Source organism: Ollibium composti, assembly GCF_004801285.1.
GTDB classification, from domain to species: domain Bacteria; phylum Pseudomonadota; class Alphaproteobacteria; order Rhizobiales; family Rhizobiaceae; genus Mesorhizobium; species Mesorhizobium composti.
The window spans coordinates 1-41,586 of record NZ_SSNY01000020.1 but is presented as its reverse complement, the minus strand read 5'-3'; the positions used below and the strand labels follow the sequence as shown (position 1 = coordinate 41,586).

The following is a 41,586-nucleotide window of genomic DNA, read 5'->3' as shown; positions in this document are numbered from 1 at the left end:
TCCCCTGCGGTTGTGGCCGGAGGGTGTACGGGCGACTTCGCCAAGCCTCGAACCGGATGGCCATCCGGTTCGAGGCTCAGTCGCTTTCCTCGCACAAATCCTGCCTGCGTGCAGATACAAGGGTGGCAGGCCGCAGGCCTGTCGGGAGGGGTGACCTCCACCACTCCGACGCTATGAAGCCCTTGCTCTACGGCCGACGACCCCTCTCCGTCTCGGCTTCGCCGAGCCACCTCTCCCCGGAGGGGCGAGGAACCCAAGTCCTGTTGGGCCGGTGCCGTACGAAAACTGTTGCCATGTCTCGGATATTCGAGAAGTGCGACGTTCGCGAGCTCGGTTCCTCGCCCCTTTTGGGGAGAGGTGGCTCGGCGAAGCCGAGACGGAGAGGGGTTCTCCCTGCGTGAGCTTCATCGTTGCCACGCTGCCTTTCGGCCCTGGCCATTGTCAAAGAACTGACCTCGTTTGAGGTCGGGAAGCGGGCGCGGGGGCCGTGCCTGCTAAGTTAAATAGTGGCGCGGCATCCCGCGCCCGCCGGTGTCTTGCCTCCCCGAGGGTCGCTGCCGCTTTTCACAGCGGCCCGCTGGCTCGGTCGAGGCCCGGACTTGGGGGCTCATCACCCAGCAGCGTACCGTTACGCTGCCAGCCCGGCACCGTCCCCTGCCACAAGCGCCCGGTTCGCGACCCGCGTTCCCGCACAGGAGATGACGGGCAGTATGAGGTGGATGAAAAGGACGGGGATAGATTTTGGAAAATTCTTTGCGGGAGAAAGCACGCCGCCGCCCCTCTTTCCGTTTACGGCGGGGCTGTCGCATGTGGCACAGTACCCCCACCCCTAACCCCTCCCCGCAAGGGGGAGGGGGACTCTGCGGCACCGCTACAGCCCGCCAACGTTACCGGGTTTAGACGAAACAGGGGTGTCAGCGTCTCCCTCCCTTGCGGGGAGGGGTTAGGGGTGGGGGTACGCGCCATATGCGACAGCCGTGTACGAGGAAAGCAGCTTCACTCCACCGCCACCCCGAACATCTCTTTCGCCTGCGTCGCCGTGTAGTACCCCATCGCCACGTCGTGCCGCACCGCTTCGGGGTCGCGGCGGCGCGGGTCGCCGTAGCCGCCACCGCCGGGCGTGCCGACGCGCACGCGGTCGCCGGCCTTCATCGGGATATCCTGTTCCTTGGAGAGGTGCGGCGGCACATGCGCCTCGCCGTCGCGGAACACCGTCACTTCGTTGACGGCGCCATCCGCGCCGCCGAGTGCGCCCTGCGGCCCGAAGCGGCCGTGGTCCATGACGAAGGACGCGCGGGCTTCGCCTCTGAGCAATTCCACCTCGTAGGCGAGCCCGAAGCCGCCGCGATGCTTGCCCGCGCCGCCCGAGCCCTCGCGCAGCGCGTAGTGGCGGTAGAGCACCGGAAAGGCCTGCTCCATGATCTCGACCGGCGGCGACTTGGAGATGCCGATGGTCGAGCAGCCGTTGGCAAGCCCGTCTTCGTCCGCGTTGCCGCCGTAGCCGCCGCCGGAAATCTGGTACATCACATAGTCGCGCCCGCGCGCCGGATCGTGGCCGCCGAGCGCGAAGTTGCCGCTGGAGCCTGCGGGCGCCGCCGTCACCTTTTCCGGCAGCGCCTGCACCAGCGCAGCGAACACGGCCTCTGCAATGCGCTGCGAGACTTCCGCAGCACAGCCGGAAACCGGGCGGGGATAGTGCGCGTCGAGGAACGTGCCCTCAGGCCGCTTGACGATCAGCGGTTCGAAGGCGCCGGCATTGATCGGCACGTCGGGGAAGATGTGGCGCATGGCGAGGTAGACCGACGACAGCGTGGTGGCGAGCACGCTGTTCATCGGCCCGGCGCAGGGATGGCTCGACTGCGAGAAGTCGAAGGTCAGCGTCTCGCCTTCCTTCTCGACCAGCAGCGCGATCGTCAGCGGATGGTCGACCACTCCGTCGGAATCGACGAAGGCCTTCGAGCGGTAGAGCCCGTCGGGAATGGCGGCAATCGCCGCGCGCATCTGCTCGGCGGCGCGTCGGCGTAGTTCTGAAATGGCATCTCTGACCGTTTCGTCACCGTAACGATCCAGGATCTCATTGACGCGGTCCTGCCCGACCAAAAGGGCGGCGGCCTGCGCTTTGATGTCGCCGATACGCTGGTCGGCGACGCGGATGTTGGAGGCGATGATGGCGTGGATTTCTGGATCGAGCACGCCTTTCTTGAACAGCTTTACCGGCGGCAGGCGCAAGCCTTCCTGCTCGACGGCGGTGGCGGAGGCGGAAAAGCCGCCGGGCACCGCGCCGCCGATATCGGGCCAATGGCCGGTGTTGGACAGCCAGCAGAAGATTTGTCCGTCGCGGTAAAGCGGCATGACGAAGCGCACGTCCATCAGGTGCGTGCCGCCGAGATAGGGGTCGTTGACGATGTAGATGTCGCCTTCTTGCGGCGGCAGGCAGCTTCCGTCGCGGATCATTTCGATGACGGTACGGGTGGAGTGCTGCATGACGCCGACGAACACCGGCAGGCCCTGGTTGCCCTGCGCGATGAGCGAGCCGTCCTCGGCCGAGTAAATGCCGTCGGAGCGGTCGTTGGCCTCGGCGATGACCGGCGAGAAGGCGGCGCGCGAGAAGGTCAGGTCCATCTCGTCGCAGGCCTGCTGGAGGGCCGCCTGGATGACGGAGAGGGTGAGCGTGTCGAGGGTCATCTTCCTTCTCCCCGTTTACGGCAGAGCTATCGCATATGCCGCTGAACCCCCACCCCTAACCCCTCCCCTCAAGGGGGAGGGGAACTTCGCGGCGTGGCCACAATTCACAAACCTCGATGGTCTCGGGAGAAACGGCGGTGTCGGCGTCTCCCTCCCCTTTGAGGGGAGGGGACAGGGGTGGGGGTTTCGGGCCAACGAAAAGTTCATATGCAATGGCGCGGCCGTAAACGGGGCGAGGAGTCCTGTTCCGCTCATCGCCCTCATCGTCCCACCTCGACGACGATATTGCCGTCGGCATCGCTCTTCGCCATGTCGCCCGGCTCCAGCACCGTCGTGCAGTCCATCTGCTCGAGGATCGCCGGGCCTTCGATCGTCGCATCAAGCGGCAGCTTTTCGCGCGCATAGACCGGCGTGTCGTGCCAGCGCCCGTCATACCAGACGGGCCGCACCTCCAGCCGCGCTTCGGCAAGCGTGCCGGCTCGCCCGGCCGGGTCGATGAGCCGGCTAAGGTCGAGCGCCGGGCGCACGCCGGTGACGGAGGTGTTGAGGTTGACGAGGTTGGCGCGGATTTCCGGCAGTTCGACCTTGAAGCGGGCGAAATAGGCCTTCTCGAACAGCGCCTGCAGCGTCGCACGGTCGATGGCGGCCGAGGGCAGGGGGACATTGACGATGTGCGTCTGGCCGATGAATTGCATGTCGGCCGAATGGCTGATGCGGATTTCCTGCGGCTGCACCGCTTCCTGCGCGATCAGCGCCTTGCCTTCCTCGACCTGGGCGGCGAGCACCGCGCGAACGCGCTCCTCGTCCAGCGCCGCCACCGGCTGGTTCAGCGTGTTGACGAAATCGTGCCGCAGGTCGGCCACCACGCAGCCGAGCGCATTGGTGATGCCGGGGCGCGCCGGCACCAGAACGCGCGGCAGGCCGAGTTCGCGCGCCAACGCCGAGGCATGCAGCGGGCCGGCGCCGCCGAAGGCGAACAGGGTGAAGTCGCGCGGGTCGTGGCCGCGCGCCACCGACACCATGCGGATGGCGCCTGCCATCTTCATGTTACCGAGTTTCAGAACGGCGCCCGCCGCCTCGACGCCGGAAAGCCCGGCGGCGCGGCCGATCTTTTCCTCGAAGATGCGGGTGACGCTTTCGGCGGTGACCGGATTGTCGACCGAAAGCAGCTTTTTCGGCGCCAGCCGGCCGAGCACGAGGTTGGCGTCAGTGATGGTTGGCTCGGTGCCGCTGCGGCCGTAGCAGATCGGTCCGGGCGCGGCGCCCGCGCTCTGCGGCCCGACCTGGATCAGCCCTGCCGCGTCGACGCGGGCGATCGAGCCGCCGCCGGCGCCGACCGTGTGCACCGCCACCATCGGCACATGGATCGGCATGGCGTATTCGATCTCGATCTCGTTGGAGACGGCCGGCTCGGCGTTGCGGATCAGCGCCACGTCCGTTGAGGTGCCGCCCATGTCGTAGGTGACGAGGTTGGGGAAGCCGGCGCGCCTGCCGGTATAGGCGGCGGCGATGACGCCGGAAGCCGGGCCGGACATCACCGTCTTGGCCGCCTCGCGGGTGACGAAGCGGGCCGAGATCATGCCGCCGTTGCCGTTCATCATCAGGAAGTCGCGGGCGTAGCCTTGCCCAGCCAGTTCGGCGCGCAGCTTTGCCACATAGCGTTCGAGGATCGGCTGCACCGAGGCGTTGACGGCGGCCGTCACCCCGCGCTCGAATTCGCGCGCTTCCGAAAGCAGCGCGTGGCCCATGGTGATGTGGCCGTTCGGCCAGAGTTCGGCGGCGATTTCGGCCGCGCGCTTCTCGTGCGCCGGATTGGCGTAGCAATGCAGGAAGTGGATGACGAGCGACTCGCAGCCGGCATCGAGCAATTGCCGCACGGCATCGCGCACGCCGTCCTCGTCGAGCGGCGTACGCACTGCGCCGCGGGCTTCCACGCGCTCGGCGACTTCGAGGCGCAGGTTGCGCGGGATGACGGGGACGAAGGTTCCGGTCATGCCGTAGGCCTGCGGGCGCGTGCGCCGGCCAAGCTCGATGATGTCGCGGAAGCCGGCGGTGGTGATCATGCCGGTCTTGGCCAGCCGCCGCTCCAGCACTGCGTTGGTGGTGGTGGTGGTGCCGTGGACGATGAGGTCGATGTCCTTCACCGGGTAGCCGGTGGCGGCAAGGGCCGCGACCACGCCGAAGGCCTGGTTGTCGGTCGTCGTCGGCGTCTTGGCGATTGAAACCTTGGAGGCCGCTTGGTCGATCAGGATCAGGTCGGTGAAGGTGCCGCCGACATCGATGCCGGCCACGACGCTGCCCGAGTGAACCTGAAGGTTTTCATCCATCGCCGAAACCCGAATCCGGACCGCGGATACGCGCCGGACCGACCGGCTTTCCCGCCCGATCTTGACACGGAAATCATTTGTATACTAATAAATTTACCACACAAGGGCCTGATACGTGGGGCCGTGACGAGGGCGCTGTGACAGGCCGCCCGATTGACTGGTTCAGCGCCGCACGATAACGCCCTTCGTCTTTGCCGCAGGATGTTTCCGCATGACGTCTGCCCTTGCACCCGAGCCGCGCGCGCCGCAGTTCCCCATTCCCGCCAATGTCTATGCTGAGACGGTGGTGTCGGTTCGCCATTACACCGACCGGCTATTCTCCTTCCGCATCACGCGCCCGCAATCCTTCCGCTTCCGCTCCGGCGAGTTCGTCATGATCGGCCTGCCGAATGCCGAAAAGCCGGTGTTCCGCGCCTATTCGGTGGCGAGCCCCGCCTGGGACGAGGAACTGGAGTTCTTCTCCATCAAGGTGCCGGACGGTCCACTGACCCAGCATTTGCAGAAGATCCAGCCGGGCGACACGGTGCTGATGCGCCAGAAGTCGACCGGCACGCTGGTGCTCGACGCGCTGACCCCGGCCAGGCGCGTCTTCATGATCTCGACCGGCACCGGCATCGCCCCCTTCGCCTCGCTGCTGCGCGATCCCGACACCTACGAGAAGTTCGATCAGGTTGTCCTTACCCATACCTGCCGCGACAGGGCCGAGCTGGTCTATGGCCAGGAACTTGCGGCGTCGCTGAAGGACGATCCGCTGATCGGCGAACTGACCGAGGGCCGCTTTACGCTCTACAATTCGACGACGCGCGAGGAGAGCGACTGCATGGGTCGCATCACCGCGCTGATCGGTTCCGGCAAGTTCTATTCCGACCTCGGCGTCGAACCGCTCAATCCGGAGACCGATCGGGTGATGATCTGCGGCTCCATGGAGATGCTGAAGGACGTCAAGGAACTGGCCGAGAACCACGGCTTCGTCGAGGGGTCTCTCAGCGCACCCGCCAGCTTCGTCGTCGAGCGCGCCTTCGTCGGCTGACGGCTGGCTTCAGCTTCCAGTCATCGGTCTTCGCACGCCGCGCGCGGCAAAGGCCACGGTCGTACCCGCGTCGCGAAAGGTGACAGTCCGAACTCCGCGCCGCTGGCGGCCGCAGGTCAAAAACTGTTGCGCTCGTGATAGGTGCGCAGGAAGGCCTGGATGCGTGGGTCCTCGGGATGGTGCAGGATCTTGCCCGGCGCGTCCACGCCCACCAGTTCGCCCTTTTCCATGAAGGCGACCTGATCCGCGACATGGGCCGCGAAGCCCATTTCGTGGGTGACGACGACCATGGTCATGCCTTCGGTCGCGAGCGTGCGCATGACGCTCAGCACCTCGCCCACCAGCTCCGGGTCGAGCGCCGAGGTTGGCTCGTCGAACAGCATCAGGCGCGGCTCCATGGCAATCGCCCGGGCGATCGCCACGCGCTGCTGCTGGCCGCCGGAAAGGCGCGAGGGATGGTTGGCCATCTTGTCGGCCAGCCCCACCTTCTTCAGCGCCTCGGCGGCGCGGGCCTCGGCTTGCGCCTTCGGCAGGCCGCGCACGCGGATCAGCCCTTCGGCCACGTTCTGCAGCGCGGTCATGTGCGGCCACAGGTTGAATTGCTGGAACACCATGCCGATGGAACGGCGCATCTCGCGCAGCTTGCGACCGGGCATCCTGCGGCCGCCGGGCGTCGCATAGCCGATCAACTGGCCGTCGATGGTGATCTCGCCGGAATCGTATTCCTCGAGGAAGTTGATGCAACGCAGCAGCGTGGACTTGCCCGAACCGGAAGGTCCGATCAGGCAGGTGACCTTGCCGGGTAGGATCGACAGGTTCACGTCCTTCAATGCCTGGAAGGGGCCGTAGAACTTGTTGACCTTGCGGATCTCGACGGATGAGGCTTCGATCATCCTACGTCCTTTCGATCAGATGTCTGGTGATGCGCGTTTCCAGCCAGCGGCCGGCGCGCGAAATGGTTTCGACCAGGAGCCAGAAGAACAGCGCCAGGATGAAGTTGGCTTCCAAATAGCGGAAGGTCTCGGTGGACATGCGCTGCACGGAATACATCAGCTCCGGCACGGTGATGATGGACAGGATCACCGTCTCCTTGGTCAGGATGATGGAGAAGTTGACCAATGCCGGCAGCGCCGAAACGAGGCTGAGCGGCAAAAGGATGCGGCGAACGATGGTGAGTTCCGACATGCCGATGGCGCGTGCCGCCTCCAGCTGCCCGACCGGCACGGCGAGGTAGCCGGCGCGGAAGATCTCGGCGAAATAGGGGCTGCCGTAGACGCTGAGCCCGAGAAGCCCCGCCGGCAGGGCGTCGAGGCGCAGGCCGAGCAACGGGCCGCCGTAATAGAGAACGAAGAGCTGCACCAGGAACGGCGTGCCGCGAATGACCTCGATATAGGCCTGGATCAGCCAGCCGAGAGGGCGCGGCCCGTAGCGCTGCGCCAGCGAGATGATCAGGCCCAAAATCATGCTGAAGATGGTGCCGAGAATCCAGCACAGGATCGTCAGCTTGAAGCCGGAGAGCAGGATCGGCCAGTATTGCAGCAGGATGCTCGGGTCCATCAGATGGCCGTCCTGTGCTCGAGGTAGCGCCCGAGCGCCGCGAAGCAGAGATTGATGACGAGGTAGATACAGGCGGCCGCGATATAGACTTCCAGCGGCCGGAAGGTGGTGGCCGCCTGCGCCTGGCTGGCGCGCGTGACCTCAAGGATGCCGACGACGGAGACCAGCGACGACGCCTTGACCAGCAGGATCAGTTCGTTGACCAGCGCCGGCAGCGAGTAGCGGAACGCCTGGGGCAGGATCACCCTGATCCAGATGTCGCGGGGCAGCATGCCGATGGCCGTCGCCGCCTCGGTCTGGCCTTTCGGCAGGGCGATGATGGCGCCGCGCCAGATTTCCGAGACATAGGCGCTGGAACAGATGCCGACCGTCACCACCGCGGCGACCATTGCCGGCACGTTGATGCCGATGACCGGCAAGAGGTAATAGGCGAGCAGGAGCTGGACCAGCAGCGGAACGCCGCGCAGGAAGCTGACCCAGAGCGCCGCGAACCAGCGCAGCCAGCGCGTGCGCGACAGCGCCGCCGCGCAGATCAGCGCCCCGACCACCAGCCCCAGCGCGATGCCGAGAACGGAAATCAGCAGCGTGAAGCGCGCCGCCCAGAAGAGCGGCTCGAAACTGCTCAGGAAAACGGGGATCGAAAACATCGATGCTCCATTTGCCGCCAAGCGGCGGATGGAAGGTTGCGGGCGGGATCGCTCCCGCCCGCTCTAAGGCATTACTTGGTCGGAACTTCGCGCGGCAGCTCGGTGTAGGTGCCCAGCCACTTTTCCTGGATGGCCTTGATGCGGCCGTCGTCGGTCATCTTCAGCATGGCGTCGTTGATCGCCTTGACGAAGCTTTCGCTGTCGGCGTCCTTGCGCGCCACCCAGGCGAAGTAGGTCGGCTGGCCGAAGGTGGCCTTGTCGAACATGGCGAACGTCTCGGGACGGCTCTTGACCAGGTAGGTGAGGTTCGGCAGCGAGCCGGCGACGGCGTCGAGACGGCCGGCGGCGAGGTCGGCATAGGCCTCGTCGGTGGTGCCGTATTCCTTGACGTTGACGCCGCCGAGCTTGTCGCCGAAGGCCTGCAGTTGCTTGAACTGCGCGGTGCCCTGCTGGACGCCGACGGTCTTGCCCTTGATGTCTTCCGGGTTCTTCAGCTCGGTGTTGGCGGCGGCGCGCACCAGCGCCACGGTGGCGTCGGCGATCGGCAGCGTGAAGGCGTAGCGCTCGAGGCGCTCGGGCGTGATGGTGACGGGCGCGATGACGATGTCGAACTTCTTCACCTCGAGGCCGGGCAGCTCGGCGGTCCAGGGAATGTCCTGGTAGACCGGCTCGACGCCGATTTCCTTGGCCACGCCGTCGAACAGGTCCTTGGTCATGCCTTCGTAGGTGCCGTTGTTCAGCATGTCGAAGGGCGCATAGTGCATGTCCGTGGCGGTCTCGATCTTGCCCTTGGCCTTGATGTCGGCAAGTTGGTCGGCCATGGCCGGCACGGTGAGGCCGAGCACGGCCAGGCCGAGCAGGGCGGATTTCAGTGCGTTGGAAAAGGTCATCGTCGTTCTCCTTGATGGACGAGTGAACTATCGGGAATTCATCGCGCGCCGCCACTCCCCCAACGGCGCTTGATAGGGTCAGAGAATGGACGCCTGCGTCAATCGTCTCCTGGCGCCAGAGCATTTTGCAGCCAGACGGAATCGTCTGGCGTCGCACAAATGCGGCTAAAACAAAGAGATAGATCGTTGCGCCGTTTCCGTAAAACGGTGAAACGATCTAGCGTGCTTCCATCTGCAAGAAAACTGTAGGGGGCATCTTCCCTTCGGTCGTTCACGATCCGCCTCCTGTCAGGCCACCATGTTGCCCGAGATGATGATGCGCTGGATTTCGCTCGATCCTTCATAGATGCGCATGATCCTCAGGTCGCGGACGATCCGCTCGACGGGAAAATCGCGAGTATAGCCGTAACCGCCGTGCAATTGCAGGGCGGTGTCGGCGATCTTTCCCGCAGCCTCCGAGGCGCCGAGCTTGGCCATCGACGAGGCGGCCGAGAAGCGCCCGCCATGGCGGTGCGCCAGGTCGCGCTGGCGCGCGGCCTCCTGCGACAGCAGCAGCGCCGAATGCCAGGCCAGCCCCATGTCGGCGATCATCCAGCGGATGCCCTGGCGCTCCGACAGCGCGATGCCGCCGATGACGCGTTCCTTCGCATAGGCGATCGCCGCCTTCATCGCCGCGCCCGCAAGGCCGAGGCATTGGGCGGCGACTTCGACACGGCCGTTGTCGAGGACCTGCATGGCCGTGCGGAAGCCCTTGCCTTCCTCGCCCAGCAGCGCGCTTTCGGGCAGTTCGCAATCGAGGTTCAGCGTGAAGACGTGGCCACCCTTCAGGCCCATGGTCTTTTCCGCCGGACCGGCCTCGAAGCCGGACGTGCCCTTCGGCAGCAGGAAGGCGGAGATGCCGCGATGGCCCTTGTCCGGATCGGTCACGGCATAGACCACGACGACGTCGGCGACGCCGCCGTTGGAGATGAAGCACTTGGTGCCCTTGATGTGCCAGCCGTTTTCGGTGCGCCGCGCCCGCGTCTTCATGTCGGCGGGGTCGGAGCCGGCGGTGGGCTCGGTGAGCGCGAAAGCGGCGAGCACCTCGCCGCTGGCGGCCTTCGGCAGCCATTCCTCCTTCTGGGCCTCGGTGCCGCCGATCAGGATGGAATCGGTCGCCAGATAATGCGCCGTCAGCGCCGAGGCGGTCGAGCCGCAGGCGCCGGCCACGATGGCGACGGCACGCAACAGCGCGGGTGCGGAAATGCCGCCGCCGCCATAGGCTTCCGGCAGGTTGGCGCCCATCATGCCGGCTTCGCCCAGCGTTGCGAGCTGCTCATGCACGAAGCGCGAGGTTTCATCGGTCTCGGCCGCCAGCGGCGCGATCCTGTCGGCGCAAAGCCGCTCCAGCACGTCGCAGAACAGGCGCTCTTCCTCGGAGAGCATGTGCCACGGATCGTCGATCGCAGTCATGCGCGCTCCTCCAGCCCGAATTCCTTCAGCACCGCCGCGAGGTCGCCGCCCAGAGACGGCGCGGCGGTCGCGGCCAGCGGCTTGACGCCGTCGAACCGCACCGGCTGGCCGACGACCGGGGCCTTGCCGAGGACGGGATGCGCAAGCAGGCTCACCAAGCCGCGCATGGCGGCATGCTCGTTGTCGGCGGCCTGCGCGATGTCCCAGATCGGCGCGGTCGGCAGGCCTTCGGCGGCCAAAGCGGCGACGGCCTGTTCGGTGGTCAGGCGGCCGGACCATTCCTCGATCAGCGCCCGCAGCGCCGGTTCGTGCTCGGTGCGGCTGGAATCGGAGGCAAAGCGCGGGTCGTTGGCGATCTCCGCTCTGCCGATCAGCGCCGCCAGGCGCTGGAACTGCCCGCCGCTCAGCACCGCGATCACTACCTGCCCGTCGCTGGTCCTGAAGCAGCCGAAGGGGGTGGAAAGCGGATGGCGATTGCCGACACGGCCGGGCAGCACGCCGCCGTAGAAATGCTGGGCGTGGCTGGTGGTCAGCATGGAAAACAGCGCGTCGTACATGGCAATGTCCAGCACCGCGCCCTGGCCTGTCGCGTTGCGCTGCACCAGCGCCGCCATGATCGACCAGCTCGCGAACAGGCCGGCGATCAGGTCGGCGATGCTTTCGCCGGTCTTCAGCGGCGCGCCGCCATCCTCCCCGGTCGCGGCCATCAGGCCGGACATGGCCTGCACCACCAGGTCGTAGGCCGGCAGGTCCTTGAACGGGCCTTCCTGGCCGAAACCGGAGATCGAGCAATAGACCAGCCGGGGATTGGCCTTGCGCAGCGTCTCGGCGCCGAGGCCGAGCCGGGCGGCGACGCCGGGGCGGAAATTTTCCACCACCACGTCGACGCGGGCGGCGAGCGCCTGCGCCAGCTCGAGGTCGGCCGGCTTCTTGAGGTCGAGCACGATGCTCTTCTTGCCGCGATTGTTGAGCGTGAACAGCGCGCTCTCGCCGTCCTTGAACGGGCCGATATGACGGTAGTCGTCGCCGGAAGGCGGCTCGAGCTTGACGATCTCGGCGCCGAGGTCGGCCAGCAGCGCCGTGCAATACGGCCCCGCCAGCACGCGCGACAGGTCGAGCACCTTGATGCCGGCAAGCGGGCCGCTCATGCGGTCAAACCAGAGAAAAACGCGGCAGGCCGGCTGCCCGCCGTTTCATCGGCCGCGATCGCGGCCCTGTCGAGAACCTGCATCTGGCGCTCCTCCCGGCCGGTTCGTGATTTTTAAGTCTAAACATATCGAATTCTCTATGTCTAGACTTATTCTGGTTTCGTGCCTAAACTTGTCATTGCCGGTTCATGCGGACCGGGGCGTCAGGAGGAGATCGCGATGGCAGCCGGAGCGGCGTCATCCAAGGCGCGGACCATCGCCGACGAGGTGCGCCGCCGCATCGTCGAGGGCGAGTGGCGCCAGGGCGACCGCATTCCCGACGAAGCCGACCTCGCCATCGAGTTCGACGCCGCGCGCGCCACCGTCAACAAGGCGCTGCAGCTTCTGGCGAACGACGGCCTGCTGGACCGCCGCCGCAAGGCCGGCACGCGCGTGACGGTCGATCCGGTGCGCAAGGCGTCCTTCACCATCTCCATCGTGCGCGAGCAGGTCGAGCAGGCCGGCATGGCCTACAGCTATCGGGTCGTGGCGCAGCGCAGGAGCCCGGTTCCCGCCGGGCTCGCCGCGCGGATCGGCCTTAAGCAAGGCGAGGTGCTCGTCCGCATGCGGGCCATACACTATGCCGACGATCGGCCCTTCCAGCTCGAGGACCGCTGGCTCAACCTGCGCGCCACGCCGACGCTGGCGGAGGCGGATCTGCGGCAGCTGAACGCCAACGAATGGCTGGTGCGCAACGCGCCCTACCTGCGCGCCGAAATGGCGTTTTCGGCCGAGAACGCCGACCGGCGCGATGCCAGGCTTCTCGGGACGCAACCCGGCCGCGCGCTGCTTGTCCTCTACCGCAGCACCTGGAACGACCTCGGCCCGATCACCACGGTCAGGGTAGCGTTCCAGCCCGGCCATATTGTCGGCACCGAAGGCAACTTCTGGCCCGACCGGTAGGTCCGGGCTCCGGTATTTCCAGCAGAAAAGGACTTCGTGGCGTCCCGGAACGCCGCTCGGCTCCGCCGGTCTTGCTTCGCCGCGGCCGGTTTGGTACATCGCCGCGACGTTTTGCAACCGAGAAGGGGGAAGCTGGTGCTTTGCCAGTGCTTCCATAACCGCACCCGTGGACCTGTCTCAGCCCCGCGCCTGACCTCGCGGGGCTGATCGGGAAACGCATCGCCGTCTCACTGTCAGCCTCACCGGCGCGCCTGCCGCGCTTCCTGACCTGAAGTGAGACCACAATGTCCCTGATCGCCGTCAAAGACCTTTCGCTGATCCGCACCGAAGCCCTGTTCACCGGGCTGAACCTCTCCATCGCCAAGGGCGACCGCCTGGGCCTCGTCGCCGCCAACGGGCGCGGCAAGACCTCGCTCTTTCACATCGTCGCCGGCAGTGAGGCGCCGACCGGCGGTACCGTTACCCGCTCGCGCGGCCTCGTCGTCGCCACTGCCCCGCAGGACCCGCCCGCCCGGCTGCTCGCCATGACCCTGCGCGAGGCGGTGCGCGACGCGCTCTCGCGCGAGCTTGCCGAGACGGAAGACTGGCGGGTCGATATCCTGCTGGACGACCTCGAAGTCGACGAGGCGATCCGCGACCGCGCCGTCGACAGGTTGTCGGGCGGCTGGCAGCGCACGATGCTTCTGGCGCGTGCGGCGATCGTCGAGCCCGACCTGATCCTGCTGGACGAACCGACCAACCATCTCGACATCGGCCGCATCGGTGTGCTGGAGCGCTTCCTCGCCGCGCTGCCGCACGATTGCGCGGTGGTAGCGGCAAGCCATGACCGCGCCTTCCTCGACGACGTGACCAACCGCACCCTGTTCCTGCGCCCTCAGGAAAGCCTCGACTTCGCCCTGCCTTATTCCCGCGCCCTGCAGGCGTTGGAGGAGCGCGACGCCGCGCGCGGCCGGCAATTCGACAACGATATGCGCAAGGTCAGGGCGCTGCGGCAGCAGGCGGCGAAGCTCAAGAACATCGGCATCAATTCCGGCTCCGACCTGCTGGTCGTCAAGACGAAGCAGCTTTCCGAGCGCGCCGACAGGCTGGAGGAACGGGCCAGGCCCGCGCACCAGGAGCGCTCGGCCGGCGCCATCCGCCTCTCCAACAGCGGCACCCATGCCAAGGCGCTGGTCTCGATCGACGACGCGGCGATCGAGACGCCGGACGGCCGGCTCCTGTTCCGCACCGGGCGGTTGTGGATCGAGAACGGCGACCGCATCGTCCTGCTCGGCGCCAACGGCACCGGCAAGACCCGGCTGGTCAACAGGCTGAGGGGCGCGCTCGCAGAGCCCGACGCGGCCATTCGCGGCGCGGCCAGCCTCAGGCTCGGCTATTCCGACCAGGCGCTCTCCCAGCTCGACGCGTTCTCGACGCCGTGGGATGCCGTCAAGCGCTCCAGCGACGCGACCGATCACCATGCGCGGGCGCAGCTTGCCGGCGCCGGCATCGGCGTCGACGCCCAGGCCGCACCCGTCTCGCGCCTGTCGGGCGGGCAGCGCGCCCGCCTCGCCATGCTTCTGCTGCGCCTCGCCCAGCCGAACTTCTACCTGCTGGACGAGCCGACCAACCACCTCGACATCGAGGGGCAGGACATGCTGGAGAGCGAACTGGTGGAACAGGGCGCGGCCTGCCTGCTGGTCAGCCACGACCGCGCCTTCGTCAGGGCGGTCGCGACGCGGATCTGGGTGATCGCGGGCAAGCGGCTGGTCGAGGTCGACGATCCCGATCCGGTTTTCGACCGGCTGATGGCGTCATAGTGGACCGGCGAGGCGTGCCGCAAAGGGGCATTACCCGATGCTGCGCTGTTCGCGCCCCATCCAACGCCGGGCCTTCCTCTTCCTGGAGGACGGCACGACGCTGTCGTACAATGCCCCGTACGCGCGCCGCTTGTTTTGCCGATCGCTCGAATTGTGCCGGTCCTCGATACCGATCCTTAAGCCTGTCTCCAGCTTCCGCAAATCGTTAACGCGCTGGTTGCCACGGGCGTGCGACGGTCCCCGCCACAAGCACAACAGGGCAGGGACGCCACCATGATCGACCGCATCCGCACGCTATTGTCCGGCCATCCGATGATTCCGCTGGACTTCTCGGCGCTGAGCGACGACGCCAATCTCTACGACGCGGGGCTGACTTCGTTCGCCTCGGTGCAGATGATGCTGGCGCTCGAGGAGGAATTCGACGTCGAGTTCCCCGAGGCGATGCTGACGCGCCGCACCTTCGCCTCGCTCGCCAACATCGCCGAAGCCGTCTCGCAGATCACGCGGAAGGCGGCCTGATCATGAATGTCGTGAGCAAGATCGAGGCTGCCGCGCCTGCGGCGGCTGTGGAGGCGCCTGCCGAGCGCATGCGCCGGGTGGTGGCGGTGGCGGTCGAGCACGGCGATGCCGTCGATCGCGAAGGCCGCTTCCCGGCGGAAACCGTCGAGGCGCTGAAGCGCGAACGCCTGCTGAGCGTCGCCATTCCCGCCGAATACGGCGGCGAGGGACTCGGTACTGCCGCCGTCGCCGACCTGATCGCGCAGCTCGCCCAGGCCTGCGGCTCGAGCGCGATGATCTACGCCATGCACCAGATCAAGACGTCGAGCTTCGTCATGCACGGCACCGGCAGCGAATGGCACCGCGCCTATATGCGTCGCATCGCCGCCGAGCAGCTCTTGATGGCGTCGGCCACCACCGAGGCCGGCATCGGCGGCAACCTGCGCAACTCCATCTGTGCCATCGAGGTCGAGGACGGCCGCTTCCGGCTTACCAAGGAAGCCATCGTCATTTCCTACGGCAACTATGCCGACGCCATTCTCGCCACCGCCCGGCGCGCGCCGGACGCGGCGAGTTCCGACCAGATCATGGTGGTGATCCCCAACGACGCCAACCGCACGATCGACCGCACCGTGGTGTGGGACACCCTCGGCATGCGCGGCACCTGTTCCGACGGCTTCCACCTGGAGGCGGTGGGCAATGCTGCGCAGATCTTCCCGAAGCCCTTCTCCGAGATCGCCGCGCAGTCGATGCTGGCATCGTCGCACATCTACTGGGCGGCGACCTGGTTCGGCATCGCCGCCGACGCCTTCAACCGCGCGCAGGCCTTCGTCAAGGCGGCCGCCCGCAAGCAGACCGACGGCACCCTGCCGCCCGGCGCGCTGAGGCTGGCCGAAGCGGCGGCGAAATTGCAGGAGATGAAGGGCCATCTGATGGCCGCCATCCACCGCTTCGACGCCGCGCAAGTCGATGCCGCTCGGGGCGACGACGCCGCGCTGTCTTCGATCGGTTTCGCCGCCGAGATCAATGCGCTTAAAGTGGCCGCCAGCGAGAAGGCCGGCGAGGTGGTGCGCATCGCGCTGCTGGTCAACGGCATCCTCGGCTACAAGAACGGCACGCCGTTCAGCGTCGGCCGCCACCTGCGCGACACCGCCTCCGCGCCGGTGATGATCTCCAACGACCGCATTCTTTCCAACACCGCGACGCTGCTCCTGATGAGCCGCTTTGACACCAGCCTGGGGGGCTGACCATGGACGCCAAGACTTTCGACGCGAAAACCCTGCTGGACAGCCTGTTCGACAACGGCATCCTGTTCGAGACGGGCGTGGACGGGCTCTACGGCCGCTCCGGCGCCTTCGAGGAGGTGATCGAGCGCTTCGAGAAGCTGGTCACCCGCCTCGGTGCGCCCGACAAGGCGACCCGCATTCACTTCCCGCCCGGCATGAGCCGCGCCACGCTGGAAAAGAGCGGCTACATGAAGTCCTTCCCGCAGCTTGCCGGCTGCGTGCATTCCTTCATGGGCGGCGAGCGTGAGCATGCCTCGCTGCTCAACATGATGGCGACCGGCGAGGACTGGACCGAGCTTCAGAAGGCCACCAATGTCGCGCTGACCCCGGCGGCCTGCTATCCGCTCTATCCGACGGTCGCCGCGCGCGGCCCGGTGCCGGCCGAGGGCGTGCTGTTCGAGCTGTCGTCCTACTGCTTCCGCCACGAGCCGTCGCAGGACCCGGCGCGCATGCAGCTTTTCCGCATGCGCGAGTTCGTCAAGATCGGCACCGCCGAACAGGTCAGTGCCTTCCGCGAAAGCTGGCTGACGCGCGGCAAGGCGATGATCGAGTCTCTCCAACTGCCCTGCGACGTCGACCTCGCCAACGATCCGTTCTTCGGCCGCGGCGGCAAGATGATGGCCAACAACCAGCGCGACCAGGGCTTGAAGTTCGAGCTGCTGATTCCGGTGACCAGCATCGAAAAGCCGACCGCTTGCTTGTCCTTCAACTACCACCAGGACCATTTCGGCCAGACCTGGGGCCTGAAATTCGCCGACGGCGAGCTTTGCCATTCGGCCTGCGTCGGCTTCGGGCTGGAGCGCGTGGCGCTGGCGCTGTTCCGCCACCACGGCCCGGACATCGAAGCCTGGCCGGCGGGCGTGCGCGCCGTCCTGTGGGGCGAATGACGATGAAGGCGGCAATAGCCGGTCTCGACCCGGCAAGCTATCGGCCGCACCCGCTGCACGATGCGGAGCGCCGCTGGCCGCAGACCAACTGCTATGTCGACCTGCTGGTCGAGGTGATGCACGCGACCGGACACGACCCGGTCGCCGCACTCGGCTTTACAGTGGCACAGGACTTCGAGGGCGACCAGTTCACCTTCTTCAAGTTCCCAAGCGCCGACCTTCAGCGGCTTGCCGGCATCGACATCCAGGAACTGGCGATCTTCGACCGGCTCGAGGACCATATCCTCGTCCAGATCGAGCGCGGCCGCCTGCCTCTCGTCGAGCTCGACGCCCACTTCCTGCCCGATACGAAGGGCATCACCTATCGCAGCGGGCATTCCAAGACGACGGTGGGCATCAATGCGCTCGACCCCGAAGCGCGCCGCATGCACTATTTCCACAACGACGGCTATTTCGCGCTGGAAGGCGAGGACTACGACGGCCTTTTCGGCCCGTACCGGAATGCGCCGGCCGGCGGCCTGCCGCTGTTTCCCTACGCCGAATTCATCAAGTTCGGCGCGCCGGACGGGCAAGAGCCGGCGACGGCCGCGCTCGAGCTTCTGCGTGGCCATCTGGCACGCCGGCCGAGGCGCAATCCGCTGGCATGCTACGCCGGGGCGTTCGAGGACCACGCCCGCGCGCTGGCCGGCCGTCAACCCGAATATTTCCACACCTATGCGTTCAACACGCTGCGGCAGGTCGGCGCCAATTTCGAGCTGCTGGCCAGCCATCTCGACTGGTTGCAGGCGAAGGCCCGCATGGATTTCGACGCGCCGGCGCGGGCCGCCGAGCGCATCGCCGACGGCGCCAAGGCCATCCAGTTCAAGCTCGCCCGCGCCATGGCGCGGCAACGCTTCGACGGGCTGGCCGAGAGCATCGCGCCGATGGCCGAAGCCTACGATGCGGTGATGGGGACGCTTGAGGCAAGGCTTTCCGCCAGGGCGGATTCGAAGGCGGCCTGAGCCGCCAAGGGGAGTATGATGGACGTCATTGTGCCGGTCTCCGGCGCGGATCGAAGGCTGGACACGGGATGGTCGATGGCCGTCTCGGACGCCGGCGCATGGCCGGCCCCCGCCGCGATCGACCCGCACGCCGAGTGGCTGGCGGCAGAATGTCCCGGCACGGCTGCGGCCACGCTGGAACGGCACAGCCGCTGGGATCGCACCCGGCCTGCGCCGCTGCATGACAAGGACGTCTGGTATCGCTGCCGGCTGGACGCGAAAGGTGCCGTCCGCCTCGTCTTCGAGGGGCTAGCGACCGTCGCCGAAATCTGGCTGGACGACAAGCTGGTCGCCACCTCCACCTCGATGTTCGAGCCCTGTGAGGTCGAGGCCGACCTTGCCGGTGGCGAACAGCTCGCCATCGCCTTCCGCAGCCTCGACAGGCATCTGGAGACGCTTTCCGGGCCGCGCGCCCGCTGGAAGCCGCGCATGATGGACGACCAGCGTCTTCGGCTGATGCGCACGACGCTGATCGGCCATATGCCCGGCTGGTGCCCGCGCTTCGATGTCGTCGGGCCGTGGCGGCCGGTGCGGCTGGTGCAGCAAGGTAAGCAACCGCGCATCCTCGACAGGATGCTGCGGGCCGACCTCGACGGTACGACCGGCCGCCTTTCGGTCGCGCTCGACCTGTCCGCGCCGCTGACCGGCGACGCGACCGTGACCTGCGCCAATGTGACGGTACCGCTACGTCGTGAAACGCCGACCCGTCTCGTTGCGGAAATGGACGTTGCCGACGTTGCGCCGTGGTGGCCGAACAGCCACGGCAAGCCGGTACTGCACGGCGTCTCCGTGCACCTCGGCGCCGTGCGCCACGATCTCGGCCGCGTCGGTTTCCGCCGCATCGCCCTCGACCGCGGCGCCGATGGGCGTGACTTCCGGCTTCTCGTCAACGGCGTGCCGGTGTTCTGCCGCGGCGCGGTGTGGACGCCGTCCGATCCGGTGGCGCTTGCCGGAGACGAGGCCGCATTGGCGCGCGACCTCGAACTGGTGCGCGATGCCGGCGTCAACATGCTGCGCGTCGCCGGTACCTTCACTTACGAATCCGACGATTTCCACGCATTGTGCGACGAACTCGGCATCCTCGTCTGGCAGGACCTGATGCTGGCCAATTTCGACTACCCGGCAAGGGACGAAGGCTGGTGCGCCGCGCTCGGGCGGGAGGTCGTGGCGCTGCTCAGGCGGCTTGGGTCTTCGCCTTCGCTTGTCGTGCTGTGCGGTGGCAGCGAGATCGCCCAGCAGGCGACGATGCTCGGCCTGCCGGCCGTCATCGATGCGACGCCGTGGTTCGATCATGTCGTTCGCCCGGCGGCGGAAGCCCGGCGCCCCGACCTCGTGCTCGTCCCCTCCACGCCGCACGGCGGCAGCCTGCCCTTCGCCGGTTCCGGCGGGCCGATGCACTATTACGGCGTCGGCGCCTATTGCCGGCCGCTGGAGGACGCCCGCCGCGCCGAGGTGCGCTTCGCGTCCGAATGCCTGGCCTTCGCCAACGTGCCCGATCAGGCGACGCTCGACGCGCATCTGCCGGTGCCGCAGGTGCACGATCCGCGCTGGAAGGCCGGCGTGCCGCGCGATGCCGGCGCCTCGTGGGATTTCGAGGATATCCGCGAGCACTATCTGGAGACGCTTTTTACGGTCGACGCGCGCCGCCTGCGCCGCGAGGACCCGGCGCGGTATCTCGACCTGTCGCGCGCCGTCACCGCCGAGGTGGTCGAGCGCACCGTCGACGAGTGGCGCCGTCCCGCCTCGCCGACGGCGGGCGCGCTGCTGTTGTTCTGGAAGGATCTGGCGATCGGTGCCGGATGGGGCGTGGTCGATGCCACCGGCCGGCCGAAATCGGTCTGGCATGCGCTGAAGCGCGCCTTCGCGCCGACGCGGCTGATCCTCTCCGACGAGGGAGTCAACGGGCTGGACGTACATCTCATCAACGACGGCCCGGCACCCTTGCGCGGTACGCTCACAGTGTCCTGCCTGCGTGACGGCGCGGTCTCCGTGGTGAGCGGCAAGCGGGCGGTCGAAGTGGCGCCGCATGGCGACCTGACGCTGCCGGTGTTCGAGCTTCTCGGCGCCTTCTTCGACGTTTCCTACGCCTATCGCTTCGGTCCCGCCGGCCACGAACTGACGGTGGCGCGCTTCGAGGACGAGAACGGCGCGGTGCTGGCGGAGGCCGTCCATGTCCTGCCGGGCGCGATGACGGCGCGCCGCGACGTCGGCCTGACGGCGCGGCTGGACCGTTCGGAGGAAGGCTGGCAACTCGTGCTCGCCTGCCGCCGCGCCGCCTATCACGTCGACATCGCCGGCGACACCGCGTTCCGGCCGGAGGACAACGGCTTTCATCTCCTGCCCGGCCGTGAACGCACCGTGCGCCTGTTCGGCCCGGCGGACGCAGACCCGGCAGGCATGGTGACGGCGCTCAATGCGGACAAGGGCGCGGCCTATCGGCCGGAAAGGCCAGTTTCGGGCGCCGTGATGGTTTTCGAGACACCCGAGGTCGTGGCATGAGGCCGCTCGTCTTCGACGCAACCATCGGCTGGCTGCACGAGGCCGGCGGCCGTCGCGGCGTCGTCATTGCCGGCGCGCACGGCTTCGAGGACCTGTGCAGCCGCCGCTTCCTGACGCTGCTGGCCGGCCGTGTCGCGGCGGCGGGGCTTCCCGTGCTGCAGTTCGACTATCCCGGCTGCGGCGATGCCGCCGGTGACCACACCGATCCGGCCCGCGTCGAGGCGTGGGTGAAAAGCATCGGTGCCGCCGTCGATCGGCTGAAGCGCGAGACGGGCGTCGAGGATGTCGTCATCGCCGGTTTCCGGCTGGGTGCGCTGCTGGCGCCGCTGGCGGCTGACGGCCGCGACGACGTCGCCGGCCTCGCCCTGCTCGCACCGCCCGCTTCCGGCAAGGCCTATGTGCGCGAGATGACGGCGCTGTCGCGCATGATCGACGCGCCGCTGGCGGCCAAAGCCGGACCGGCCGAGCCGTTCGACGGCCGCCAGGTCGCCGGTTTCCACCTGTCGTCGGAAACGCTGGCGGCGCTGGCGGAGCTCGACTGGCAGCAGGCGCTGGCCGAAGCCGTCGTGCCGCACATGCTGGTGCTTGCCAACGGCAGGATTCCCGATCCGGAAAGCCTGCGGTCCGAACGCGGCGGCATCGTGCCCGATGTCGCGGTCGCCGAGTTCGAAGGCTATGTCCACCTGGTCTGCGATCCGACCGCCAACCGGATTCCCGAACCGACGCTCGACCTCGCCGCCAGCTGGATCGCGCGTCTCGCGGAACAGGCCAAAGCGCCGGGCGTCGCTGTTCGCTCGGACGAGCCGCAAACCCTCATCGGTCCCGACTGGCGCGAAGAGCCGGTGGTCATCGGTGGCGGCAGCGAGATCTGCGGCGTGCTGTGCCGGCCCGAAATCCGTACCGCGCCCGCGACGCCGGTTATCTTCCTCAATGCCGGCGCGGTGGCGCATGTCGGCTGGGCGCGCGGCACGGTCGAGGCGGCTCGGGCTCTCGCCGCCGAAGGCATAGCCTCGCTGCGCATCGACCTGCCGGGCATCGGCCAGAGTGCCGCCCCCGCCGAGGACCGGCTGTTCCTTTACGACGACCGCACCAGCAGCGACGTCATGCGCGTCATCGACTGGATGGGGCAGGCGGGGTTCGGCGAGGTCGGGCTGGTCGGCACCTGTTCCGGCGCCTTCCAGGCCTTCCACGCGGCGCGCGCCGACCGCCGGGTGCGGCGGCTGACGATGATCAATCCGCTGTGCTTTGCCTGGAACAGTTCCTACGCGCTCGATCTCGCGGCGTGGAAGGTCTACGAGAACGCCAAGGCCGTGCGTGGGCCGGACAGCGACGCACCGCAGGAGCCTTCGCGGCCGGCGATCGGCACGACGCTGCGTGCCGGCGCTTCGAAGATTGGCCGCCTCTCCATCCGGCGCGGGCTGGAACTCGTCAAGACCGCGCTCGCCGTGCCGGAGCGGCTGATCGGCCGCTCGCCGGTCGAACGCTGGATGCGGGCCTTGTGCGCCCGCGGCGTGAAGGTGCTGATGGTTACCTCCGAGGGCGACCTCAGCCTGAAGGAGATCGCCCGCCATTTCGGCCCGGATGGCCGGCGGCTCGACGCGCTGCGCGGCGTGGCGAGGCTCGGCCTCGCCGCCGCCGACCATACGCTGACGCCCCATCATGCCCGCCGCGCCCTAGTCGCCCGGCTGATCGCTTTCGGCGACGACGACGATGGCCGGTCGAACAAGGCGTTCGTGCGCGAGACGGCGGTTCAGCGGCCGAAACCCGCGTTGGAAACGCCCTGATCGTTCTTGCCGAAGTCCGCCGTTTCAGGCCGCGCCGAATGCGGTGCGGGTGCGTAGCCGCAGCATCATGGCCAGGCTGACGCCGCGCACCAGCAGGAAGACGTGCAGCGCCGCCCACAGGCCGTGGTTGCCGAACAGCGGCGCCAGCGCAAACAGCGCGGCCGTGAAGGCAAGGAAGGAGAGCAGCATCATGTTGCGCATGTCGCGCGACCATGTGGCGCCGATGAAGACCCCGTCCATCTGGAAGGCGAGCACGCCGGACAGCGCCGTGAACGCCGCCCAGGGCAGGTAGGTGTCGGCCGCCTCGCGCACGTCGACGGCGGTGGTGATGATGCCGATGAGATTGGCGCCGAAGACCAGCAGGATGAGCGTCGCCGCCCCCGCCAGCCCGAAGCCCCACAGCACGGTCAGCCGAACGGCGCGGCGGAACGAGCGCTCGGCACGGGCGCCGATGGCACGCCCGGCCAACTGTTCGGCGGCGGTGGCGAAGCCGTCGAGGAAATAGCCGGCGATCAGAAAGAAATTCATCAGCACGGCGTTGGCGGCCAGCGTCACCGTGCCGAACTGCGCGCCCTGGCGGGTGAACAGCGCGAACGCCGCCAGCAGCGAGAAGGAGCGGATCATGATGTCGCGGTTGAGCGACATCATCGCCCGGAAGGCCGCAAGGTCGAGGATGCGGCTTCGCGCCAGCGGCGGCGCGTTGCGGAAGCGGCGCGTGACGATCGCCAGCCCGAACAGCGTGGCGACCGCCTCGCCGGTCACCGTCGCCCAGGCGACGCCGGCGACGCCCCAGTCGAGTTCCAGCCCGAGCAGAATGCACAGCGTGATGTTCATGCCGTTGAGCACGATCTGCAACAAAAGGCCGAGATTGCCTTCGCCGCGCCCCAGCACGTAGCCGAGAATGGCGTAGTTGACGAGCGAGAAGGGGGCGCCGAGCATGCGGATGCGGATGTATGTATCCATGACAGCGCTGACGCGCGGTCCGCCGCCGATGAAGGCCTGCCCGCCCTTCGAGATCAGGGGTGCCAGAAGGGCGAGCGCAATGCCGGCAACCAGCGCCACCAGCACAGCCCGCCACAGCACCGCCCGTTCCTCCAGCGCGTCGCCGCGCCCGAAGGCCTGCGCCACCAGCCCGGTGGTGCCGGAGCGCAGGAAATTGAAGGTTGTGAAGACGACGTCGAAGACGAGCGCGCCGGCGGCCAGCCCGCCGAGCAGCGCTGCATCGCCGAACTGGCCGACGACGGCGGTGTCGACGATGCCGAGCAGCGGCGTCGTCAGATAGGCAAGCGTCATCGGCACCGCGATCGCCAACACCGTGCGGTTGGTGACGGCGAAGGGCTGGGAAGCGGATGCCTGGGTCTGGTCCACGTGGTGCCTTGAGATGGTTTGGCCGGACGGCGGATGTGGCCCGCTTTCGGCCGCCCCGCAACCGCCAAAGCGGCAAGGCCAAGCGATTTCGACCGCTGGCTTACCGCGCCGCAGGGGAAACCGCGACTATTCGGCTTCGCTTTTGTAGGAATAGCGGAACGTGCAGCGCGGCGCGCCGGCCATGATGGTCTGCTTGCGGTCCAGCTGGATATTGGGATCGTAGCCCTGGCAGAAGGTGCCGTCGCGGTTGCACGACATCAGGTGGCCGATCTGACCGAGGCCCATTTCCCGATAGCTCTCGGCATAGCGGCAGCGCGTCACGTCGAAATTGAAGGTGGTGTCGGAAGCCTCCAGCACCTCGATCTCCAGCGCGCCGTCGTGGGTCCACAGGTCGTAGAGCTTGATGAAGTCGGCCATGCTGGTGACGCCGCCGGGGGCCAGCGCGGCGAAATGCTTGCCTTCCGCCACCGCCGCCTTGCGGATTGCCGCATCGAGGATGGCCTGCGCCTTCTCCTCGCCGATGGCCGCGACCATTTCGGCATAGATCGGCCCGATGACCTCGGCCTGGATGCGCCGCCTGGTCAGCGTCGGCAGTTCCTTGTCGTGCCCCTGTTGCGTCACTTCGATATCCTTTCCGGCTGGCGATGATGCCGCCATCCGAACGCTTTTGCCAGCCTTCCGATGCCGTCTGCGGCGTTCTGCGGGCTACTTGCGGTAGCCGAGCAGGCGAATGACGAGGAAGGCGGGCACGACGATCGCCGCGCCGAGCAGGATATAGCCGACGAAGCGGTCAAGCGCGTGGAAACCCATGTGCCAGAGGTCGACGAAGAAATTCCGGATGCCGTAGACGACGTCGAGCGGCGACCAGCCGAAGGCGCTCATCACCAATCCGACGAGGAAGGAGACGACGATCAGCTTGAGCAGGATGCGCAGCGGCGAATCGCCGAGAAAACGCGTCAGTGCGGACATGGGCCGTCAGGTCCGGTTGGTCGGATGGTTCAGATACGCAGTCGGGGCGGGGAGTTCAAGCAACGATGCTTCAAGGCAGTTGCAGCCCCCGCCGGCAGCGTGATAACGAAGCTGCTGCGCGGGTGTAGTTCAATGGTAGAACGGCAGCTTCCCAAGCTGCATACGAGGGTTCGATTCCCTTCACCCGCTCCACCTTGCCGCACCGTTCCTAGCCCACCTCCCGCAGGATGAAGTCGTAGAGCATCCTTGCGGCCGGCGAGAGCACGCGGTTGCGGGCGGTTATCAGGCTGTAGGGCCTCACCTCGATGTCGAACTCGATCGGCACCACGTCGATGGCGCCGGCCAGGCCCTCCGGGTTCTGGATGAAGCGCGCCACCTGCACCGACACCGGCGCGATAGCGTCCGACTGCGCCACCATGACCAATGTCAAGAGAAGCGAGGAGGTGTTGAGGATGCGCTCCGGCAGCGGCACGTTGCGATTGAGGAAGTTCGCCTCCATCGCCTGCCTGAGCGGCGAGCCGCCGGATTGGAACACCCAGTCATAGCTGGTCGTCTCCTCCAGCGCCACCTGCCGCCCGTGCGCGAGCGGATGGCCGCGGCGCACGATCAGGCAGGCTTTCTCGACGCCGATGACGCGGCTGTCGAACAGGCGTGGGTTGAGGTCGTCGGGGATGCGCGCGACGATGAAGTCGTGGCGCGAGGCGATCAGCTCGCGCGCCAGCATGTTGGAGGTTTCCACCTGCATGGTGATCTCGATGCGCGGATAGAGCCGGCGGATTTCGCGGATCGCCGGCACCGCCAGCTCGATGGCCGGCGCGGTGACGGCGCCGAGGAACACCGAGCCGCCCTTGCCGGCCTTCAGTTCGGCGATCTCGCGGTCGGCCTCGCGCATCTCGAGCAGGATGGAGCGCGCGCGCCGCGCCAGCGCCTTTCCGTAGGGCGTCAGCGCCACGCCGCGCGGCAGCCGCTCCAGAAGCGTGACGTGCAGCACCGCTTCCATCTCCGCGATCATGCGCGAGGCGGCCGGCTGCGAGATGTTCATCACCTGGGCGGCGGCGCTGACCTTGCCGTGGTCGTCGAGCGCCGCGATCATGCGCATGTGGCGCAGGCTGAGCCCGCTGCGCAGCAGCGGCACGGCGGCAGTTCCGCGCTCGTCGTTCCCGGTCGAATCGCGCGCCCCAACCATGCCTGTCCGTCGCCTTTTTCGCCCGATCCTTAGGGCTTAAATCGATATGATATACCGGTTTCGATATAGCAACAATCGAAGATCGCATTTGACAGTTATGGCAAAGGATAACACGCTGCGCACGCTTCAAAGACGTCGCGTTCCGGCCCGCAGGCCGGCGGGGCGGCCGGAGGGGCCGATCGGGAGGATGCGAGACAATCGATGATCCGCGGCTGCGCGTTGCGCTGTCGTCCGGTCGTGCGGCCGCGAGCCACGCGGCTGAGCGCCCATCAACCAGGGAGAGAGTAACGTGAAGATCATCAAATCGCTGGTCGCTGCCGCGGCCCTCGGCATCGCGGCCATGTCCGTGCCCGCGCACGCCGAAGACAAGGGCCTTGTCGGCGTGCTCATGCCCACCAAGACCTCGCAGCGCTGGATCAACGACGGCGACGCCGTCAAGAAGCAGCTCGAGGAGAAGGGCTACACCGTCGACCTGCAGTATGCGCAGGACGACATCCCCAACCAGCTCAGCCAGCTCGAGAACGAGATCACCAAGGGTCCGAAGGCGCTCATCATCGCCTCGATCGACGGCACGACCATGTCGGACGCCTTGCAGAAGGCCAACGACGCCGGCGTCGTCGTCGTCGCTTACGACCGCCTCATCAAGAAGACGCCGAACGTCGACTACTACACCACCTTCGACAATTTCGGCGTCGGCGTTATCCAGGCCAATTCGCTGGTCAAGGGCCTGAAGGAGCGCTTCCCCAACGCCAAGCCGTGGAACGTCGAGCTGTTCGGCGGCTCGCCGGACGACAACAATGCCTTCTTTTTCTACAACGGCGCCATGTCGGTGCTGCAGCCGCTGATCGACGACGGCTCGATCAAGATCAAGTCGGGCCAGATGGGCATGGACAAGGTCGGCACGCTGCGCTGGCTGGCCGCCACCGCCCAGGCGCGCATGGATAACCTGCTCTCCGCCAATTACTCGGACGGCAGCCGCGTCCACGGCGTGCTGTCGCCCTATGACGGCCTGTCGCGCGGCATCACCGCTTCGCTGCGCGCCGTCGGCTATGGCACGGACGCCCAGCCGTGGCCGATCGTCACCGGCCAGGACGCCGAAACCGCCTCGGTCAAGCTGATTATCTCGGGCGAACAGTATTCGACCGTCTTCAAGGACACGCGCGAACTCGCCAAGGCGACCGTCGAGCTGGTCGACACCGTGCTGTCGGGCAAGAAGCCCGAAGGCCTGGACGAGAAGACCTACAACAACGACGTCAAGGTCGTTCCCTCGATCCTGCTCACCCCGGTCGAGGTCGACAAGTCGAACTATGAGAAGCTGGTCGTCGAGTCCGGCTACATCAAGGCCGACGAGCTGAAGTAATATCGTGCCCGGAAAGGGGCCTGGCCTGGCTCGGCCCCTTTCCGTTTCGCAGTGCTGCCGGTAGAATTGCGGCCACGAAGGAGCGATATCGCGATGGCTTCCACGATCCTGGAAATGCGCGACATCACCAAGACGTTTCCCGGCGTGAAGGCGCTGTCGAACGTCACCTTGAGCGTCGAGGAAGGCGAGATTCACGCCATCGTCGGCGAGAACGGCGCCGGCAAGTCCACCCTCATGAAGGTGCTGTCGGGCGTCTACCCGTCCGGCACCTATGACGGCACCATCGTCTTTCGCGGCCAGGAATGCCAGTTCGCCGGCATCCACGACAGCGAACGGCTGGGCATCGTCATCATCCACCAGGAACTGGCGCTGGTGCCGATGCTTTCGATCGCCGAGAACATCTTCCTCGGCAACGAGCATGCCAGCTACGGCGTCATCGACTGGAACGCCAACGAGACGCGCACGCGCGCGCTGTTGAAGAAGGTCGGCCTCGACGAGGACCCCAAGACGCTCATAACCAACATCGGCGTCGGCAAGCAGCAGCTTGTCGAGATCGCCAAGGCGCTGTCGAAGCAGGTCAAGCTTTTGATCCTCGACGAGCCGACGGCGAGCCTGTCGGAGAAGGACAGCCAGGCGCTGCTCGACCTCCTGCTCGAATTCAAGCGGCAGGGCATGACCTCGATCCTCATTTCGCACAAGCTCAACGAGGTCAGCCGCGTCGCCGACCACGTCACCGTCATCCGCGACGGCCAGACGATCGAGACGCTTGCGCGCAAGGACGTCACCGAGGACCGCATCGTCACCTCGATGGTCGGCCGCTCGCTCGACGACCGCTATCCGCCGCGCGAGCCGAAGATCGGCGAGGTGGTGCTGGAGGTGAAGGACTGGTCGGTCTACCACCCGATCCACGCCGAGCGGCAGGTCATCAAGGGCATAGACCTCAACGTCCGCAGGGGCGAGGTGGTCGGCATCGCCGGCCTGATGGGCGCCGGCCGCACCGAATTCGCCATGAGCCTGTTCGGCCGCTCCTGGGGCCGCCGCATCACCGGCACCGTGCTGCTCGACGGCAAGCCGGTTGACGTCTCCACCGTCGGCAGGGCGGTGGACCGTGGCATCGCCTACGTCACCGAGGATCGCAAGACCTATGGCCTCAACCTGATCGACCACATCAAGCACAACGTCACGGCCGCCAACATGAAGGGCGTGTCGAAGCGCGGCGTCATCGACGACCTGCGCGAGCTTGCGGTGGCCAACGAATACCGCGCCAAGACCAACATCCGCACCCCCAGCGTCTACCAGCTGACCGGCAACCTGTCCGGCGGCAACCAGCAGAAGGTGGTGCTGTCGAAATGGCTGTTCGCCGACCCCGAGGTGCTGATCCTCGACGAGCCGACGCGCGGCATCGACGTCGGTGCCAAATACGAGATCTACACCATCATCGCGCGCCTTGCCGCCGAGGGCAGGGCGATCATCGTCATCTCGTCCGAGATGCCGGAACTGCTTGGCATATCGGACCGCATCTATGTCATGAACGAAGGGCGCATCGTCGGCGAGATGGCGGCTTCCGAAGCCAGCCAGGAAAAGATCATGCGCGCCATCATTCGCGGGGAAGGAAAGGCTGCATCATGACCGTCGAGAGCTCGCCCTCGCCACAGACAGGCGTGGCCCAGGATACCCATGAGCCGCGCGTCGCCGTCTCGGCGCTGGTGACGAACCTGCGCGAATACGGCCTCGTGCTGGCGCTCATCATCATCATGCTGTTCTTCCAGTTCACCACGGACGGAACGCTGTTCAAGCCGCTGAACCTGTCCAACCTGGTGCAGCAGAACTCCTTCATCATCGTCATGGCGCTCGGCATGCTGCTGGTCATCGTCGCCGGCCACATCGACCTGTCGGTCGGCTCGGTCGCCGGCTTCATCGGCGCGCTCGGCGCCAACATGATGGTGACATGGCAGCTCGGCCTGTTGAGCAATCCGCTGGTGGCTTCGATCGTATGCCTGCTGGTCGGCGCTGCGATCGGCGCGGCGCAGGGCTACTGGATCGCCTATCATCGCATCCCGAGCTTCATCGTCACGCTGGGCGGCATGCTGATCTTCCGCGGCCTGTGCCAGGCCATGCTCGGCGGCGGCCTTTCCGTGGGGCCGTTGCCGGTCTCCTTCAAGGAACTCTCCTCCGGCTTCATCCCGGAGCTGCTGGGCGTGTGGACGCTGGTCCCGCCGACGGTCAACGCCGCCGGCAAGACGATCTTCGGCAGCGGCGTCCAGCTCCAGATGACGTCGGTGATCCTCGGCCTGATAGGCGTCGCCGCCTATGCCTGGTTCGGCCTTTCGGCGCGCCGCACGCGCGAGCGTCACGGCTATCAGGCCGAGCCGTTCGCCCTGTTCGTCGCCAAGACGCTGATCGTCAGCCTGCTGACGCTGTTCCTCGTCTACCAGTTCGCCATCTACAAGGGGCTGCCGATCGTGCTCGTCGTGATGGGACTTTTGATCGGCCTGTTCGTCTTCGTCACCAAGCGCATGGTTATCGGCCGGCGCGTCTATGCGCTCGGCGGCAATCCCAAGGCGGCGCAGCTTTCCGGCATCAAGACCGAACGGCTGACGCTGTACGTCTTCATCAACATGGGCGTGCTGTCGGCGCTCGGCGGCCTGATCATCGCCGCGCGCCTCGGCCAGGCGGTGCCGGCGGCAGGCCTCGGCAGCGAGCTCGACGTCATCGCCGCCGTCTTCATCGGCGGCGCCTCGGCCATGGGCGGCGTCGGCCAGGTGATCGCCACGGTGGTCGGCGGCTTCATCATGGGCGTCATGAACAACGGCATGTCGATCATGGGCGTCAACGTCGACTGGCAGCAGGTGGTCAAGGGCCTGGTGCTGCTCGGCGCCGTCGTCTTCGACGTCTACAACAAGAACAAGGCCTGAGCCGCGGGCGAAGGCCGGACGGGAACTTAAACCGATACGCATTGGAGGAACGCGGCGCAGGCATGCGCCGCGCCTGGGATGGTTTGCGCGGCCGCGGCGGCCGGCACGGGAAAACAGGAGGTGACGATGCTGGTTTCACAGATGTTGGGCGAGGACGACACGATCCGCGTCGTAGCGCGCAACGGCAACGGGGCACGCATCGTCAACGGCGCGCGCAGCGTCTATGCGCTGGCGATGGAAGCGGCGCGCACGGGCGTCGGGCTTGCCGCGCTGATCGAGCGCAAGGGCGCGGGTGCCGCGGTCGACCTGGAGGCCGCCTACCGCAAGGGCCTTCTGCTTTCGCCGATCAACCATCCAGATCCGGCGCATCTGCATCTGACAGGCACGGGCTTGACCCATCTGGGCTCGGCCTCGACGCGCGATTCCATGCACAAGAAGCTGGCCGAAGGCGGCGAAGAGCAACTCACCGATTCCATGAAGATGTTCCGCATGGGGCTGGAGGGCGGCAAGCCGGCAGCCGGCGAAGTCGGCGTGCAGCCGGAATGGTTCTACAAGGGCAACGGCACCATGGCGGTGGCGCCGGGCGCGCCGCTCGTCTCGCCTTCCTTCGCCAAGGACGGCGGCGAGGAGCCGGAGATCGCCGGCATCTATGTCATCGGCGACGACGGCCAGCCGCTACGCGTCGGCTTCACGCTCTCAAATGAGTTCTCCGACCACGTCACCGAGCGGGTCAACTATCTCTTCCTCGCCCATTCCAAGCTGCGCAACGCCTCCTTCGGCCCGGAACTGCTGGTCGGCGACCTGCCGGCTGACATTCGCGGCACTTCCAGCATCCTGCGCGGCGGCAAGGCGATCTGGGAAAAGCCGTTCCTGTCGGGCGAGGCGAACATGTCGCACACCATCGCCAACCTCGAGCATCACCATTTCAAGTACGCCGCTTTCCGCCAGCCGGGCGACGTGCATGTCCACATGTTCGGCACCGCGACGCTCTCCTTCGCCGATGGCGTCCGCACCGAGCCCGGCGATGTATTCGAGATCGAGGCGACCGATTTCGGCCTGCCGCTGCGCAACGCGCTGGAGATCGAGGCGCCGGTGAAGGTGGCGGTGAGGGCGCTGTAGCAAGCTTGGTGGGCGTCGACAGGCAGGCAATCGCGGAGGGCGCAGACCCCCACCCCTAACCCCTCCCCGCAAGGGGGAGGGGAACCTTGCGTCGGAGCCGCAATTCGCCAACGTAGATAATTTCGCGGAGACGGTGCTGTCCGCGTCTCCCTCCCCCTTGCGGGGAGGGGACAGGGGGTGGGGGGCGCCCGTCAATATCCGTCGAAATTGCCGGTATCACCGCCCCGGCGGGCGGAAATGCTTCGACAGCTTCAGGCCCTGCGCCTGGTAGTTGGAGCCGAGGTCGGTGCCGTAGAGCGCCTTCGGTCGTTCCAGCATGTGCTCGTAGACGAGGCGGCCGACGATCTGGCCGTGCTCGAGGATGAAGGGCACTTCGTGGCTGCGTACCTCCAGCACGGCGCGGCTGCCGGTGCCGCCGGCGGCGGAATGGCCGAAACCGGGATCGAAGAAGCCGGCATAGTGGACGCGGAATTCGCCGACCAGAGGATCGAATGGCGTCATCTCGGCGGCGAACAGCGGCGGCACATGCACCGCCTCGCGGCTGACGAGGATGTAGAACTCGTCCGGGTCGAGCACCAGTTCGCCGGCCTTGTTGCGGGTGAGCGGCTCCCAGAAGTCGGCGACGTCGTGCGCGGCGCGCCTGTCGACGTCGACCAGTCCGGTGTGGTGCTTGCCGCGATAGCCGACCATCCCGCTGGCGTCGCCGGCAAGGTCGATGGAAAGCGCGATGCCGCCGCCCGAAATGTCCGGCGGCTCGGTGGCAACCAGCGTCTGTGCCCTGTGCAACGCCTGCAACTCGTCTTCCGACAGCACGGCATGGCCGGTGCGGAAGCGGATTTGCGACAGGCGCGAGCCGGCGCGCACGACGATCGGAAACGTCCGCGGGCTGACTTCGAGATAGAGCGGACCGTGATAGCCGGCGGCGATCTTGTCGAACTCGTGGCCGTGGTCGGTCATGACGCGGGTGAAGATGTCGAGCCGGCCGGTCGAGCTTTTCGGATTGGCCGAGGCCGAGACATGGTCGGGCAGGGAAAGGCTCTCCATCAGCGGCACGATGTAGACGCAGCCCGTCTCCAGCACGGCGCCTTCCGTCAGGTCGATCTCGTGCAGCTTCAGCCGTTCCAGCTTGGCGTCGACCGTGCTGCCGGGGCCGGGCAGGAAGGACGCGCGTGCCCGGTACGCCTTGGCGCCGAGCCTGAGGTCGAGGCTCGCCGGCTGGATCTGGTCGGCGTCGAGCGGCCGGGGGGCGGCGAGCGCGCCGGAAGAAAACAGCGCCGCTATGTCCTGATCGGGAAGAATACCGGTCTTGCGCAATGATTGCTCCGTCGGTGCGATGCTCGTTGTGCGTCCTTCGAGGCTCGCTTCGCTCGCACCTGAGGATGGGGAGGGTTGGTGCCTTCGTCCTCATCCTCAGGTGTGGGCATAGCATTTCCGCCGGCGTCGTTTTCCGCCGAGCGTGTCGACTTCCCTCATCCTGAGGTGCGAGCGAAGCGAGCCTCGAAGGACGCACCAAAGGAATACCAGCCGCACAAGGCATAGTGAAACCATCGATTGACGCAAGCGCGGGCTGGGTCTAAAGGGGCTTTATCCCGTGGTGATTTGCCGGTCGGCTTGCAGCCACGTTAAACAAGTCGCTAAAGGACCGTCGGCACAAGAGCCCATGGCACCGGTTGCGACTTTCGCGACCGGTTTTTTTGTGTCGGTGCCGATTTTGGCTGGTGAAGGACCATGACGAACAACAAGCGCAACTGGAAGCCCGCAACCCAACTCGTGCACGAAGGCACGCTGCGATCGGGCTTCGGCGAAATGTCGGAAGCCCTGTTCCTGACGCAGGGCTATCTCTACGCCACCGCCGAGCAGGCCGAGGCCCGCTTCAAGGGCGAGGAACCCGGCTTCATCTATTCGCGCTACGCCAACCCGACGGTCGACATGTTCGAGAAGCGCATGTGCGCGCTGGAGGGTGCGGAGGACGCACGCGCCACCGCTTCCGGTATGGCGGCGGTCGCGGCGGCGGTGCTGTGCGGCTTGCGGGCCGGCGACCATATCGTGGCGGCACGCGCGCTGTTCGGCTCCTGCCGCTGGGTGGTCGAGACGCTGGCGCCGCGCTACGGCATCGAATGCAGCATCGTCGACGGCACCGACATCGCCAATTGGGAAAAGGCGGTGAGGAAGAACACAAAACTGTTCTTCCTCGAAAGCCCGACCAACCCGACGCTGGAAGTGGCCGACATCGCCGCTGTCGCCAAGCTCGCCAATTCCATCGGCGCGCGGCTGGTGGTCGACAACGTCTTCGCCACACCGCTGTTCCAGAAGCCGCTCGAGCTCGGCGCCCATGTCGTCGTCTATTCGGCGACCAAGCACATAGACGGGCAGGGGCGTTGTCTCGGCGGCATCGTGCTTTCCGACAAGAAGTGGATCGACGAGAACCTGCACGACTATTTCCGTCACACCGGTCCCAGCCTGTCGCCCTTCAACGCCTGGACGCTGCTGAAGGGGTTGGAAACCCTGCCGATCCGCGTGCGCCAGCAGACGGAGTCGGCCGGCAAGATCGCCGACGTGCTGGCCGGTCATTCCAAGATCGCGCGCGTCATCTATCCCGGCCGCGCCGATCACCCGCAGGCCGACATTGTGAAGAAACAGATGAAGGGCGGCTCGACGCTGATCTGCCTCGACGTCAAGGGCGGCAAGGCGGCAGCCTTTGCCTTTCAGAACGCGCTCGACATCATCCTCATCACCAACAATCTCGGCGACGCCAAGAGCCTGATTACCCATCCGGCGACGACCACGCACAAGAACCTCACCGACGAGGCGCGCGCCGAACTCGGCATCGGGCCGGGCACGCTCCGGCTCTCCATCGGGCTGGAGGACGCCGACGACCTGATCGAGGATATCGCCCAGGCGCTCGACCGGGCGTAAGCGTCAAAGAAGGGATTTTGGCGCCGCGTTGCGCCACGCCATCTGCATGGCGTGGCCGAGCGTCGCCGCATCGATCCTGTCCAGCGCCACCAGCGTCCAGCCTTTCAGGCCCCATGAACCGGCAGCGGGTGTGAACAGGCCCGCCGCCGTTTCCTTGAACAACCGCTGCTGGTCCGGCGTCAGCTTCAGCACGGCGCGGCCGTCCTTCTCACGCCACGTCGCGAAGATCTTGCCGCGCACGCGAAAATCGGTGACGTCGAAATGGCCGCCCTGCTCGGCCTCGGGAAGGCCGAGCGCCATGGCGCGAAAGTCTTCTGCGCTGGCCATGCCGGTCTCCGCAGCCGTCGTGCCCCGGCAGGAGCGCGCGATCGCGCGCCGCCACCCATCCTTGCGGACATATTGACCACGGCTCCGCCGGGTCCACAATACCGACGGTCAGAGTCGGGAGAATGTCATGTATCACGCCGTCACCCGCAACATCGAAGTCGAGGTGGAGCCCTTCTACATGGAGGATCGCTCCGACCCCGATACCGGCCGCTATGTCTGGGGCTATCGCATCACCATCGAGAACCGGTCCGAGGAGTTCGTCCAGCTCCTGACGCGCTATTGGCACATCACCGACGCGGAAGGGCGGGTGGAGGAAGTGCGCGGTCCGGGCGTCGTCGGCGAGCAGCCGGAACTCAATCCCGGCGACAGCTTCCAGTACACGTCCGGCTGTCCGCTTTCGACGCCGTCCGGCATCATGGTCGGCCACTACACCATGCGCAATGCGCGTGGCGACCTGTTCGACATCGCCGTACCCGCCTTCTCGCTCGACCTGCCGAACACGATGCGGACGGTCAACTGACCGCCGATCTTACTGGCTCGCCGCCAGCGCGATGGCGGCGCGCAGATCCTCTATGCCGCCGCCCTTTTCCGATGATGTCGCCAGGACGGCGGGAAAGGCCGCCGGGCGCCGGCGGATCTTTTCAAGCGTCTCGTCGATCAGGCGGGGGACGCCGGCGGCCTTGACCTTGTCGGTCTTGGTCAGCACGATCTGGTAGGAGACGGCGGCCTTGTCGAGCAGCGACAGCACCTCCTCGTCGTTCGTCTTGATGCCGTGGCGGGCGTCGATCAGCACATAGACGCGCTTCAGCGTCGAGCGGCCGCGCAGGTAGTCGAACACCAGCTTCGTCCAGCGGTCGACCTGGTCCTTCGGCGCCTGCGCGTAGCCGTAGCCCGGCATGTCGACCAGCGCGACCGGTGGCAGGTCGGCGCCTTCGCCGGAATAGCCGTCCGGCACGAAATAGTTCAGCTCCTGCGTCCGGCCCGGCGTGTTCGAGGTGCGCGCCAGTCCCTTCTGGCCGGTCAGCGCGTTGATGAGCGAGGATTTGCCGACGTTGGAGCGGCCGGCGAAGGCGATTTCCGGCGGCCCTTCCGGCGGCAGGAATTTCATCGCCGGCACGCCGCGGATGAAAATCCACGGCCGCTCGAAAGCCTCGGGCGCGATTGTCGTCGGCGCGTTCAAGATGCCGCCTCCAGTGCTTCGATGTCGGCGCCGCGAATGGCGGCGAGGTTGCGGCTTATCTTCTCGGCCGGCCAGTCCCACCACGCTGCTTTAAGGAGGCGCGCGACGGTTCGCTGGTCGAAGCGCATCTTCACCGTCTTGGCCGGGTTGCCGGCGACGACGGCGTAGGGCGGCACGTCGTGCGTGACCACCGACTTGGCCGCCACGATGGCGCCGTGACCGATCGAGATGCCCGGCATGACGATCGCCTCCATGCCGATCCAGACGTCGTTGCCGATCACCGTGTCGCCGCGGTTCTCCTGCTGCCACGTGGCTACGTCGAAGCCTTCCTCCCAGCCGTGACCGAAGATGTTGAAGGGATAGGTCGAGAAGCCGGACATGGCGTGGTTGGCGCCGTTCATGATGAAGCGCGCGCCCTCGGCGATGGCGCAGAACTTGCCGATCACCAACCGGTCGCCGATGAACGGATAATGGTGCAGCACGCATTTCTCGACGAATTTGTCCGGCCCGTCCGGATCGTCGTAGTAGGTATAGTCGCCGATCTCTATGTTGCCGGCCTCGACCAGCGGCTTCAGGAAGCCGACGCGCGGGTGCATGGCGATCGGGTGCTTGATGTCGGGATTGGGTCCGGTCATGGCGGGTTCGTCCATGGTCTTTACGCTTTCAGCATAGCGGCGGGCCGCTGAAAGACAAAAGGCCCCGGAGCACTCCGGGGCCTTTGTCCGGTCGATACGGGAGGCCGGCTATTCCGCCGGCGACGGTTTCTTCTTGAACATGCCCGCCAGGTTGTCCCAAAGCTCGATCTTGACGCCCTGGCGCTTCATGATGACGCCCTGCTGGATGATCGACAGCGTGTTATTCCAGGCCCAGTAGATGACCAGTCCGGCGGGGAAGCCGGCCATCATGAAGGTGAACACCACCGGCATCCAGGTGAAGATCATCGCCTGCGTCGGGTCCGGCGGTGCCGGGTTCATGCGCATTTGCAGGAACATGGTGATGCCCATCACCACGGCCCAGACGCCGAGATGCGGCAGGAAGGCGGGCGCCGCGAAGGGCAGCAGTCCGAATAGGTTGAAGATCGACGTCGGGTCGGGCGCGGCGAGGTCGTGGATCCAGCCGAAGAACGGCGCATGGCGCATCTCGATGGTGATGTAGAGCACCTTGTAGAGCGCGAAGAACACCGGGATCTGCAGCGCCACCGGCCAGCAGCCGGCGATCGGGTTGATCTTCTCGGTCTTGTAGAGCTCCATCATGGCCTTCTGCTGGGCCATCTTGTCGTCCGCGTACTTCTCGCGGATCTCGACCATCTTGGGCTGCACCTTCTTCATGTTCGCCATCGACTTGTAGGACTTGTTGGCGAGCGGGAAGAACACCGCCTTCACCAGAACGGTGGTGGCGATGATGGCGAGGCCGAAATTGCCGAAGAACTTGTAGAGCGTGTCGATCAGCCAGAACATCGGCTTGGTGATGAAATAGAACCAGCCCCAGTCGATCAGCAGGTCGAACTGGCGGATGTGGCGGTCCTTTTCGTAGGTGTTGACGGTGGAAACCTCCTTGGCGCCGGCGAAAACCAGCGTCTGCAAGGTGGCCGACTGGCCGGGCGCGAGCGCGATCTGGTCGGACAGGTAGTCCGACTGGTAGCGTGTGCGGCCGTCGTCGAAGAAGCCGAAGCGCGGCTGGAAGGGCTGCTTCGTCGACGGCACCAGCGTCACCGCCCAGTATTTGTCGGTGATGCCGAGCCAGCCGTCGGTGGATTTGCCCGGCGTGACCTGCTTGTCCTTCTCGATCGCGGCGTATTTGATCTCCTGCAGCCCTTCCGAGCCGGTGACGCCGATCAGGCCTTCATGCAGCACGTAGGTGCTGCGGTCGTCGGGCTTCTCATAGCGCGTCACGCGGCCGTAGTTGGCGAGCGAGACCGGGGCGCTGCCGCCGTTGCTCACCGTATCGTCGACCGTGAACATATACTCCTGGTCGACCGAAATGGTGCGCTTGAAGGTCACGCCCTTGTCGTTGGTGTAGGTCAGCATCACCGGCGTCGTCGGCGTCAGCTTGGCGTTGCCGTCCACGGTCCACACCGTATCCGGTCCCGGCAGCGTGCCGGCCTCGGGCGTGCCCGAAAAGCCGATCTCGGCGAAATAGCCGTCCTTCAGCGTGTACGGGTTGAGCAGTTCGATCTCGGGCGAATTGGGATCGATCGTCTCGCGGTAATGCTTGAGCTTGAGGTCATCGAGACGCGCGCCGGTCAGGTTGATCGAACCTTGCAGGCTGGGCGTGTCGACGGTGACGCGGCCGGTCTGCGCCAGCGCCTGCTCGCGGGTGAGCGTGGCGGCGGCGCCGGCGCCCGGCGCATTCGGGATCGCGCCCGGCTGGGCCGGAGTCCCGGTTCCGGCCGCGGGGGCTGTGCCCTCGGCGGCCTTCTTGTCCTGGTCGCGCGCCGCCTCGATCTGGGCGGTCTCGCGCTGCTTCTCGATGCGCGGGTTCATGTAGAACACCTGCCACAAGGTCAGGATCAGCACCGACAGCGCGATGGTGATGAAGAAGTTGCGGTTTTTTTCCATCGAGAACCCTGGTCCCTATTTTCCGCCGATCCTGCGGGAAAGTTCGGCCCTGATGAGGCCGAAGGGGGCGTCGAGCGCTTCCGCGCGCCCGACGATCACATAGTCATTGCCGGGCGCCATGTCAGCGGCGGCGGCAGTCCGCACCGCTTCTTTCAGGCGCCGGCGGATGCGGTTTCGCACGACCGCGTTGCCGACCTTGGTCGTCACCGTATAGCCGACGCGCGGCGGCTCGCTGTCGCCGCGCTGCAGGACTTCCATGAGGAAAAGCCGCCCGCGGCGCTTTTCACCACGCCGGACGGCCAGGAATTGCGCGCGCTTCAGCAGCCTTTCGGGGCCTCGCCCGATGGGCTTGCCCACGGACTTGCCGGGAGCGGGCAACGGATGTCTGCCGGTCAGGCGCTGAGACGCTTGCGGCCACGGTTGCGGCGGGCGGCGATGACGCCCCGGCCGCCCTTGGTGGCCATGCGGGCGCGGAAACCGTGCCGGCGCTTGCGGACGAGCTTGGAGGGTTGGTAGGTACGCTTCATTTGTTTAAATACCGCGGAGTGCGGCCCTTCTTGGTTCTGCCACGTCTGTAACAGGAGCTGTGCCCGGCCTGCCGCTCGGTTCGGCGCACCCAAAAGCGCGCCGGGACTGGCTGGTCCGTGCGTGGCGGGGCTTATAGGGTCAAAGGGGGTGCGAAGTCAATCGGGCCTGGGCGGAGCAGGGGTCAGCCTGCGCCCCGCCAAAGGCCAAATTGGCAAAAGCCGCGCAATCACCTATTTTTGAAGCGACAGTCCTGACACCCGGACCCGCATGAGCGCCGACCCATCAGCAGACCGGCAGGAGGCCGATCAATCCGCCGCCGCCCGCACCGTGCCATTGGCGCGCGGCCTCTCGGCCAAGCTGCTCCTGCTCACCATCGCTTTCGTGCTGTTGGCCGAGGTGCTGATCTTCCTGCCCTCGGTGGCGAGCTATCGCATGGCCTGGCTGAAGGAAAGGCTGGGGACCGCTGCCGCCGTTTCGGTTGTGCTGGTGCAGGGCGACCCGCAAAGCCTGTCGCGCTCTGCCCAGGACGACGTGCTGGCCGCCATGGGCGCGACCGCGATCGCCGTGCGCGACGGCGGTGTCTCGCGCCTGCTGGCGGTGGCCGACATGCCGCCCAGCGTCGACGAGCACATCGCCGTCGCCGACACCGGCATGGCCGAGGCGATTGCCGGCGCGCTCGACACGCTGGTGTTCGGCGGCGAGCGCATGCTGCGCGTCTACGGCCCCGTCGGCGACAGCGACAAGGAATTCGAGCTGATCATGCCGGACCGCCGGCTGCGCGAGGCGATGCTCACCTATTCGCGCACCGTGGCGCTCATCGCGCTGCTGCTCTCGCTGGTCACCGCCACCCTGGTCTATGCCGCGATCGACCGCATCATGATCCGGCCGATCCGCGCCATGACGCGCTCCATGCTGTCGTTCTCGCAGGCGCCCGACGATCCATCCCGCGTCATCAGTCCGGCTGCGCGCGCCGACGAGATCGGCGTGGCCGAGCGTGAGCTTTCCATGATGCAGGAGCGCCTGCAAAGGATGCTGGCTGAGCAGAAGCATCTGGCCGATCTCGGCCTTGCCGTCTCCAAGATCAACCATGACATGCGCAACATCCTGGCCTCCGCCCAGCTGATGTCCGACCGCCTGCGCCAGGCGAAGGACCCGGCCGTGCAGGCCTTCGCGCCGAAGCTGTTGCGCACGCTCGACCGCGCCGTCGCCTATTCGGAAGGGGTACTGGCCTATGGCCGCACCCAGGAGGCGCCGCCGGCCCGTCGCCGTCTCAGGCTGCGCCGGCTGGTCGAGGAAGTTCACGGCCTGCTCGACATCGGCGAGGGCATCGAGTTCGTCAACGCCGTCCCGCCCGACTTCGAGATCGACGCCGACGCCGACCAGTTGTTCCGGCTGCTCACCAATCTCGCCCGCAACGCCGTGCAGGCGATGGCCGCCGACACCGAAAGCGCGCTGGTGCGACGTCTCACCGTCTCGGCCGAGCGCAAGGGAAGCGTCAGCCGCATCCTCATCGCCGACACCGGCCCCGGCCTGCCGCCGAAGGCGCGAGAAAACCTGTTCGCCGCCTTCCGAGGATCCGCCCGCAGCGGCGGCACCGGACTGGGCCTGGCCATCGCGCAGGAACTGGCGCGCGCCCATGGCGGCGGTGTCGAACTGGTGGAAAGCGTCGGCGGTCGTACCGTCTTCGCCGTCACCATTCCCGACCAGCCGGTGCGGCTGGAGGCGGCGCGCGGCATCCTGCGCCGCCCGGCGTAAAAAGCGTCGAAAGCGGCAGGCTTGACGGCGGCCTATGGCACTTGGCCGGGCATGGCACCGGGAGCTGGCCCACGCCCGACAAGCTCCGGGTGGTGGAGGCGCCTATGCCGATGTTGCGGCGTTTCGGCCACGCTCCGGGTCCGGAACCTCAACGGGGCGCTCCGGTGAGGCCGAGGCTGCTGACGGCTATTTTGAGCTCTAAGCCGCCGTGCAGACCGTGCCGATTCCAGCGATGCAGGCGATGTGCAAATCTTTTGAAGCGTCGTCTTGCATTTCGCCAAGCGAGCCGTTAGGTAGCACGTCAATTCGCGGCCGATCGTCCGATCGGTTCGCTGCCGCAGTGTCGACGACACGCCGGTGCGCGCCCGTAGCTCAGCTGGATAGAGCACCAGACTACGAATCTGGGGGTCAGGAGTTCGAATCTCTTCGGGCGCGCCATTTTGTTTTCACCACATTCAGAAGCACCTAAGACCTTGAACGGTAAGGTCAAATTTGCGGTTCTAAACCCCTCATTTCGTGCATAACGAAGTCGCTCAGCGAACATCAATTTCAGCACCGCACGACGCCCATCGAAGTCCTCGGAACGCCATAGATTCCAAGGGTTTGCGAGGAAGGTGAGCGCGGTTCTAAGTGTATCGTCGAAGTTACTCGCCGGTCGCAACGATTTCGCCGCGCGCTCCTTCGCGATGATTTTCTCATCTTCGAGATCGCGAATGCGCTCCTCGAACTTCGCGATCACACGCGGCTCGCTCACATCAAGGATTCGCTCAAGCAGCTTATCGACATCGCGCTCGATCTTCGCGATGTGTGTTGATTTCCGCTGAGAGCTGACCCGGGATTGAGGGATTTTTCCATTGAGAAGTGACCCATGTTTGAACCCACCCCTGCTGGTTGATTGCAGGGGACTTTGGAGTGATAGACATGGCGTTACTGA

The 41,586-nt window shown here is 66.5% G+C and carries 35 protein-coding genes, 2 tRNA genes and 1 riboswitch; of the genes, 18 read left to right on the top strand and 19 right to left on the bottom strand.

What is annotated here, in order from left to right:
* Positions 1-996: 996 nt before the first annotated feature.
* Positions 997-2,685, bottom strand: coding sequence for a hydantoinase B/oxoprolinase family protein (locus E6C48_RS22005; RefSeq protein ID WP_136360336.1), 1,689 nt, complete (start codon positions 2,683-2,685; stop codon positions 997-999).
* 260 nt (positions 2,686-2,945) lie between these two features.
* On the bottom strand, positions 2,946-5,012 hold the full coding sequence (locus E6C48_RS22000; RefSeq protein WP_136360335.1) for a hydantoinase/oxoprolinase family protein: 2,067 nt from the start codon (positions 5,010-5,012) through the stop codon (positions 2,946-2,948).
* A 211-nt stretch (positions 5,013-5,223) separates the two neighbouring features.
* On the opposite strand from E6C48_RS22000, the gene E6C48_RS21995 reads away from it, so the two are divergent.
* The gene (locus tag E6C48_RS21995) at positions 5,224-6,042 is read left to right on the top strand and encodes a ferredoxin--NADP reductase (RefSeq protein ID WP_136360334.1); all 819 of its coding nucleotides are present in this window, start codon (positions 5,224-5,226) and stop codon (positions 6,040-6,042) included.
* A gap of 116 nt (positions 6,043-6,158) precedes the next feature.
* Here the strand turns inward: E6C48_RS21995 and E6C48_RS21990 are convergent, their stop codons facing one another.
* The 6 genes from E6C48_RS21990 to E6C48_RS21965 all read right to left on the bottom strand — a co-directional run bounded on the left by E6C48_RS21990 (position 6,159) and on the right by E6C48_RS21965 (position 11,736).
* A complete protein-coding gene (locus tag E6C48_RS21990; protein WP_136360333.1) occupies positions 6,159-6,935 on the bottom strand; it encodes an amino acid ABC transporter ATP-binding protein in 777 nt (258 codons plus the stop codon).
* Between the two features lies 1 nt (position 6,936).
* On the bottom strand, positions 6,937-7,599 hold the full coding sequence (locus tag E6C48_RS21985; protein WP_136360332.1) for an amino acid ABC transporter permease: 663 nt from the start codon (positions 7,597-7,599) through the stop codon (positions 6,937-6,939).
* Positions 7,599-8,246 carry an amino acid ABC transporter permease gene (locus tag E6C48_RS21980; protein ID WP_136360331.1) on the bottom strand — a complete coding sequence of 216 codons (648 nt, stop codon included), beginning with the start codon at positions 8,244-8,246 and terminating at the stop codon, positions 7,599-7,601. Before E6C48_RS21980 ends, E6C48_RS21985 begins: the two co-directional genes overlap by 1 nt.
* A 71-nt stretch (positions 8,247-8,317) precedes the next feature.
* Positions 8,318-9,136 carry a transporter substrate-binding domain-containing protein gene (locus E6C48_RS21975; RefSeq protein ID WP_136360330.1) on the bottom strand — a complete coding sequence of 273 codons (819 nt, stop codon included), beginning with the start codon at positions 9,134-9,136 and terminating at the stop codon, positions 8,318-8,320.
* A 288-nt stretch (positions 9,137-9,424) separates the two neighbouring features.
* Positions 9,425-10,588 (bottom strand): acyl-CoA dehydrogenase family protein, encoded by a 1,164-nt coding sequence (locus E6C48_RS21970; protein ID WP_206086552.1) that lies wholly within the window; start codon positions 10,586-10,588, stop codon positions 9,425-9,427.
* Complete coding sequence (locus E6C48_RS21965) at positions 10,585-11,736, bottom strand: CaiB/BaiF CoA transferase family protein (RefSeq protein ID WP_136360329.1); 1,152 nt, start codon at positions 11,734-11,736, stop codon at positions 10,585-10,587. The genes E6C48_RS21970 and E6C48_RS21965 overlap by 4 nt, the downstream gene beginning before the upstream one ends.
* Before the next feature lie 219 nt (positions 11,737-11,955).
* Between E6C48_RS21965 and E6C48_RS21960 the strand changes: the two genes are divergently transcribed.
* From E6C48_RS21960 to E6C48_RS21925, 8 genes are all read left to right on the top strand, one after another.
* Positions 11,956-12,678, top strand: a complete 723-nt coding sequence (locus E6C48_RS21960; protein WP_136360328.1) for a GntR family transcriptional regulator — start codon at positions 11,956-11,958, stop codon at positions 12,676-12,678.
* A gap of 284 nt (positions 12,679-12,962) precedes the next feature.
* Positions 12,963-14,477: an ABC-F family ATP-binding cassette domain-containing protein gene (locus E6C48_RS21955; protein WP_136360327.1), complete on the top strand. Its 1,515-nt coding sequence runs from the start codon at positions 12,963-12,965 to the stop codon at positions 14,475-14,477.
* A 273-nt stretch (positions 14,478-14,750) separates the two neighbouring features.
* Positions 14,751-14,996, top strand: a complete 246-nt coding sequence (locus E6C48_RS21950) for an acyl carrier protein (protein WP_136360326.1) — start codon at positions 14,751-14,753, stop codon at positions 14,994-14,996.
* A 68-nt stretch (positions 14,997-15,064) separates the two neighbouring features.
* The gene (locus E6C48_RS21945) at positions 15,065-16,222 is read left to right on the top strand and encodes an acyl-CoA dehydrogenase family protein (RefSeq protein ID WP_168734621.1); all 1,158 of its coding nucleotides are present in this window, start codon (positions 15,065-15,067) and stop codon (positions 16,220-16,222) included.
* 2 nt (positions 16,223-16,224) lie between these two features.
* A complete protein-coding gene (locus tag E6C48_RS21940; RefSeq protein ID WP_136360324.1) occupies positions 16,225-17,148 on the top strand; it encodes an amino acid--[acyl-carrier-protein] ligase in 924 nt (307 codons plus the stop codon).
* Positions 17,149-17,150: 2 nt separating this feature from the next.
* Positions 17,151-18,149 (top strand): DUF1839 family protein, encoded by a 999-nt coding sequence (locus E6C48_RS21935; RefSeq protein WP_136360323.1) that lies wholly within the window; start codon positions 17,151-17,153, stop codon positions 18,147-18,149.
* Positions 18,150-18,164: 15 nt separating this feature from the next.
* Positions 18,165-20,687, top strand: a complete 2,523-nt coding sequence (locus tag E6C48_RS21930; protein WP_136360322.1) for a glycosyl hydrolase 2 galactose-binding domain-containing protein — start codon at positions 18,165-18,167, stop codon at positions 20,685-20,687.
* Positions 20,684-22,471, top strand: a complete 1,788-nt coding sequence (locus E6C48_RS21925; RefSeq protein ID WP_136360321.1) for an alpha/beta fold hydrolase — start codon at positions 20,684-20,686, stop codon at positions 22,469-22,471. Before E6C48_RS21930 ends, E6C48_RS21925 begins: the two co-directional genes overlap by 4 nt.
* 24 nt (positions 22,472-22,495) lie before the next feature.
* On the opposite strand, the gene E6C48_RS21920 is transcribed toward E6C48_RS21925, so the two are convergent.
* The 3 genes from E6C48_RS21920 to E6C48_RS21910 form a co-directional block, all read right to left on the bottom strand.
* Positions 22,496-23,764: an MATE family efflux transporter gene (locus E6C48_RS21920; protein ID WP_136360339.1), complete on the bottom strand. Its 1,269-nt coding sequence runs from the start codon at positions 23,762-23,764 to the stop codon at positions 22,496-22,498.
* Between the two features lie 201 nt (positions 23,765-23,965).
* Complete coding sequence (locus E6C48_RS21915) at positions 23,966-24,460, bottom strand: L-2-amino-thiazoline-4-carboxylic acid hydrolase (protein ID WP_407941037.1); 495 nt, start codon at positions 24,458-24,460, stop codon at positions 23,966-23,968.
* An 84-nt stretch (positions 24,461-24,544) separates the two neighbouring features.
* Positions 24,545-24,808, bottom strand: coding sequence for a DUF6460 domain-containing protein (locus E6C48_RS21910; protein WP_136360319.1), 264 nt, complete (start codon positions 24,806-24,808; stop codon positions 24,545-24,547).
* Positions 24,809-24,926: 118 nt separating this feature from the next.
* On the opposite strand from E6C48_RS21910, the gene E6C48_RS21905 reads away from it, so the two are divergent.
* Positions 24,927-25,000, top strand: a tRNA-Gly gene (locus E6C48_RS21905).
* Positions 25,001-25,016: 16 nt separating this feature from the next.
* Here the strand turns inward: E6C48_RS21905 and E6C48_RS21900 are convergent.
* Entirely contained in the window at positions 25,017-25,994 is a 978-nt protein-coding gene (locus E6C48_RS21900) for a LysR family transcriptional regulator (protein WP_136360318.1), read from the bottom strand.
* A 289-nt stretch (positions 25,995-26,283) separates the two neighbouring features.
* On the opposite strand from E6C48_RS21900, the gene chvE reads away from it, so the two are divergent.
* The 4 genes from chvE to araD1 all read left to right on the top strand — a co-directional run bounded on the left by chvE (position 26,284) and on the right by araD1 (position 31,388).
* Complete coding sequence (chvE, locus tag E6C48_RS21895) at positions 26,284-27,354, top strand: multiple monosaccharide ABC transporter substrate-binding protein (RefSeq protein WP_136360317.1); 1,071 nt, start codon at positions 26,284-26,286, stop codon at positions 27,352-27,354.
* Positions 27,355-27,447: 93 nt separating this feature from the next.
* Positions 27,448-28,983 carry a multiple monosaccharide ABC transporter ATP-binding protein gene (mmsA, locus tag E6C48_RS21890; RefSeq protein WP_136360316.1) on the top strand — a complete coding sequence of 512 codons (1,536 nt, stop codon included), beginning with the start codon at positions 27,448-27,450 and terminating at the stop codon, positions 28,981-28,983.
* Positions 28,980-30,269: a multiple monosaccharide ABC transporter permease gene (mmsB, locus tag E6C48_RS21885; protein WP_136360315.1), complete on the top strand. Its 1,290-nt coding sequence runs from the start codon at positions 28,980-28,982 to the stop codon at positions 30,267-30,269. Before mmsA ends, mmsB begins: the two co-directional genes overlap by 4 nt.
* Before the next feature lie 126 nt (positions 30,270-30,395).
* On the top strand, positions 30,396-31,388 hold the full coding sequence (gene araD1 / locus E6C48_RS21880) for an AraD1 family protein (protein WP_136360314.1): 993 nt from the start codon (positions 30,396-30,398) through the stop codon (positions 31,386-31,388).
* Between the two features lie 216 nt (positions 31,389-31,604).
* Here the strand turns inward: araD1 and E6C48_RS21875 are convergent, their stop codons facing one another.
* Entirely contained in the window at positions 31,605-32,702 is a 1,098-nt protein-coding gene (locus tag E6C48_RS21875; protein ID WP_136360313.1) for a 2'-deoxycytidine 5'-triphosphate deaminase, read from the bottom strand.
* A 267-nt stretch (positions 32,703-32,969) separates the two neighbouring features.
* A riboswitch (SAM riboswitch) is annotated at positions 32,970-33,046 on the top strand.
* Between the two features lie 70 nt (positions 33,047-33,116).
* On the opposite strand from E6C48_RS21875, the gene E6C48_RS21870 reads away from it, so the two are divergent.
* Complete coding sequence (locus E6C48_RS21870; RefSeq protein ID WP_136360312.1) at positions 33,117-34,304, top strand: O-succinylhomoserine sulfhydrylase; 1,188 nt, start codon at positions 33,117-33,119, stop codon at positions 34,302-34,304.
* Between the two features lie 3 nt (positions 34,305-34,307).
* Here the strand turns inward: E6C48_RS21870 and E6C48_RS21865 are convergent, their stop codons facing one another.
* On the bottom strand, positions 34,308-34,631 hold the full coding sequence (locus tag E6C48_RS21865; protein WP_230978910.1) for an MmcQ/YjbR family DNA-binding protein: 324 nt from the start codon (positions 34,629-34,631) through the stop codon (positions 34,308-34,310).
* A 127-nt stretch (positions 34,632-34,758) separates the two neighbouring features.
* Here E6C48_RS21865 and apaG point away from each other — a divergent pair, with 127 nt between their 5' ends.
* Positions 34,759-35,151 (top strand): Co2+/Mg2+ efflux protein ApaG, encoded by a 393-nt coding sequence (gene apaG, locus E6C48_RS21860; protein WP_136360311.1) that lies wholly within the window; start codon positions 34,759-34,761, stop codon positions 35,149-35,151.
* A 9-nt stretch (positions 35,152-35,160) separates the two neighbouring features.
* Here the strand turns inward: apaG and yihA are convergent, their stop codons facing one another.
* The 5 genes from yihA to rpmH form a co-directional block, all read right to left on the bottom strand.
* Positions 35,161-35,811 carry a ribosome biogenesis GTP-binding protein YihA/YsxC gene (yihA, locus tag E6C48_RS21855; RefSeq protein WP_136360310.1) on the bottom strand — a complete coding sequence of 217 codons (651 nt, stop codon included), beginning with the start codon at positions 35,809-35,811 and terminating at the stop codon, positions 35,161-35,163.
* The gene (locus E6C48_RS21850; RefSeq protein WP_407941036.1) at positions 35,808-36,461 is read right to left on the bottom strand and encodes a CatB-related O-acetyltransferase; all 654 of its coding nucleotides are present in this window, start codon (positions 36,459-36,461) and stop codon (positions 35,808-35,810) included. Before E6C48_RS21850 ends, yihA begins: the two co-directional genes overlap by 4 nt.
* Positions 36,462-36,554: 93 nt before the next feature.
* Positions 36,555-38,369 (bottom strand): membrane protein insertase YidC, encoded by a 1,815-nt coding sequence (gene yidC, locus E6C48_RS21845; protein WP_136360308.1) that lies wholly within the window; start codon positions 38,367-38,369, stop codon positions 36,555-36,557.
* A 15-nt stretch (positions 38,370-38,384) separates the two neighbouring features.
* Complete coding sequence (gene rnpA, locus E6C48_RS21840) at positions 38,385-38,726, bottom strand: ribonuclease P protein component (RefSeq protein WP_230978909.1); 342 nt, start codon at positions 38,724-38,726, stop codon at positions 38,385-38,387.
* 35 nt (positions 38,727-38,761) lie between these two features.
* Positions 38,762-38,896, bottom strand: a complete 135-nt coding sequence (gene rpmH / locus E6C48_RS21835; RefSeq protein WP_011579721.1) for a 50S ribosomal protein L34 — start codon at positions 38,894-38,896, stop codon at positions 38,762-38,764.
* A 268-nt stretch (positions 38,897-39,164) separates the two neighbouring features.
* On the opposite strand from rpmH, the gene E6C48_RS21830 reads away from it, so the two are divergent.
* Both E6C48_RS21830 and E6C48_RS21825 read left to right on the top strand, forming a co-directional pair.
* Complete coding sequence (locus tag E6C48_RS21830; RefSeq protein WP_136360307.1) at positions 39,165-40,652, top strand: sensor histidine kinase; 1,488 nt, start codon at positions 39,165-39,167, stop codon at positions 40,650-40,652.
* 361 nt (positions 40,653-41,013) lie between these two features.
* Positions 41,014-41,090: transfer RNA gene (locus E6C48_RS21825), tRNA-Arg, on the top strand.
* Positions 41,091-41,586 lie beyond the last annotated feature (496 nt).

Bases quoted from the DNA above. Each gene is read 5' to 3' on its own strand.
- apaG (WP_136360311.1), top strand. From the start codon at position 34,759: ATGTATCACGCCGTCACCCGCAACATCGAAGTCGAGGTGGAGCCCTTC.
- E6C48_RS22005 (WP_136360336.1), bottom strand. From the start codon at position 2,685: ATGACCCTCGACACGCTCACCCTCTCCGTCATCCAGGCGGCCCTCCAG.
- E6C48_RS21960 (WP_136360328.1), top strand. From the start codon at position 11,956: ATGGCAGCCGGAGCGGCGTCATCCAAGGCGCGGACCATCGCCGACGAG.
- E6C48_RS21990 (WP_136360333.1), bottom strand. From the start codon at position 6,935: ATGATCGAAGCCTCATCCGTCGAGATCCGCAAGGTCAACAAGTTCTAC.
- rpmH (WP_011579721.1), bottom strand. From the start codon at position 38,896: ATGAAGCGTACCTACCAACCCTCCAAGCTCGTCCGCAAGCGCCGGCAC.
- E6C48_RS21910 (WP_136360319.1), bottom strand. From the start codon at position 24,808: ATGTCCGCACTGACGCGTTTTCTCGGCGATTCGCCGCTGCGCATCCTG.
- E6C48_RS21830 (WP_136360307.1), top strand. From the start codon at position 39,165: ATGAGCGCCGACCCATCAGCAGACCGGCAGGAGGCCGATCAATCCGCC.
- yidC (WP_136360308.1), bottom strand. From the start codon at position 38,369: ATGGAAAAAAACCGCAACTTCTTCATCACCATCGCGCTGTCGGTGCTG.
- E6C48_RS21995 (WP_136360334.1), top strand. From the start codon at position 5,224: ATGACGTCTGCCCTTGCACCCGAGCCGCGCGCGCCGCAGTTCCCCATT.
- E6C48_RS21975 (WP_136360330.1), bottom strand. From the start codon at position 9,136: ATGACCTTTTCCAACGCACTGAAATCCGCCCTGCTCGGCCTGGCCGTG.
- E6C48_RS21865 (WP_230978910.1), bottom strand. From the start codon at position 34,631: ATGGCCAGCGCAGAAGACTTTCGCGCCATGGCGCTCGGCCTTCCCGAG.
- E6C48_RS21935 (WP_136360323.1), top strand. From the start codon at position 17,151: ATGAAGGCGGCAATAGCCGGTCTCGACCCGGCAAGCTATCGGCCGCAC.
- E6C48_RS21925 (WP_136360321.1), top strand. From the start codon at position 20,684: ATGAGGCCGCTCGTCTTCGACGCAACCATCGGCTGGCTGCACGAGGCC.
- E6C48_RS21940 (WP_136360324.1), top strand. From the start codon at position 16,225: ATGGACGCCAAGACTTTCGACGCGAAAACCCTGCTGGACAGCCTGTTC.
- E6C48_RS21850 (WP_407941036.1), bottom strand. From the start codon at position 36,461: ATGGACGAACCCGCCATGACCGGACCCAATCCCGACATCAAGCACCCG.
- E6C48_RS21985 (WP_136360332.1), bottom strand. From the start codon at position 7,599: ATGGACCCGAGCATCCTGCTGCAATACTGGCCGATCCTGCTCTCCGGC.
- araD1 (WP_136360314.1), top strand. From the start codon at position 30,396: ATGCTGGTTTCACAGATGTTGGGCGAGGACGACACGATCCGCGTCGTA.
- E6C48_RS21965 (WP_136360329.1), bottom strand. From the start codon at position 11,736: ATGAGCGGCCCGCTTGCCGGCATCAAGGTGCTCGACCTGTCGCGCGTG.
- E6C48_RS21870 (WP_136360312.1), top strand. From the start codon at position 33,117: ATGACGAACAACAAGCGCAACTGGAAGCCCGCAACCCAACTCGTGCAC.
- E6C48_RS21980 (WP_136360331.1), bottom strand. From the start codon at position 8,246: ATGTTTTCGATCCCCGTTTTCCTGAGCAGTTTCGAGCCGCTCTTCTGG.
- E6C48_RS21930 (WP_136360322.1), top strand. From the start codon at position 18,165: ATGATGGACGTCATTGTGCCGGTCTCCGGCGCGGATCGAAGGCTGGAC.
- mmsB (WP_136360315.1), top strand. From the start codon at position 28,980: ATGACCGTCGAGAGCTCGCCCTCGCCACAGACAGGCGTGGCCCAGGAT.
- E6C48_RS21950 (WP_136360326.1), top strand. From the start codon at position 14,751: ATGATCGACCGCATCCGCACGCTATTGTCCGGCCATCCGATGATTCCG.
- E6C48_RS21920 (WP_136360339.1), bottom strand. From the start codon at position 23,764: ATGACGCTTGCCTATCTGACGACGCCGCTGCTCGGCATCGTCGACACC.
- mmsA (WP_136360316.1), top strand. From the start codon at position 27,448: ATGGCTTCCACGATCCTGGAAATGCGCGACATCACCAAGACGTTTCCC.
- E6C48_RS21945 (WP_168734621.1), top strand. From the start codon at position 15,065: ATGCGCCGGGTGGTGGCGGTGGCGGTCGAGCACGGCGATGCCGTCGAT.
- E6C48_RS22000 (WP_136360335.1), bottom strand. From the start codon at position 5,012: ATGGATGAAAACCTTCAGGTTCACTCGGGCAGCGTCGTGGCCGGCATC.
- E6C48_RS21970 (WP_206086552.1), bottom strand. From the start codon at position 10,588: ATGACTGCGATCGACGATCCGTGGCACATGCTCTCCGAGGAAGAGCGC.
- E6C48_RS21955 (WP_136360327.1), top strand. From the start codon at position 12,963: ATGTCCCTGATCGCCGTCAAAGACCTTTCGCTGATCCGCACCGAAGCC.
- E6C48_RS21900 (WP_136360318.1), bottom strand. From the start codon at position 25,994: ATGGTTGGGGCGCGCGATTCGACCGGGAACGACGAGCGCGGAACTGCC.